At 53.3% G+C, this 57,671-nt stretch carries 33 protein-coding genes and 1 tRNA gene (2 of these 34 only partly in view); 24 read left to right on the forward strand and 10 right to left on the reverse strand.

Translation table 11 applies throughout. The annotated features are described in order from the left end of the window. Both O3S85_RS02135 and O3S85_RS02140 read right to left on the reverse strand, forming a co-directional pair. A protein-coding gene (locus O3S85_RS02135; protein ID WP_269537481.1) for a leucine-rich repeat domain-containing protein crosses the window boundary here: on the reverse strand, positions 1-1,907 show its 5' portion. Its footprint begins 316 nt before the window's first position; 1,907 of the gene's 2,223 nt are visible here — the first part of the coding sequence; its start codon is at positions 1,905-1,907; its stop codon lies beyond the left edge, outside the window. A 157-nt stretch (positions 1,908-2,064) separates the two neighbouring features. Further along, positions 2,065-2,505, reverse strand: coding sequence for a hypothetical protein (locus tag O3S85_RS02140; protein ID WP_269537483.1), 441 nt, complete (start codon positions 2,503-2,505; stop codon positions 2,065-2,067). A 306-nt stretch (positions 2,506-2,811) separates the two neighbouring features. Here O3S85_RS02140 and O3S85_RS02145 point away from each other — a divergent pair, with 306 nt between their 5' ends. From O3S85_RS02145 to O3S85_RS02185, 9 genes are all read left to right on the forward strand, one after another. Then, entirely contained in the window at positions 2,812-3,072 is a 261-nt protein-coding gene (locus O3S85_RS02145) for a hypothetical protein (RefSeq protein WP_269537485.1), read from the forward strand. A gap of 130 nt (positions 3,073-3,202) precedes the next feature. After that, entirely contained in the window at positions 3,203-4,618 is a 1,416-nt protein-coding gene (locus O3S85_RS02150; protein WP_269537487.1) for a vWA domain-containing protein, read from the forward strand. 234 nt (positions 4,619-4,852) lie between these two features. Further along, complete coding sequence (locus O3S85_RS02155) at positions 4,853-7,036, forward strand: sensor histidine kinase (RefSeq protein ID WP_269537488.1); 2,184 nt, start codon at positions 4,853-4,855, stop codon at positions 7,034-7,036. Next, on the forward strand, positions 7,029-7,742 hold the full coding sequence (locus O3S85_RS02160) for a response regulator transcription factor (protein WP_269537490.1): 714 nt from the start codon (positions 7,029-7,031) through the stop codon (positions 7,740-7,742). The genes O3S85_RS02155 and O3S85_RS02160 overlap by 8 nt, the downstream gene beginning before the upstream one ends. Before the next feature lie 74 nt (positions 7,743-7,816). After that, positions 7,817-8,449 (forward strand): Maf family protein, encoded by a 633-nt coding sequence (locus O3S85_RS02165; protein WP_269537491.1) that lies wholly within the window; start codon positions 7,817-7,819, stop codon positions 8,447-8,449. Next, positions 8,446-9,717 (forward strand): hypothetical protein, encoded by a 1,272-nt coding sequence (locus tag O3S85_RS02170; RefSeq protein ID WP_269537493.1) that lies wholly within the window; start codon positions 8,446-8,448, stop codon positions 9,715-9,717. The genes O3S85_RS02165 and O3S85_RS02170 overlap by 4 nt, the downstream gene beginning before the upstream one ends. After that, positions 9,714-10,619, forward strand: coding sequence for an RluA family pseudouridine synthase (locus O3S85_RS02175; RefSeq protein WP_269537495.1), 906 nt, complete (start codon positions 9,714-9,716; stop codon positions 10,617-10,619). The genes O3S85_RS02170 and O3S85_RS02175 overlap by 4 nt, the downstream gene beginning before the upstream one ends. A 4-nt stretch (positions 10,620-10,623) precedes the next feature. Beyond that, a complete protein-coding gene (locus O3S85_RS02180) occupies positions 10,624-11,226 on the forward strand; it encodes a riboflavin synthase (RefSeq protein WP_269537497.1) in 603 nt (200 codons plus the stop codon). 75 nt (positions 11,227-11,301) lie between these two features. After that, positions 11,302-11,391: transfer RNA gene (locus tag O3S85_RS02185), tRNA-Ser, on the forward strand. Positions 11,392-11,732: 341 nt separating this feature from the next. Here O3S85_RS02185 and O3S85_RS02190 read toward each other — a convergent pair. Genes O3S85_RS02190 through O3S85_RS02200 form a run of 3 tightly spaced genes read right to left on the reverse strand, consistent with a single transcriptional unit; the run spans position 11,733 to position 15,369 of the window. Beyond that, entirely contained in the window at positions 11,733-13,532 is a 1,800-nt protein-coding gene (locus tag O3S85_RS02190; protein ID WP_269537499.1) for a glycoside hydrolase family 36 protein, read from the reverse strand. Positions 13,533-13,573: 41 nt separating this feature from the next. Then, positions 13,574-14,338, reverse strand: a complete 765-nt coding sequence (locus O3S85_RS02195) for a DUF1961 family protein (protein ID WP_269537500.1) — start codon at positions 14,336-14,338, stop codon at positions 13,574-13,576. 11 nt (positions 14,339-14,349) lie between these two features. Further along, the gene (locus tag O3S85_RS02200; protein WP_269537501.1) at positions 14,350-15,369 is read right to left on the reverse strand and encodes a PEP-CTERM sorting domain-containing protein; all 1,020 of its coding nucleotides are present in this window, start codon (positions 15,367-15,369) and stop codon (positions 14,350-14,352) included. Positions 15,370-16,029: 660 nt separating this feature from the next. Here O3S85_RS02200 and O3S85_RS02205 point away from each other — a divergent pair. Beyond that, positions 16,030-19,368: a BACON domain-containing protein gene (locus O3S85_RS02205; protein ID WP_269537504.1), complete on the forward strand. Its 3,339-nt coding sequence runs from the start codon at positions 16,030-16,032 to the stop codon at positions 19,366-19,368. Positions 19,369-19,460: 92 nt separating this feature from the next. On the opposite strand, the gene O3S85_RS02210 is transcribed toward O3S85_RS02205, so the two are convergent. Further along, a complete protein-coding gene (locus O3S85_RS02210) occupies positions 19,461-20,831 on the reverse strand; it encodes an extracellular solute-binding protein (protein ID WP_269537507.1) in 1,371 nt (456 codons plus the stop codon). 168 nt (positions 20,832-20,999) lie between these two features. Here O3S85_RS02210 and O3S85_RS02215 point away from each other — a divergent pair, with 168 nt between their 5' ends. The 7 genes from O3S85_RS02215 to O3S85_RS02245 all read left to right on the forward strand — a co-directional run bounded on the left by O3S85_RS02215 (position 21,000) and on the right by O3S85_RS02245 (position 36,401). Beyond that, positions 21,000-24,854: a hypothetical protein gene (locus tag O3S85_RS02215; protein WP_269537510.1), complete on the forward strand. Its 3,855-nt coding sequence runs from the start codon at positions 21,000-21,002 to the stop codon at positions 24,852-24,854. After that, positions 24,855-25,574, forward strand: a complete 720-nt coding sequence (locus O3S85_RS02220) for a hypothetical protein (protein WP_269537513.1) — start codon at positions 24,855-24,857, stop codon at positions 25,572-25,574. It abuts the gene before it with no gap. A 65-nt stretch (positions 25,575-25,639) separates the two neighbouring features. Next, positions 25,640-26,212: a carbohydrate binding domain-containing protein gene (locus O3S85_RS02225; protein ID WP_269537514.1), complete on the forward strand. Its 573-nt coding sequence runs from the start codon at positions 25,640-25,642 to the stop codon at positions 26,210-26,212. Positions 26,213-26,235: 23 nt separating this feature from the next. Then, on the forward strand, positions 26,236-29,118 hold the full coding sequence (locus O3S85_RS02230; protein WP_269537516.1) for a right-handed parallel beta-helix repeat-containing protein: 2,883 nt from the start codon (positions 26,236-26,238) through the stop codon (positions 29,116-29,118). 154 nt (positions 29,119-29,272) lie between these two features. Next, positions 29,273-30,574, forward strand: coding sequence for a Gfo/Idh/MocA family protein (locus O3S85_RS02235; protein ID WP_269537518.1), 1,302 nt, complete (start codon positions 29,273-29,275; stop codon positions 30,572-30,574). 486 nt (positions 30,575-31,060) lie between these two features. Beyond that, positions 31,061-33,220, forward strand: a complete 2,160-nt coding sequence (locus O3S85_RS02240; RefSeq protein WP_269537520.1) for an alpha-amylase family protein — start codon at positions 31,061-31,063, stop codon at positions 33,218-33,220. A 163-nt stretch (positions 33,221-33,383) separates the two neighbouring features. After that, positions 33,384-36,401, forward strand: coding sequence for a hypothetical protein (locus tag O3S85_RS02245; RefSeq protein WP_269537521.1), 3,018 nt, complete (start codon positions 33,384-33,386; stop codon positions 36,399-36,401). Between the two features lie 90 nt (positions 36,402-36,491). On the opposite strand, the gene O3S85_RS02250 is transcribed toward O3S85_RS02245, so the two are convergent. Next, positions 36,492-38,693, reverse strand: coding sequence for an alpha-L-rhamnosidase-related protein (locus O3S85_RS02250; protein WP_269537523.1), 2,202 nt, complete (start codon positions 38,691-38,693; stop codon positions 36,492-36,494). Between the two features lie 49 nt (positions 38,694-38,742). After that, positions 38,743-41,067: a GH36-type glycosyl hydrolase domain-containing protein gene (locus O3S85_RS02255; RefSeq protein WP_269537525.1), complete on the reverse strand. Its 2,325-nt coding sequence runs from the start codon at positions 41,065-41,067 to the stop codon at positions 38,743-38,745. A gap of 201 nt (positions 41,068-41,268) precedes the next feature. Between O3S85_RS02255 and O3S85_RS02260 the strand changes: the two genes are divergently transcribed. The 7 genes from O3S85_RS02260 to O3S85_RS02290 all read left to right on the forward strand — a co-directional run bounded on the left by O3S85_RS02260 (position 41,269) and on the right by O3S85_RS02290 (position 55,524). Beyond that, the gene (locus O3S85_RS02260; protein ID WP_269537527.1) at positions 41,269-42,309 is read left to right on the forward strand and encodes a LacI family DNA-binding transcriptional regulator; all 1,041 of its coding nucleotides are present in this window, start codon (positions 41,269-41,271) and stop codon (positions 42,307-42,309) included. Between the two features lie 113 nt (positions 42,310-42,422). Continuing rightward, a complete protein-coding gene (locus O3S85_RS02265; RefSeq protein WP_269537528.1) occupies positions 42,423-43,580 on the forward strand; it encodes a glycoside hydrolase family 172 protein in 1,158 nt (385 codons plus the stop codon). 285 nt (positions 43,581-43,865) lie between these two features. Then, positions 43,866-47,711, forward strand: a complete 3,846-nt coding sequence (locus O3S85_RS02270) for a hypothetical protein (protein ID WP_269537530.1) — start codon at positions 43,866-43,868, stop codon at positions 47,709-47,711. A gap of 4 nt (positions 47,712-47,715) precedes the next feature. Beyond that, positions 47,716-48,390: a hypothetical protein gene (locus tag O3S85_RS02275; RefSeq protein WP_269537531.1), complete on the forward strand. Its 675-nt coding sequence runs from the start codon at positions 47,716-47,718 to the stop codon at positions 48,388-48,390. Between the two features lie 199 nt (positions 48,391-48,589). Next, entirely contained in the window at positions 48,590-49,456 is an 867-nt protein-coding gene (locus O3S85_RS02280) for a PEP-CTERM sorting domain-containing protein (RefSeq protein ID WP_269537533.1), read from the forward strand. Between the two features lie 182 nt (positions 49,457-49,638). Further along, positions 49,639-52,308: a hypothetical protein gene (locus O3S85_RS02285; protein WP_269537535.1), complete on the forward strand. Its 2,670-nt coding sequence runs from the start codon at positions 49,639-49,641 to the stop codon at positions 52,306-52,308. A gap of 345 nt (positions 52,309-52,653) precedes the next feature. After that, on the forward strand, positions 52,654-55,524 hold the full coding sequence (locus O3S85_RS02290) for a carboxylesterase family protein (RefSeq protein WP_269537537.1): 2,871 nt from the start codon (positions 52,654-52,656) through the stop codon (positions 55,522-55,524). A 3-nt stretch (positions 55,525-55,527) separates the two neighbouring features. Here the strand turns inward: O3S85_RS02290 and O3S85_RS02295 are convergent, their stop codons facing one another. Then, positions 55,528-56,859 (reverse strand): glycoside hydrolase family 28 protein, encoded by a 1,332-nt coding sequence (locus O3S85_RS02295; protein WP_269537539.1) that lies wholly within the window; start codon positions 56,857-56,859, stop codon positions 55,528-55,530. A 122-nt stretch (positions 56,860-56,981) separates the two neighbouring features. Further along, positions 56,982-57,671 carry the 3' portion of a LacI family DNA-binding transcriptional regulator gene (locus tag O3S85_RS02300; RefSeq protein WP_269537541.1) on the reverse strand. Its footprint extends 384 nt past the window's final position, so 690 of the gene's 1,074 nt are visible here — the last part of the coding sequence; its start codon lies off the right edge, out of view; it ends in the stop codon at positions 56,982-56,984.

Raw genomic sequence — 57,671 nt, forward strand, 5'->3', positions numbered from 1 at the left:
GGCTCAAACAGGTTGGTCTCGAAGACATATTCTGAAAAATTGTTGCTTAGATCATGATCAACATTAGCCGAGGGTAGCAATTCGCTAGTCGGGTAGGCGTCACTTTCCTCCTGTAAGAACGCCCATTCCTCGTAGGGAGTCATCGGTCGCATAGTGGATTCCCAAGTTGTTTTTGCAAATGCACTAACCGGGAAATTTGGAATGGAGGCGGGATAGAGTATTAGTAGGTTTCCAGAGTTGTTTGCAAAAACTAACGATCCATTATGGTAGTTTATAAGTTTGGCAAAAATGACCCGTTCCAATTTGCTGCATCGATAAAATGCAGTCGAATTTACCTTCTCGACAGACTCTCCTATCGTGATCGTCATTAGGTTCTTGGCATAAGAGAATGCATAATCATCGATAGTGATTGTGCTGCTTGGTATTTTATATACTCCGCTTTTACCAGGTGGATACCTATGTAATGTTTCCAAGGATTTATCAAATAATACGCCATCCAAGCTCGCGTAATATGGATTTTCCGGGTCAACAGTAATACTAATTAACGAACTGCATGCATCGACAACATTTTCCTCAATTACCGTCAATTTAGGGATCTCGAGTCTTTGTAGGCTACTGCAACCGAAAAACGCACTGTTCTCAACCAGTTCTAAATTTTCGGGAAGCGAAATGTGGATGATGTCTTTGCAGCCGTAAAAAGCGTAATTACGAATCGTTTTTACCGACTCAGGAATGATGTATTCGCCAGACTTTGTAACCGGACAGGCTAACAATTCGGTTTGATCGGTATTAAAGAGAACATTATCGATGGCGGTGTAAAATGTATTGTCTGGATCAACCGTGATCTCCATCAAGTCATAATTGTGGCCAAATACCACTGTGTCTATGAAAGACACATTTTTTGGAATATGGATGCTCTTTAATTTTTCACATCCTACAAAAGCAACACCCCTGATTTGGGTGAGCGAATTGGGTAATGTGATGCTTTCTAGATTCGTGCATTCTATGAAAGTGTATGATCCAATTGTTGTCACCCCTTCGGGGATATCAATTGAAGACAAAAGCTTGCAGGAAGCAAATCCGCTGATTTCAGTGATGCCTTCAGGCAGGGTTATGCTGGTCAACTTTGCACAAGAACTGAATGCTGACCTTAAATCTGTGACGCCATGAGGAACATTATAATGCCCCTGACGATTTAGTGGATAACGAATGAGTTTGCTCAAAGATTTATTGAATAACACGCCATCGATACTGGCATAATTCGGGTTGTCAGGATGGACCGTTATTTGGTTTAGGCTATGACAGTTATTAAAAGGTGAGTCCGGTATGTTTGTTAGGTTTGGGCCAATGACTACCTCAGAGACTAAAGCGCAATCTGAAAAGGAATTATAATCAAAATTGGTGACTGATTCAGGTATCTCAAATGAACCCGATCTTGCATGCGGCAGCTTTATTAATTTTGTTTCATCTTTAGAATATACGACGCCGTTCACACTGCGCATTGAAGCGTTTGATGCACTAATATATATGTTTGCTATTTTGGGGCACTGAAAAAATGCTCGACTGCCGAGGCCAGAAAGCTTTTCACCAATGTAGACGTCTTCTAAATTCTCACAATAACTAGCAGCTGAGAATACTGATCCTGTGACATTATCTGGTATTACGAGTTCTGTAATTCCATTGCAGCCGTAGAATGCATTGCTCCCTATGTAAGTTATACTATCCGGGAGTATGAAATTTGATATCTGTGTGCATTTATAAAATGCATACAAGTCGATACTTTTGACCGGAAACCCTTCAATCATTTCTGGTATAATCACCTCTCCGGTAGCATCACGATTACAATGAGTGATGGTAACGCGGGAGTTCCTTATTTCATAATCTAGTACGATATTGGAATCGGGCACGGCATATTGCCCAGCGTGTGATAAAGCAGACCAGCCGATCGTGATTATAGCGAATAAGAGCAATAGCCTCATACAAACCTTATGATCGGACAATAATCAAAATCTCAAGCAAATTTATACGATGAGACATGAATATAACATAGTTTATGTGTGACTACTAATCGACAATCTCGGTTTCCAACGCCTTTAGTTCCCGCTTGAGTCGGCTGACTTTTTTGGAGCGATCGATGAAGATTAATACGCCCAGCGCCAAGAGAATGGTCCCCATGATGGTGCAGCCCCAGAGTGCGGCGGGGTTGACTGCCACCAATGCGAAAAACTGCGTGATCGCGCCCGCCGCCAAGAGCGGCAAAGAATAGAGGGTGATGCCGTCGCGCTCTTCCTTGAGCTGCTGTTCGATGAGGTTTTTTGCTGGCACGTCGTGCAGAGGGACCTCGTCCCGGCGGTGCGCCTTCTCCCGGGCGAGGAGGCGGCGTTGCTTCTCCAGCAAATGAAAATCTTCGGCCATGGTTGAAGCATAGCCATACATCGGGCTCGGGCAAATTAATTTATCAAGCGGTGTCGCCTGCTCAGACCGTGGTGCACAATGCAAAATCATGCTGGTAATACCAACGCATGTTGCATGGTCATGGGACGATTTTGTTGGTTAGCAAGGGTTTGGGGCACATGGCATGTGATTTGCGCCTAAGTATTCATTATGTATGGATACCTGTTTACACTTCTTGCGCTCGTGGTTGCTTTCGGTGCCATCGCGATGTTATTCGCGATGCGGAGAAAGGGAGCCAGACATGAGCGAAAACCCCGGCTGGATGAGCGTAAGGGCACTAGTCTGCGAGAACCAATTGCCGAGCAGCCGAATCTGAGCCAACACGGTCAAAGCCGCTAACCCCCAAAGGAATTGATTATGCCCAAACGCAAAACTATTGATTTTCGTAAAGTTGAACGCTGGTTGATGATATTTGCAGTCGTGATGATTGTGCCATTCATTGTGTTGGCGTTGTTCTATCCGGTAAAAGCCATTCCCCTGTATGGTAAGCAGGTCGGGATGGGGCTTTTTGCGCTGATGTTTTACTTCAGTCTGCGTTATGAACGCCGAAGGGAAAAAGAGCGGAGAGAGCGCCGTGAGCATACGCCGATTGCCAACAAGGACGGGGCGCGATCTTAGGATCAGCAGAGACACAAAAGGAACCTGTTACGCTCCGCCACTCGATATTGTAGCGGGCATGACATTTTCCTGACAAAGTCCTTACCGGGGGCTGACGACTTCCGACTGCGTTTACGCTAGAATGGGCGGCATGAACCCATTCCATAAACAACTTCTCGTGTCGGCAGCGCTGGTTGCCGGTATTTTTGTGGCACCGCTTTCGGGCAAAAGTCCGGTGGCCAAGCCCCAGACCTTGCCTGCGGACATCATCACCGTGGACGCCGCCCTGGACCGGCCCGTCGTTAATGCCAACCGCGATGAATCCGTCGTCGTGCAGATAAAAATCCGCCCGGACGAGATTATCAGCGACCGTGCGCGGCCCCCGGTCAACCTTTGCCTGGTGCTCGATAACTCGGGCTCGATGAACGGCGCGAAAATCCGCCAGGCGATCGCGGCGGCGCAGGAGGCGGTCAACCGGCTTGGCCCGCGCGACATGGTCTCCGTCATCACCTACAATAATTCGGCAAGCACGCTGGCTGAGGCCCAGTTTGCCGCCGCGAGCAACCGCGAGCGCATTCGCTCGGCACTCGCTGAAGTGCAGGCAGGCGGCGGCACGGCCATGTATGCGGGGCTCAACCGCGGGGCCTCCGAGCTGCGGCGTAAGCAGGACGAGGGCTACATCAACCGCATTGTGCTGCTCTCCGATGGTCAGGCCAACGAAGGCCCGAGCACGGTGGAGGACTTCCGCGCACTGGCCAGCGTGTTCGCACGGGAAGACATCGTGGTGAGCACGGTGGGCCTGGGCAACGGCTTCAATGAAGACGTCATGACTACGCTCGCGGACGCCGGGCAGGGGAACACCTATTTCGTGGAGAATGCCAAGGACCTGCCGCGTATCTTTGGCGCGGAGCTTGGGGAAACGCTGCGTGTTGCCGCGACGGATATCGAGATCATCATTAAGCCCAAGGACGGCGTGCGTATTAAAAAGAGCCTCGGCCGCGAAGCCGAAATCGGCGAAGACTTTGCGCGCTTCCGCCTGCCGCAGGTGTATGGCGGCCACGATAAGTTTGCGCTACTGGAGCTGGATGCGCCAGTTGGTGCCGACGGCGAGACCCGCGATCTGGTCGACGTGCAGGTGCGCTATGTCCCGGTGAACAGTGGAACCGTCCGCGAGCAGGCGCTGTCCGTGCCGATTCGCTACGCAGCCGCCGAAGAAGAGGTGCACACCGCAGCCAACAAGGACGTTAGCATGGATGTCATCGAAAACAAAATTGTCGAGGCAACCATTGCGGGCATTGAATACTCTGATGCCAACCAAAACCAGGTCGGTGCGGCGAATTATCGCCAGGTCCGCGAGGAGATCAACCTAACCTACGGCTACCTGGGTGACGACGCATTGGCTTCGGCCAACGCCAAGTTGGAGCAGGAGGCAAGCGTGCTGGATCGCGATGTCTATTCGTCCCGTGAGCGCCTGGCGAACCGCCGGTTTGAATACCAGAGCAAGTATCAGCAGCCGACCGTGGTCGACGAGAATGGCCAACCCCTCAGCTCCGGCAGCACGAATTAATTCAAGCAGCCCATGTTCTTTGGAGTAGCAAGGTAGAATTAACCAAGTGGCACGGTCATTTACTTAAAGTGACCGTGTCATTTATTGAGTAGAGCCTGGTCATTGAGTGATGATAACTGAAGGCATTCGCGTTCATGAGGTGGAGACACCCAGAAGTGACCGTGCCACGGGGCAGATGGCTGTTCAAATAGACGTTGCCGTGGGCGCATCCGGCCAGTTGATTAATTTAGTAGCATGAAATTTCGCCCCATACTGCTGGCATGGTTCCTTTTGCTGGGCGCAACGCTCAGCATGGGCGGCGGCGCGTGGTGGCTGCTCAATCGCGAGGCCGACCGTGTCGACGCGCTGGCCAATGTCTCGTTGGCCAACAGCGCAGCGTCCGTCGCCGAGAGCGTGGACTTGCTGATGGAGGAAATTCGCGGCGGCGTGATGGACGGCCTGCTGGCGGCGCGTCAATCTCCCCAGCCAAGGAATGGCCTTGCCGAGCTTGTCGCGAATAATCCCTACGTCCAGGTGGGTTTTTACTTTCGCGGCGAGGACGGCGTGACCACCTGGTATGGCGAGCGCGGTGATGCTCCCAGCCCGGCGGAAATCCAGGGCGGAAGCGGCTACCCCTGGAGTATGGATGAGTCCGAGAAAGGGGCCTACCAAGCGCGCGCCCAAGAGTTTAGCCAAATGCTGCGGGATTCCTTTGACGACGGTGCCAACGTAAGCCCCACGCGGCGCCAGGTCATCCCCCAGGCGCCGACCGACGTGATCGAGTCCAACGTCCGGCAGCTCAAGGAGGAGTCTGCTCAGGTGGAGGAGCCCGAGGCGCAGCAGGCGGACTATGCCGGCTACAACAGCAAGTCCGCCGCTCTGAGGCGCCAACGCGAATCCGTTCGTTTTCTTAACGATGAGAACGTTAACGCCGTGCTTTTTCAAAAGCCGGTGGTGATCCCCGCCGTGCCGGAGCGGGGCTTTTCGGGCACGCCAGAGGCCACGGATCAGGCGGAGGAATCGGGCGGCAGGAGCTCGCAAGCCCAGCAATTTGCCGCGCTGCCGGCCGTGGCTGATCGGTCAGCCAATGTAGCCCAAGGCGAATATGGGGATGCAGTCGATGCCGATACCGAGGCGCAGACTCTCGCTATCATGGATAGCTTCCGCTATCAAAAGGATGAGCTGACTCCGGCCGACATTTTTGTGGGGTCCGATCAGGATGCCGCTTACGCGAAGTTGCTCCAAGGCAATGATCAGTCTCAACTGATTGAGCTAGCCCGCCGCCTGCAGTTTTTCACGCCGCAGGCCGCGCGCAGTGGTTGGCTCAGCCGCGATATTGCCGGAGAAAAACAATGGCTGGCCTGGGTCGATTTACCGGGGCAGGAAAACATCCTTGGAGCTTGGTTGAACCGGGAAACGCTGATCGCCGAAATGGCGAAGACGATCAGCATCAGCCAGCAGAGCGATGTGCAGTTTGCCCTCATCGATGACGCCGGTCAGCGCGTGGCGGGCGATAATGGCGAACGCTACATGAGCTCACGCAAGGTCACGCCCGCGCTCACGCTGGATGTCGGAGCCGCGCTCCCGGGCTGGCGGATTGAGGCCTACCCGGCGACCAATGCCAATCCGTTTGGCCGCGGCTTCCGCTTGCTGGGGGGGATGGCGGTGGTTGGGCTGAGTCTGGCGATCCTGCTGGGGGGCAGCCTGCTCATGTGGCAATCCCAGCGCGACGCCCTGGAGGCCCAACGCAAGACGACTTTCGTGGCCAACGTCTCGCACGAACTGAAGACGCCGCTGACGAGCATCCGCCTGTTTGCTGAGATGCTTTATGATGGCCGCGCGGGAGACGAGGCCAAGCGCCTGCGCTACCTGCAAACAATGCTCAACGAAACGCAGCGCCTCACACGGCTCGTCAACAACGTGCTCGACTTCAGCCGACTTGAGCGCGGGCGTCGGGATTTTCAACATGAGTCGGTGGACGTCGGTCGCGCCGTGGAGGACATGCTTGAGATGCAGCGCGACCGTTTGAGCGGGGAGGGGCTCGCGCTGGAGTTTAAGCCGCCGTCGGAGCCAATTCAGGCCGAGGTGGACCGTGACGCGCTGGAGCAGATATTGCTCAACCTGCTGGACAACGCCGCGAAATACGCCAACTCCGGCGAGCGCGCGGTGGTCTCCCTGGCCCGCGAAAATAATGGGTGGCACCTGAGCGTATGTGACTTCGGGCCGGGGATTCCCGCCCGGGAGCGGCAGCAGGTCTTTGAAGCCTTTCACCGCATCGACGACCGGCTGACTGCGGACCGTCCCGGCTGTGGCCTTGGCCTGAGCATTGCCGCGCGCCTCGCCGAGGGGATGGGAGGCCGCCTGCACCTGGCTGAAAACGATCCGCAAGGCTGCTGTTTTTCTTTAATCGTATCTGCGAAAGATTCCGCCCATGTCTGACGAAAAAACCATCCTTGTGGCCGAAGACGACGCCAGCATCCGCCTGGGCTTGGTCGATACGCTGGAGAGCGAGGGCTACGACATTCTGGAGGCCGCCAATGGCGAGGAAGCCGTCGCGCTGTTTCAAGACCACTCGCCGGATCTCGTGCTGCTCGACATCATGATGCCGCGTCTCAGCGGCTACGATGTCTGCCGGGAAATCCGCAAGACCAACGCCGCCGTGCCGGTGCTCATGCTTAGCGCCAAGAGCGAGGAGATCGACAAAGTGCTTGGCCTGGAGCTTGGCGCGGATGACTACATTACCAAGCCTTTCGGCATGCGTGAGCTGTTGGCCCGTGTGGCGGCTGCGATCCGGCGCAGTCGGGTGGTGCCCAAGGTGGAGGAGGCCGAGGCCCCTGCGCGGATTCGTTTTGGCCTGGCCGAACTGGATACTGGCTTGCGTCAGCTTTGGCGGGATGGTGCGGAGACGCCGTTGACCCAGCTGGAGTACAAGCTGCTGATCGCTTTTTACGAGCACCCCGACCGCGCGCTGAGCCGGGATTTCCTGCTTAATGCGGCCTGGGGAATTGATTATCTGGGGACCACGCGCACGCTCGATCAGCACGTTTCCCAACTGCGCCGCAAGATCGAGGCAGACTCGGCCAAGCCGCAGTTTTTACTCACGGTGCATGGCTACGGCTACCGTTATAAACCACAGTCTGAGTAAAATGGTTCTTCGTGCTTGGATTTTATTCCTGCACGGGTAATGTGGCCCCTAAATTGCCTACCAACGACCACCTTGTGAACGCCGCAACCACAGATCGTACCAAGCCTTGCGCCCAGTTTGACCATCTGGTGCTGGCCTCGGCGTCGCCGCGCCGCAGCTTCCTGCTGGAGCAGTTGGGTGTGCGCTTTACGGTCTGCCCGGCCAACGTTGAGGAGCACGAAGAGCCCGACAGCTGCCCGCGCGAAACCGTGCTGCACAATGCGCGGATCAAGGCCGAGCACGTGGCCCGCCAGCACCCGGATCAGCTCGTGCTCGGCAGTGACACCACGGTGGCCCTGGATGACGAAGTCCTCCACAAGCCGGCTACCATGGAAGCCGCTTTCGACATGCTGGCTAAGCTCTCCGGGCGCACGCACACCGTTTACACCGGCGTGTGCCTGCGCGCGATCGATGGTGGCGTCGATGAAGCGCATTTTGTGACTAGCGAGGTGACCTTTCACTCGCTGAACCGCGATGACATTGCCGCGTATTTTCAGGTCGTGAACCCGCTCGACAAAGCCGGTGCCTACGGCATCCAGGAAGGCCGGGAAATGATCATTGCGAACCTCAAGGGATCACTGAACAACGTGATGGGCCTGCCGACTGAATTTTTACGCGAACGACTCGAAGCGCTCCAGCTTTGGTCGCAACTGGAGGCCGTCCGATGAGCGCGCTTCAAGAGCCGCCCAGGAAGCCGCAGCGCAGCGAATGGCCGCGTTGGACCGAGGACAAAGCCGGCGACAAGCAGCGCAAGGTAACGGTGCCCGTCGGCCTGGCCGTGACGGTGCTGATTCACCTGCTGGCCATTGGTCTGTTTCCTTGGAACGAGATCGGCATTATCGAGAAGGAGCGCCCACAGAATCCGCCGCTGGAGGTGGAGTTCCTCCCGCCACCGCCGCAGATGCCGGAGTTTGTCGAGGCCAACCCGATGGCCCCGGAGGAAAAGTCCGACACGGACAAGATTTCGTTCCAGGATCAAGTAGCCGCGCAGGAAGTGCCTGACCCAACGCAGGACAACGACACGCCCGCCGTCGATGGCGAGGAACTGGAGTCGGAAAAAATCGTGAGTGGTGACCTAACCGCCCAGCCCGGCCCATCCGCGCCGGAAATGATGTCGGAACCCGCGCCTGATATGCCCGCTACCCAGCAGCCCGAGGAACAGCAGCAGGAGATGGCGGAGCAACAGGAACCGCAGGAAGAGCAGCCTACCGAGCAGCAGGAGCAGCCGGAAGAGCCAGCGGAGAAAACCGTCGAGGCCGAGGAGCCGCAGTATTTAGACCAGGAAATTGCTGAGACCGAACCGGGAATGGATAAGGCCGAGGCACTCGAAGTCGAGGAGGAACCCACGGCAGAGGAGGGCATTCTCGCCGCGACCGAAACCGGAGAGGCGGAAGTGCAAGTAGAAGAGACGGTCGAGGAAACCGCCCAGCCTGAAAAGGCCGACAACAGCCGCGTGCAAGTTTACATGGAAGAGGTCATGGTCACCGACGCGGCCCAGCAGGCAGCGCCTTCCAGTGAGCCGCGTCCGCAGGCCCGTCCGCGTTTGAACTTTGTGCAGACGACCTCGGGGCCGCTCAAGCGCGAGCAGCGCGCCAGCAACCGTGTCGGCGCTATCGCGGTCGATGCGAAGTTTGATAAGTTTGGTGCTTATTTGCAGCGCATGATTGAGGCCATCGATTTGCAGTGGCAGATTCTGGTGCGCTCGCAGTCGACGATCATGGCTGATCTGGGCTCGCGCGTGGTGGTCCGCTACACGATCAACCAGCAGGGTGAGATCACCAACATGGAGGTGCTCTTTTCCAGCGCCAGCCGATCTGCGACCGCGATTTGCGTGGAGGCCATTCAGTCGCGCGCGCCCTTTGGGATTTGGACCCAGGAGATGGTCCGCACGCTGGGCGAAAGCCAGAACATCACCATCACCTATTACTTCCGATGAGCGACGCAAACGCCACAGATTGGCTGCCCTGGGGGAAGGGGGTGCGGCTTGTTGGTAGCCACCCATGCGGGCTGCTTGCCGTGGAAAAGCCGATTGGCGCGCTGTCGCACCCCAATGAGGATGCACCGGAGGACCGCGAGCGCTCCTTGCTGATCGCCGACTACGACCACGAGCGCGAGTGCTATCATGGCTTTCCCAATGAAAGCGCGCCAAGAGAAGTTTACCTGCTGCACCGACTGGACTCGGCGACATCTGGCGTGATCCTGCTCGCGATCAACCGTGAAGTCGCCGAGGCGATTAAGCTGCGTTTTCAATCCCACGATGTGGAGAAAACTTATCTGGCCGTGGTGAAGGGGCAGGGGCGTCCGGGCATGCACGGCCTGTGGGTTGATTTGCTGGAGAAAGGTCACCGCGGTGGGCGTCGTGGCCCGGTATATGCGGCGGCAGGCAAGGCCTCCCAGGCGCGGACCGCTTATAAGTGGGAGCGTAATGATTCTTACCATTTTGGCATGGCGCTGATGCGGCTGAACCCACAGACGGGGCGTACGCATCAACTGCGCTACCAGTGCATGAAGAACGGCATGCCGATCGTGGGTGACCGTAACTACGGCGACTTTAACTTTAACCGAAAGGTCAAAGCCGCCACGGGCCAGCGTCGGCTCTTTCTGCATGCGTCTAAGATCGAGATTCGTTTCCCCTTTGGTGGCGATGTGGTGCGCTTTACCGCGGAGGCCCCGCTGCCCGAGGAATTTGCCGGACTGCTCGGGGGCAACGAAGAATGGGTCAAGCACCTGACGCGCAAACCAACCCCCGGCGAGATGGCGGAAATGCGCCGCTCAAAGATACGGGATTCGATTCGCGGCGTTCATGCCAAGAAGATGAGCCGCCGCCGCCGTCATTAATTTTATGTTTACTGGAATAGTAGAGGAAACGGGAGTCGTAGTCTCCTTCACCGAAGGCGCTGAGAGCTGGCGCTTGGTCATTCGCGCCGATTTGGTCGTCGACGATTTGGGCATTGGCGACAGCCTGGCTTGCAACGGCTGCTGCCTGACGCTTATTGAGAAAAATGGCCAGGAGCTCACGTTCGACCTGCTCGATGAAACCGTGCGCCTGACTTCGCTGGCGGGACTCAAGCCCGGCTCGCTGATCAACTTGGAGCGTAGCTTGGCGGCCAACGGGCGTTTCGGCGGGCATGTCGTCTCAGGCCATGTCGACGCGACCGGTGAGATCCTCGATTTCGAGCCGCGTGGCAAAAACCACTACCTGCGCGTCTCCGCACCCGAAGCGTTCCGCCAATACCTGGTTTACAAGGGCAGCATCGCCATCGACGGCATGTCGCTCACGGTGGCGGAGGTGCACGACGACAGCTTGGCCGTATGGCTGATCCCGCACACCCTCGAAGTGACGAACTTAAAGGAGCGTGTCGCTGGTGATCGCGTGAATTTGGAGTTCGACCTGCTGGCCAAATACGTGGAGCGCCAGATGGTTTTCCGCCAAGAGGCCCAGTAGCGACTCGGCAAAACAACAGAATTTCGCTATTGCAATTTTTGCCACTAACCATGTGTTAAGATGTTTTTCTCGGATGGAGAAGTGCCAGAGTGGCCGAATGGGACTGACTCGAAATCAGTTGACGCGGCAACGTGTCCGGGGGTTCGAATCCCTCCTTCTCCGCCAATACCAATGATTTATGGATTTTGTTGGTAGTTGAATGTTGGCTTAGTGACAACCTTAGTGCTAGATAGAAGGCATTGCGCGCGACGAATGCCTTGAGCCTGTTGAAGGGCTTGTGCGGGCTTCCATTTGGCTAATGCACTATTGCATGCCCGATGATTGGGAGAGCTTTGATACTGCGATACTCAAGCGTGTGTCGCTACGTTTTTTTGCGCTAGTTTCGCGGGGTAGTAACCATCTGTCAGGGAGCGGTCGTTGAAGGTCCCAATCGCACGCCGAATTACCTAATGGGCATCTTAGGTAGGTGTTAGCACCAACCGCTTATCGGATGGCTCAATGATTGATTAGGCTGGTTGAGTCGCTACTGCAAATCCAGCGCTAGGGATCTCGATCATCTGTATCGCAGCACTATTGTCGAGCGTTGCATGCCCCACGATATCCCCCTTGCAATCGTGGACTTGCAAGGTCTGCGTCGTGTTGCAGCCGTTGTATTCAATGTAGAGAGCGGGCTGACTGGTTGCGTTTACGAGGGTCAGATTGCGGCTCGCGGTGGACGCCGATATCTCAGCAATGTGTTTGTCCTGATAGATTGCGACCAGGTGCTCTTGCTCGTTCTCGATGTGGACTGAAGGATAGAGGTTGAGCGGCTGTGTGGGATTTAAATTTCCATGCATGAGCAGCTCTTTACGCTGTCGCCAAAATTGTAAGAAAGTCGCGAGCATTTGCTCGTGATCTGCGGGAATCGCGCCTTTTTTGACCGAGATTTGCGGGACAGAAAATAGCGTTGCCCAGAGCTGCATCGCGGCGCGCTCGACGGACTCATTTGGGTTCCACATGACCATGTCTGAATGGACTGCAGTATTGCCGGAGAGCAGGCGGAGATCGATGGTGCGCGTGAGGTTACTCAGGGCATCATTCGGGCAGTCATGGGCGCGGAAGATGTTGCCATACTTGCGCATGGCCGGGCCGATGTATGCTTGGCGAAATTCAATCAGGATCTCTGGCTTGAGTTCGCGTAGTTGACTCATGATCGCGGTGAACAACCGGTCGGCGGCGGCGGGCACGGAGACCATGTCGGCTGTTTCGTCGTCGGCTGTCACTGGTTTTTCCGCGGTAAAGCGGTCGACGAAATCAAGCTTTAGTCCATCGATGTTCCAGTCTTCCACGGCACTGCGATAGCAGTCGATAATCATTTGGCGAACCGATGCGAAGCGGGGGTCCAGGCAGGCTGCGGAGCCGACCGGTTCCTTGAGGAGCGTCTTGTTTTGGTAGGATGCCCAAACCTGACTCTTCGGGCCGATGAATGGAACCGAGAACCAGACGAGATACTGCATGCCTAGTTCGCGAACGTTAGCGACGTGACCGCGGAAGTCCGGAAACTTACTTTGGGCAATTTCCCAATCGCCACAAAATGCATAGCCCTTGTTGTTGTCTTCGGTTTGCCAGCCATCGTCGAGGATGACTGTTTTACAGCCCAGTTCGTTGGACCATTGGCAATTCGCTTCGACTTCCGCCGCACTTAGTTTTTGATGGAAGCTATACCACGTGGAGTAAACGGGCTCGTAGGCTGACTCCGGAACGGGGGCCGGCTTATAGGGCGGCATGGCGCTCCACCATTGGCCTATGGCGGCGATGGCTTGATGGTAGGGGGTTGGTCGTTCGTCGACCCGAATGGTGATCTCGTAAGAATCAATTTCCGGCCATTCGGAATCGAAGAGAACGATACGACAGTTGATCGATGAGTCTTCCTCTTCAACCTGGGTGCGAATGCCAATCGGGTTGATCGCATCGGAGAGTGCGAAGGTGTGACGATTGTCACCTTGTGCAGAGAAAAATGCGACTACGGGTGCGCCAAGGGTTGCATACGTTTTGATGGTGGTGACCCAGTTGGCGGTGAGAGATCGGTCGGCACCAATCGTCGGGTGCCACTTGCCGGCGACGTCAAGGATCGGCACGAACCAGTCGATTTGAATTGGCGGAGGTTTGATTGTTTGCCCGAAATCGATCCGGATGTGGTAGTCGAAAAGATTGGGCTCGATCTCTTCCGCAGTGACAGTAGCCGTGAAAGCGGATTGGTTATCGACGGCGCGAATGGAGTCTTGCTTGATTCGATCAGGCGAGGTTGCGACGAGAGTTTGGCTCATGGATGAGAAAATGAGTGTAAATGAAGTCGGGCTTTCAGTATTTACTCGGGGGCACTTTCATTGAGCGGATAGACGGACAGCCTTTCGTATTGGGCCCAGTGTGTGTGGTCCATTTGGCGGAGCCCAATCCAGCCTTCGTGATTCCAAATTGGGCCGTTGCTAGTGCCGTCGTCGATGTGTTCAAGCGCGGGTTGGCCATCGACATAATAGCGGATGATGCCGCTCTTTTTGTAAATGCCCACGCGGTGAAAGTTGTCGGTTTGATCGTTGGAAATTGGATCGCTGCCGCTACCGAGTAATGCGAAGCCTTTGTTCTTTCTGAGGTTCGATGCATGGCGATCTCCGCTCCAGTAGGACAGGTGGTAGCCGTTTAAGTCTCCGCTGTGATATTGTTTAAAGGTTCCATCGCGTGTGGCGAGTTGTGGGTCGTCAATCGCTTCACCGTGGATACCTCTTGTGCTGAAAAACACAATCGCGAGCCCCTGCTGTTTGTTCTTCGGTTTAAAGTCAAACTCCAGATAGAAATCCTCGGGGATTGGTTTCTTTAACCAAGCGACCAAGTGATTGCCTTTCGCGGGTTTCGTATTTTTGCCAACGCTTTTTAAGACTAATTTGCCCTCCTCGATGAGCATGGACTGGCCACCCTCAAGTGACCAATCCTGTAACGTATTACTGGAGTCGAACTCCGTGGCATAAACTGGGTTTTCCCAGTCGATGCCTTCGAGGTGGTTGGACGGGCTGGTCGCCTGACCATGAGCGGCGGTCCCTGCCATGATGATCGCGGCGGCAATGAGAATCTTCAGCATGCCCATTGTGGCTACTTATGGCGATTGCGGCGACGCAGCATCGCCAGGCCGAGCATCAGGCTGCCTGCGGTCATCGCATAGTGCGAGGGCTCGGGGACGACGGAAATGACGTCACCCAGCGTAGTGCCAAAACGAATTTCATCGTAGGCGGTGCTGATCTCGCCAGTGTTGTCGTAGTTGTTGGCACCGGAATTAAAGTCGACTGAGAATTCAGCCGTTGCAATGCGCAGGGACTGGCTAGTGCTTAGGGTGATAGTGCTGCCGTTGCTGTTGGCTGTGGAGATGAGGGCATAGGTGTCGAGGTCAGCCTCTAGGCCACCGTTAGCCTGCCAGCTGTCGTATGATGTTTCGTCAAACACCCACATGTTGGCGTCGCCGCCATCAACCATGCCGACGTTGGTGTAACGACTGATAAAGAGGTAAGTCTGGCCGATGTTGATGGAGCTGCTGCCGCTAATAAATCCGCCGGTTGCGGAGTACGCCGCGCCGACTCTCTGGTCGTTCTGATTAGCACGCTTCAGTTGGGCCGACATGTAGCCGGAACCGTTGCCGGTGATGCTGCTGGTGTCCTGAACACGCAGATCAGAGAGGCCCGAGTTGGATGGGTCGTTGCCTAGTGTGGCGTTGGCGAGGGCGTTGGCATCGACCCGCGCGAGCATCGACTGATACACTGTGCCAGTTGCCGTGGTGTCGAACGGTGCATGAGAGTAAACATACTCTTTCGTCTGCAGAATCGTCGGTGACACGCTTTGATATAACGATCCTCCGTTGGTGAGGATGTTACTGAAGTTTAGGCTCGTTGTTTTGTAAGTGGAGGCTTGCACATTGCCGTTGCCGGATGTTCCGGTGGAGGTCGAGTAGGAGCCACTCAGGCCAACTGCTCCGCCACCTACGGAGACGCCATCGATATCCATGCTGGTGCCCCCATAGTTAAAGCCCTCGTAGACTAGTAGGTCAGCGTTGGCGGAAGTAAGGCCCAGTAGGGCAGACGTGAGTAAGGCTGTGGAGTATTTTTGAAGGGTAGTGTTCATGGTTGTGTGGGTTTGGGATAGGCAGCTAAGCCCATGACGATTTGAGGTTGTTTGCAGATACCAGTCTGCTGTGTCTGCGGTATTTAGTAAGTTTTTTATGAATACTCAAATTGGCTAAGTCAATAAGTTTTTAAACGTTCTTTCTGACGATGAAATGGAATTGCGTTTTATGGTTTGAGGCTCCCTTGCTATGCAAATAAGAAGCGCAAATGCCCCTTACTTAGCTTTTTGAGAAAGGGAAATTGTTTCTCTTACATGCCAGTCTAGTTGCAAAGATTAAGATTTATGATCGAAAATTCGATTGACATAGTCAATCTGGTTGTTCTTAGTTTTCTCATGCTCGACTGCGCTTACCCCGAAGATGGCAGTGCTTTTTCATTAATGGGTCTGCCAATGAAATCATACCCTCAAATTTTCATTAGTAGCTTGGAGTCAAGGACTGCAAGATGAGCTCAGTGGAACAGAGGCCAGACGTTCTTTTTAGCTTTGCTGATGGTGATGGTGCCTGTCCGCAAAGGGTAGTGATTACACTTTGCAGCGCAAAGCTAACATCCGGTAACCCCATTGTATTGATGTTTCGTTTCCTCATCTCTTCTCGTTGTTGAGATACTAATAAACGGTGCAGGCGTAGTCTGTGCTAAACTCCCACCCCTAATCCCCATGGAAAAATACCCACTCCGTCATCTGATGGCGGTGATATGCACTCTATCTTCTCCGCTGGTTTGTCCGGCGTTAAATATGTTGGACAACCCCGGCTTTGAGTCCGGGTTGTCGTCTTGGTCAGGCATTAGCTCTGAATCTACAGACGCTTACGAAGGCAGTTTGGCCGGTTGCATCAACCAGAATACCTGGTGGCGTCTCGCGAGCCAGGCTGTTGAATGTGATCCTGGACAAATTGTTAATTTCGGTGGCTACCTGAAGACTGAAAGCATCGTGTCAGGATCAGCCGGCATACGCTTGAAGTTTCTGGATGCCAGTGATCAGACAATCGAAACTTGGCATGCCGGCTCTTTGTCCGGCGATACGGGCTACAGTCTTTTGCAGGAGAATGTCGTCGCTCCGGCGGGAACGGATACTGCCAAGCTCGAACTCTATGTCGGTAAGAGCACCTCAACATTGGGCTACGCGTACTACGATAGTTTGTTCGTGGACGTGTTCTCGCACAAAGATATTTTGTTAAACACAAATGGCGGATTTGAAGAGGGCTATGATGATTGGACAAAGGGTCATGCAAACCTGGTGACCGGCAGTGATGCCTATAGCGGAGTTAATGCTTCCAGCCTTCTACATGGAACCTTCTGGAAGCAGTCCTGGTATGAATTTTCCTGCGATCCGGGTAAGGAGTATGCAATTTCCTTTGCTGCGGCGACTGTGGACGTGACATCCACAGCGAGCTATCAGATGCGCTACTACGATAACAATGGTGACTGGATTGCGACGGATGGTTTGCTGAGCCTTGATGGCACGAATGACTACGCGCTTTACTATGCTGATGGGGTTGTCCCACCCGCTGGTGCCGTGACGGCTCGTTTCTTGTTTGCCGCGTCGAAACCCGGAAGTGGGATGTCTTACTTGGATGATTTGGTGATCAGTACTGACGCGGATGGCCTCAGTGCTTCGCCTGGTTTTATCGACCAAGATTTGGTGAACGTGATACCCGATCCCGGGATGGAAGGAACGCTGTCGGAGTGGCCGGGCAATGTAACTGCTGATACAACAGAAATCGTTGCGGGAACGCAGTCGGCTCGCTTTACCGGGCATTCATTCTTTAAGGCTTACGCGCATGACTTGATCCCGGCTACGGAAGGCAAATATTACTCGATGTCGGCTAATGTGAAAATTGAAAATGTGGCCATTGCTCCATCGTTGATCTTTCGCTTCGTCGCTGCCGACGGCACGACGGTTCTCGATAAGTCGCCCAGCATTATTGGCATTGAGGGCACGGCACCGTTTCGCGAATATAACGGCAGCTATGTTCTTGCACCAGCGGGTACTGCTTACATTGAGCCAGTACTGTCTTTCCCGAAGCTCAATCCAGGTGCCTTGCTTTGGCTCGACGAGGTCTACATCAACGAGTCGCAAAATTTGCCGGTGCGGCTGGTGCCTACCTATGAGTCGCTTAGCGTTTATGTTAGCCGTGACGCTCAGTTGAGTGGTGAAGTTGCTCACATCTTTTATCGTGAGTCCGGTGAGAGCATCTGGAACGAGGCCTACGAGCCGATTTATGACCCGGAGCGTGGAGAATATCGTGGCAGCATTGTAGGGCTATATGAAGACACGGACTACGAAGTGCAAGTTGTGCTCGAGTCTGGTGGCACCGCTATTGAAGAGGCAGGCGCAGCTATTAGCACCTGGTCTTCGACGCCGGTCATTGCGCAGACGCTCTCGGTTGCGAGTTTGTATTCCGGTGGTCAGCTGTTGATTGAGGATATGCATGGTGCCCCGGATGGCTGGATAAAAATCACCGGTACTGGCGCGAATGATATTGATGGCGGTTATGCGAATGACGTGGCCTTGTTGGTATTAAACAGCAGCTACCTGCTATTTGAAAATATCGAGATCGAAGGCGGCAGGTTGCATGCCGTGCAGGTAAATATGTCTGACCAGATTCGCCTCGTGAACTGCGAGATGTCCGGCTGGGCGCGCTCTCCCAATTATACGGATGGCAAATACTCCTACGAGACGCAGGCCGATCTGAATGCTGACAAGCCGATTAACAAAGATGCCGCGGTACATCTCTACGGAAGCCAGCGCGTTACCATCGACCGGTGCTACATGCACGATCCGCGGCTGGGTGCTAACAATTGGGAGGGGAGTAATCACCCAGCCGGGCCAACGGCACTTTATGTTCAGAATTCAACGCCTGGTAACGGCGATCATTTACGTGGCAATTTTGTTGTTCGTTACAATGACATGGTCGGTAGCGATGAGCTGCGCTGGAATGACGCGATCGAAGGCGAGAACAATAACAGTAAGTTCGGCTCAGTGGCCCGCGATTCCGATATCTATGGTAACATGCTGGCGTTCGGAAATGACGACGGAATCGAACTCGACGGCGGGCAAATGAATGTTCGCTTCTTCGGTAACCGCATCGAGAGCTGTTTCGTCGGCCTGAGCTTGGCACCTTGCGTGGTGGGGCCGTCCTATGTGTATCGGAACCTACTTTTCAACTCGGGGGATGATCGCGGCGCTCGTTTTGCGGTAGTTAAGCTTGGTGGTGGCAGCACCTATTCAACTGGCAAAAGCTTCTTCTTTCACAACACGATTTACTCTTATGGTAACGGCATTACCGGGGTCGGTTTTGGTAATGACGCCAACCGAAGCATGTTTCTCGGGCGCACGCGCAACAACCTGATTCACTCGCTTTCAGACACGACTCATTGGGGGCGCACGATTGCGGATTCAGAGCAGAACCCGTGGAACGATTTTGACTACGACAATCTTTCCAACGCCGGCTTAAGCAGTGCGATCGTGGAGTATGCGTCTGGGCAGGAAGCCAATGGCATACTCGACGACAGTCCGGTATTTATAAATGCCGCCGTGGGTGATTTTCGCCTGGATGCCAGCTCTTCGGGCGTAGATGACGGCGTTGCCTTGTTCAACTTTGCAGATCAATATCAGGCTGGCGCTCCCGACCAGGGTGCCTACGAGCAGGGGCAAAGTTCGCTGTTTCCCATGCGTCCTATGGATGTCTCGGCGGACAAATACTCCCTTGAGCTTACGGCTGTAGCTGGTGGTAGTTCCACGCCGGTTAACGTTACATTAACGACGGGTGCCATTGGCTCGTCGATTGGCTACACGGTGCGCATGAATGATACGGTTGATTGGCTCAACGTTAGTCCAAGTAGCGGCGTGCTAAATTCTTCCAGCACGCAGGTCCTGGCATTTTCAGTAGATGCCTCTGGTCTCAGCACTGGTGATGTAATGAAGGCTGCCGCATTGATTAAGTTCGACAACGGCTTGTCGGTTCCGGTCACCGTGAAAGCGACCATACAGTAGGTCTTTTTAAGCCATGATCGGGGTTGCGGCCGTCTCTGGTCGCAGCCCTTTTTTATTTGGTAAAGAGTGCAGGCGGGGGCGACTAAACTGGCTTAGTTCGGGCTGTACTCGCCATTGACCTTTATGATCGTTCTCGCGGCCGACGCTAGTTCGTCCAAGCCGCTTTTTATATCAAGGTCTTCCTCGATTATTCGCTGTAGGCCTTTCAAAACGAAAGCGCCGGGAAATGGTGGCTGGAGATTGAAGTCCGTGGAAATCTTACTGATCTCGGCAGCGAACAGGGAATCCCGTGGGTCGTCCAAGTTTAAAGATTTGAACGCGGAACTCCTTCGGATTGGAATGTTGTGCTTTTGTTGGCCGATGAAATCCTGAACCTCTTCGGACAGCATTGCCTTAACGTATTGTTTCGCCAAGTCGGGTGATGCGCAGGATTTACGCACGCAAATCAAATCCGTCGCTTGTGCAGTTGAGTCCACCCCTCCATCAAATAGCGGTAGCGGTGCGGTATCCCAGTCGTCATGTCCAGCCCGAAGGATGAAGTCCATAAAGTGCCTGCCGCCGAGATACATGGCTGCGCCGCCATTCATGAATGCCATGTGGTAGGTGGCGTCTGGGGAGTGGACTCTTTCTACTCGAGCGCCCAGATCACGAAACAGTTCCAAACCGCGCAAGACTTCAGGGCTATCCAGGGTAACGGGGTCTTCCTCGCCTGGTGCAAAGAGCCGGCCCCCCGCGCGCAGTATGAAAACCATAAGTAAATACTGGGCGGCGCTCCAGTTGATGAGTCCGCTTTTGGGCAGCACTTTCTTTAGTGCCTCAACGCTATTGATGAAGTCGTCCCATTTCCAGCCTGCGCTTGGCAAAGGGATACCGGCCTTTTTGAACATGGAAGGCCGGTAGAAAATGACGCGTGGAGAAAAGGCGAATGGAATGCCGACCATCCGTTGGTTGACTTCAAAGGGGCGAAAGGGCTTCTCGAAAAACACACTGCGATCAGGGTAGCATTCTTCAAAGATTGGAGAGAGGTCCATGTAGCTGTCAAACTCGGTTAGCACATGGCTGGTGGTCCGCAGCTCAAGCATTCCCCGCCGAAACGCAAAGGTGCTTCTCAACCCGGGGATGTAGCCCTCGATCATTGAAAGCAGGTCTGGGATCCATGGAAAAAACTCTACGGGATTATAAACGCAGATGTTTTCCGCGAGTACCCTCATATGCCAATTTTCTTGCACAAAGGTGCCCTTGCGCGAGTGGGAATAGAGCACGCCATCCTGGCACAGGGATTCGACGGCTTGCTGCACTTTCAGGAAGGAAACTCCAAGTTGCTCAGCGATTTCTCGAGCGGCAGCAATCCGTTCGCCGGAATGAATTTCTCGGTTCTCGAGCATATTTAAGATATGATCGCGGACAACCTGCACCTTATTTTTAGCCATGGAAAATACCTCTACATCAAAGACATAGGGCATGACAAGGATTTTGGCTGAGTCAAATGCATCAGCAACTGAGGAAGCGTAAAGCCAGGTGGCAATAGTCTCTAGATTATCGAAATGATTTATTGACTAAGTCAGAGCGATGCCGATAATGATTTGCATAATAGCAGTCAGCTTCATACTGAAAACCCCTCGCTGTTGACCATGCCCCGGACCCCAAAAGTAAGTAAAAGTAAATCTGGTTTCGCACTGGTGATCGCATTATCGCTCATGGCGTTCATGTTTATGCTCGCTTTGGCCATTGCGACGATGGCGCGAATTGAGCTGACTACAACCACGCTGGACAATGCCCAAACTGAAGCTCGTGCAAATGCCCGGCTCGCGCTACAAGTGGCCATAGGTGAGTTGCAGAAAGCCGCTGGTCCGGATCAACGAATCACTGCCACTGCAGATATCTTTTCGGATCAGGCAACCGGCATCCAATCGCCTTACTGGCTTGGTGTGTGGGATAGTGATATTGAGGACTGGGAAACTTTGGATGCGGACCAACGCCTTGCTCAAGCAACGTGGCTGGTGAGCGGCCAGAATAATCCTCGGGTCAACAATCAGTTGGATCCGAAGTTTAATTTGGACGCGGTCCCGGCGAAAGAAAAAGTAACTTTAGTGCATCACTCAGGCAGTCCTACTCCGGATGAAGTCGTTGTCTTGAAGGATGAAATAGATGGTGGGGCAGGGCGCTACGGGTACTGGGTTGCTGATGAAAGCCAGAAGGCGCGAGTTGATATGGTGGATGAATATCACGATGCGAGTGATCATTTTGAAAAGACGATGTCATCGCAAGGTGTCAATCGATCGGGTATAGAATACCTTGAGTTCTTGGAGAATTACCCGGCCAACCAAGAGCGGGCTAAAAACTTCGCTGATCTTTCATTGGCAGTGGTCACTTCGCAAAGTGACGAGCAGCAGATGAGTCAGCGTTTAATTGACGAGCATTTTCATGCGCTTACCCCTTGGTCGACTGGGCTGCTTGTGGACGTCAAACATGGCGGACTCAAGCGCGACTTGACGCAAGCCTTTGAGTATCGGCATATTTTCGATGAGCACTTTGTTCCCTTTGATGAAACGGACACAAGAAATGAAGATGCTGATGGCGAGCCGGTAAGTCCGGTCGAATATGTAGAGAACCTTTACTTCATCGAGGACTCGGCTCTCACAGCCAATGGCTTGAATAATCCAAGTATCACGACCAGCGGCCCCAACTGGAGTATCTTGCGCTCATACTATCGCCAGTATATTCCTGGTTCGAGAAGCCCTAAGTTTCATTACAACAAGGAGGAGCGGACGGGGATTGAGTCTAACCTCCTATACTCGATGGACATCGCCGAATACAATGAGCTGCAGGCCGACGTTCCGCCCTACTTGCAGGGGCTCTTTGATCTGGAGAATTCAAACTCGAACACTAACACCACCAACTATCGCAAATACACCGGCTGGTATCATTACCATCCCGACTATTCTTCTCGTCCGGGGCCTGCTGGTAAGCCCTATCAGACGGTTCCCAGTGATTTAGGCACCGAAGGCAATGGCGCGACCAAGCTCATCAGTCCCGTGTCGGACAACTATCAGTTGCAAAGCTGGCTCGGCCCGATCATTTCCCGTTTGCAGCTTAGCTTTGGACTGCAGGAAGGCAAATATGGCCTGGAGTTAGTTGTTAAGCCGGTGATGGCGCTTTATAATCCATACAATACGGACATCACCATTGAGGGTAACCTTTCTGCGATAGGTTGGAATTTGAACCCGATCATCACTATTGATGTGGATGGTCGCGAGTTAACTGAGCCGGTTTCTTTTGGGCTGCGCGAAGTCATGCCAACCAACAACCAAGGGCGTCTATCCTACCGAATATATAGTGAAGATGATGCCGAAGGTAAATATGTGACGATCAAGGCGGGAGAGACGCGCTACTTTGGGCCGAACGTAATGCATCCCGATTACGATGATCGTCGCTCGGGTGCTGGCCCGGACTCTGGAGTCTATCTAATGTGGGCCGACCTGGATGCGGATGGTAACATCGTCGTGGACCAGAATGGCCAAGTTGATGTTTCGCAAAACCAGGACCAAGTCCGCATGACCAACTATGAGCCGGGCGGTGGCGGATTCATTGCTCCGCTTGAGTTGTCTTACTACAGAAATCAAAATAAGAGTGCGAGTCACCGGCCAAGGATCAATGGCGTTACGCAGCTCGAGCGATACTTTGACGGCAACTATGGTGTCAAGCCCACGCAGAAAAGGGACTGGAACTTTACCCCGGAAGAGTGGAATGATTTAAAAAAGCTCACTGAATCAGTGACCGAAACTGACGCGGAAGGCAACGTAACGACCACTCCCAGAGGCTTTAATTTTGAAATAGCATTAGAGACAGATTTCGGTTCCGGTTACAGTCTGAGTTATGCCGGTTCGGTGGACCTGATGGCGATCAACAAGATGTTCGCTGATGTTGATTCCGCGCAAACACTAGTCGGAGTGAATCGGTATTTTTCATCGCTTGCGGATGCCACTAACCAAGACCAAATCCTGTCGGTAGGATTTTGGCTGAAGACGACAACGGAGAATAAGGAGCCTTGGCGAAATTTAATCGATTCTAACATTCGGGCCATTGCCGCCAATAGCGAGTGGGATGGCTTCGATCTGGATAATGGCTACAAGATACTGAGCACTTATGCGACCGAGGATGCTCAAGGCGGTCACGGCGTTTTGAGTAATTCTGCTGCGGAAATACAACTCAATGACTTGGATCGCGCCGACGGTTTTTGGGGCAATAGCATTGGGGCTCAGGGGCAGACTCGTGTCATCCTTTTTGACCGACCTCGCACACCACTGCTTTCCCTTGGAAATCTGCAACACGCGAATCTTGGGCGGTATAACTTTGACCCAACCTACATGGCGGGAAACTCTTACGCGAATGTCCGCATCCCGTTGGATCAAACCTCGACAGAAGAGCATCAGGCCTGGGTTTATTACAATGATGAGAATCAGTTGAAGGACTATGAGTCATTCAAAATTTTCGACACTTCTTATCTGATTAATGAAAAGCTATGGGATCGATATTTTTTCTCGGGCTTAACGGCTGACGTGGATGAAGACGATTTGGAAGCATTTAAGCGCGGTCAGCCGATGGCGGCAAATCAGCGTTATCGCTACATTGAAAGCAATCGTGAATTAACGGCAGCGGTCATGGATGAACGAGCTACGGATGACACGTTGTTCCAGAGTTTGGCTGCAAACTTGGAAGTCATTGGAGCCTTTAATGTAAACTCAACCTCCGTCAAAGCGTGGAAAGCCGTGTTGGCCGGAATGTCTCAAAGCGAGCTCCCTTATTTCGATGGCGATCTCGGAAACTTGGGGGAGGCGATTAGCATTTCCCGGTTCACCTGGCCTTACCGTGGCTATGTAAATTTGGCCGATGGAAGTGGAGCGGAAAACTTCTGGAATGGCGTTCGGGAAATTGACGAAGTGGAGTTGGACAACCTGGCTCAAGCGATCGTAAATCAAGTGAAGTTGCGTGGCCCGTTTTTATCCCTCAGTGATTTTGTGAACCGCTCGCTTGCCAATGACGAAACGGGAAAGTCGGGTCCTTTACAGGCTGCTTTGGATGATGCGATTCTTGGGTTGAACACGCAGGCGAAGCTTAACCCTTTTTCAGATGAGGCGGCCGATAGCATTTCTGGCGACGGTTTTTACGACGTCTTTCCGGAAACGAATATGCAGGCTGCAGGTTTCCCTGGTTATGTGCTGCAAGGGGACCTTCTGCAAAGGCTCGGCCCCACGATCACGGTTCGTGGTGACACTTTTCTCGTCCGTACTTACGGCGAATGTGTCGACCCAATCACCGGCGAAACGCAGGCTGAAGCCTGGTGTGAGGCCGTCGTGCAGCGAACCGTTACTCCGGTTGACCCCGATCCCAATAATGTGGAGTCGGAAACTATTTACCCAAGCAGCCCCTTCGGCCGCCAATTCGAATTGGTCAGTTTCCGCTGGCTAAAGGAAAATGAAATTTAAATGACGTCCAAACCCGACATCTTTTTCCGACTCAGCCTTTGGCTGGCGATCCTTTGCGGTTTCGTGCGTGTGGACGCACAGCAAAACGGTGAGCCCACCAAAGTTACCTTTAATACGCTTGCCTGGGATAGTGCCATTAAGGGCTTGTACTTTTTGGATGGTGAGAAGCGCGTAAATGTCAATATACCGAATGGTGCGCCTTCAAGCACCTACGAAGCTCCTTCGGACACGCCGCTGATCTTTTATCGAGACACAGGCCAAGTTGACAAAGATGGTAATCCGATTGGGGCGGCGCTTGGCTCTGTGGATCTTTCGAGTGCGACTAAGCCGCTATTGCTGATCTTTTTCGAGCAACCCAAGGCGGGGTCTACTTTTCGTATTGTGCCAATCGTCAATGAAGCACGAGAGAATACGAGCGAGATCTACCAGCTTCATAATATCTCAAGTCACGATATCATTGCTAAGTTTAATGATCAGAACATAACGCTGAAAACGAATAAGCCACTGACTATTCCTGCGCCGACTGTTGATAAGCCCAGCTTTGGTGTCATGATGGCAATTCAAATGGACGCGAAGAATTCGGGTGATTGGCAAATGGTTTACAAGGCTTTCTGGCCATATCGAAAGGGGCGTAGCAGTCTGGTCTTTATTTCTGACCAAGAGGGACAGAAAGATCAGATTAATGTAAGGCGGTTTTACGTGCCGACACAGGAGATTTAATCACGCTTTTGTTTGTGGTTTTCTGTAGATTAATGCTGACTAAGTCAAATCGGAGATTTTAAAACATGACATGGAACTTCATATCAATGCGCGCGGCTAAGGTTCGCGCGATCATCGTATTCGCAATGGCCATACTTTGCGGAGGTGCTGTTTGTGGGGATAATCTAATCATCAATGGTGATTTTAACGAATCCTCAGATGGGAATGTCGCGAACTGGAGATGCCCCGCCGGCAGCAGCTATACGCTAGTCATTGATCGCGAGGAAAAACCCAATGGCGTCGAACGTAGCTTAAGGGTGGCTATTAATAATTCCGGAAAAGGCCTTGGCCAGATCACCCAGAAGTTTCCAGTCGAGCCAGATGCCAATTACCTGCTTGAGGGTTGGGTTATGTCGAATGGCTCCGAGCAAGGCTCGATCCAAATCAAACTTTACTCTGGCAAAGAGGAAATCGAGCGGATTCGAGTTTTATCCAGTGGTGCTGGCTGGGAGCGACTAACCAAACAATTTACGGCCACCAATGCTGACTGGGCTGAAGTTTTACTTCGCTTTAAGCAAACGAGCAAAGAGATCGGGAATGAATTAAATTTTGCCGATATCCGGGTGACTCTAGTGCCCACAGAACCTGATAACTCCTAACTTTGACCTGCATTATATCGACCATGAAACTCCCAAAATTTATCTACCGCAGAGGCAGTCTGCTGGCCATCATCACGCTACTGAGTGCAACCGCCCTGAGTGCGGCAAATCTCGTGTCCAATGGAGATTTCGAAAGCTTCAAGGATGGTCAGCCAGCGCAGTGGACGACATCGGCAAACACTGCGTCATTTGAGTATGATACTGCGAATAAACCAGAGGGTACTAAGGGCAGCCTGAAGGTCACCTGCACTGCTGCCGGTAGGGGACAGGGCCAGATTATTCAGAAAGTAAATGTGCCTCAGCCGGGCCTGTATTATGTGCAGGGATGGATTAATTCACCCGGGGCGACTCAAGGCTTTTTGCAAATTAAGCTCTATGAAGGAGGTAAAGAATTTAAGCGGATCGGCATCCGCGAGCCCGGCAAAGGCTGGGTGAAAATTGGTATGGAAATCGACACCCTCGGCGCTACTCAAATCGCCCTGTTGTTACGCTACAATCAAGCTGAAAGGAATGTCGGTGAGTCGCTGTGGTTTGCTGATGTTTCTCTGATTCCCGCGAGCGAGCGCGTTCGTGAAACGCCGACGATTGCCAACTTGGAAGCCGTGCCGACTTTTAACTCGATTGGCGTGTATGCAGATATTTCTGGAGACATGAGCGTGTCGACTCAGGGTCACATGGAATACCGGAAGAAAGGGGAGTCTGACTGGCGTTCGACACTTGGCGTTGTCTGGCATGGCGAAACCAAGCAAATGCGAGGCAGTTTGCTAAACTTGGCTGAGGATACGGAGTATGAAGCGAAGGTATGGCTGACGGATGACACTATCGGTCTGATCTCGGAGCCGCAGATCGTATCCTGTCAAACCTGGAGCAGCAATACGCCTATTGGCAAAACGATTTATTTGGATCCAGGTGTATCCTCAGCGCCGCTTATTCTAAGCGAGAAAGGAACGCCAGATGCATGGGTACTCATCACGCGATCCTCCGAATCATCGTCGACGCTGGATGTAAAGAACGAAGCCGATTACGCGATCCATATTAAGGATTCCGCCTACGTCGTTGTTGAGAACTTAAGCATCAAAGGGAGCATTAAGGACGCAGTGCTGATTGAAGAGTCGAGCGATGTGCGAATCCGCCGTTGCGATATTTCGGAGTGGGGGCAACCGGGCACTCTGACCGAGGTTTCGAATCCCAAGTGGGGCAGGGGGCCCCTCTATTTGGACGACGATGGTAACCGGATTAACTTACAAGCCGGTGTCCGTATCCAGCGCGGAGCGCGCCGGGTCGTTGTGGAGGATTGCTTCATCCATGCGCCTCGTGGCCGCGCGAACAACTGGAGTGCTGGCCACCCGCTCGGGCCGACATCTATCATCATGTCGATGTCCGATGGTAATCATGTTATCCGAAACAATGACTTGGTCGGATCTGAAAACCATCGCTTTAATGACACCATTGAGGGCGCATATAACAATAAGGTTAATGGTGGTCCCTATCGCGACACCGATATTCAGGGCAACATAATGTTCTTTAGTAATGACGATGGTATCGAGCTCGATGGCGGCCAAATGAACGTTCGGATGTTTAACAATTGGATTCAAAGCAGCCTGTGCGGCATTAGCACTGCACCCACGATCTACGGGCCTTCCTATCTTTTTCGTAACTTGATTGTGCTGGAAGGTGAAGAGCGCGGACATACGAATTTTGCCTTTAAGGTCGGTGGTAATCGGACGCAGGAGCCGGGCATCAATTACATTTTCCACAACACCGTTTATAGCCACAGCAAAGCTCTTCGTGGAGGAAACTGGGGCAAGGGCCCGACTCCGATTCAGACGCGCAACAATCTCATTGCTCTGGGCGACATCCTATATCCGCAAATTGCTCAAGGCGACTTCGACTACGACATGTTGCGTCCTGGGGCGATGGATCCTGCTCGCGATGAGTGGCAGCAAAATGGTGTGGAAGGTGTCGAAGAGTTCCGTAATCGTACAGCCGGCGATTATCGTCTCTCGCAGGGTTCGCCGGCTTTCAATCGCGGCGTGCATCTGCCAATGGTCAATGATGGCTTTTCTGGTAGCGCGCCAGACCTCGGCGCATTCCCCGGCAATAGTGATGCGTTATTTCCTGTTCGAAATTCCGGACTGTCCGTGCTCCCGATGGTTGCGGCCATCGAGATGCTCGAGGGCGAAGGACCGACAAAGCATTCAGTTGTTGAGGTATCCGCGCCAACGGATCTAGGCAAGTCGTGGCGAGCGATTCCTAACTCTCCTTGGATTAGCGTTTCCCCTGCCAGTGGAGTTTGTGATGGGAGGCCACATCAACTCACCATTAGCTTCAATGAGTCCAACAAGCAGATAGGCCCGATGGAGGGCGCAGTTACTATTCGCACAGACTCTGGTTATAATCGGACTGTATTCGTGAAAGGCAATGCTCACCCGGAATCAGCGCAAGAGTTTGCTGTTGTCGCGGCGGACCTGGAGCATTCTGGTTTTCAGATCGTTGAGAAGGCTGGTGCTCCAACCGCATCGATTTTAAAAGCGCCCAGCGCCCGGGTTGAGGCGAATGCATCTTACATTAAGCTGCCTGTAGATATCGCTGAACCCGGTGTCTATTATTTGCACGCGCTGACCTATGTGCCTGGTCCCGGAGCGGCTGGTCACGATAGTCTGCGCCTGCAGATTGATGATGGAGAAATAACCTATTGGCCTTTCCGGAAAGCCTCGTCGGGAAAGTGGCAATGGCAGATCGCAGATATTTTTAAGGAAGAGTACCCGCAGAAAATTGAACTATCGAAAGGCAAGCACATGATTACGATTTGGGGACGGGAGAGCGAAACTGAGATTGCAAAATTCGTTCTGAGCCAGAGTCCGATTTCGCCAGAAGATGTTAGTGTGCCCATTGCCCGGAAGTAATCCGCTAATCGACAAAACACTAAGCGAACTTTTTAGACCCAGTTCGATGGAGCCGGAAGATAATTTATAACTTTGAATCAAATCACTTACTTTTCGAAAATGAGTCAGCTGACTGAGTCAGTATGTCTTGTTGGATGAATTACGAAGATTGGACATGCCATTAGCCAGACCCAGTTCCGCTGTAGAGGACGCCAGTTCGAATGCTTCTGCACCTTTGCTAGGAGGCGCGAAACGCCGACCACTCCGTGTCGCCTTGGTCGGCGCTTCGGGCTATGCGAAGGCTCACCTGAGACTGATAACGATGGGTTCTTCGGAAGGGCTTTTCCAACTGGTGGGTGCTGCCGTCATTAATCAAGGCGATGAGCCGGAGCGTTGTCGGGAAATTGGGAAGTTGGGTGGTGAGCTTTTTCCGGACTTTGATTCGATGATTGCTGAGCTCGCGGGAGAGCTGGATTTGTGCTTCATCCCAACCGGCATTCACCACCATGCGTCGATGACCATAGCTGCACTCAAGGCAGGTGCCAATGTTCTGGTAGAGAAGCCGATTGCTGCCACGATTCAGGAAGTAGAGGCTATTCGCCAATGTGTTGCGGAAACGGGGCGATTCGTTGCCGTTGGATTTCAAAGCGTTTATGATCCGGCTACCCGCTGGCTGAAAGAAGCAATCCTTTCTGGAGTGATCGGAAAGGTCCAGACAATCCGCTCGCGGGCTATGTGGCCTCGCTCCAGTGTTTACTACGCGCGAAACAACTGGGCTGGAAAGCTGAAGGTAGAAAATGCATGGGTGCTCGATTCACCCTTTAATAACGCGCTGGCCCATCAGCTAAACTTGATGTGCTTTCTTGCGGGGCATGATATGAAAGCCTCGGCTCGACCGTTATCAGTTCAGTCGGAGCTATATCGCACAAGAGACATTGAAAGTGCGGACACTGCTTGCCTTCGTATCAGGACAAACACCGACATATCGCTCTATAATTACGTTAGCCACAGTTGCGTAGATACATTGAATCCGTGGGTGGAAGTTCTTGGCGATGCTGGAACCGCCAGTTGGAGTCTGGATCAGGTGACGATACAGCCCCACGGTGCTTCGGTGCAGGTAAAAGCCTGCTTGGATTTCAACCGTTTGCTCAAATGCGTTGGCAGCCAAGTTTTTGCACGGGTGACAGACACAGAAGCTCCTGTTTGCAGTCTGGATAATGCCGAGGCGCATACTCTTTGTGTCAATGGGGCGCACGAATCTGCGGCTATCAGGGACATTCCGCAGCAATACCTGACCACGCATCAGCAAGCTGGCGGAGAATCTCAAATCGCGATTAACGATTTGAGCGTATACATGTCAGAGGCCTTTGATCAGGGAAAACTCTTCAGCGAAATTGGCGTTCCTTGGGCGAGTTCGGGGAAGGAGATATGCATGCTGGAGTATCGACAGTTTCCATCTCGTCGGTTGCCTCAGTGAGATCGGGCAGGTTGCGCTAAGTGTTTTCTAGGGTCGGAACTCAGTCTATCCAACTTGCGGATTGATTGGCCCGTTGTGCTGTGCGGGATAGCTTACTGCTGCTTTTGGGGAAATCGACGCAACGGTGGTGATTTGAGTAATAGGGACGCCCGAGCTCGTAGTGATCACAGCGGTACTCGATGCGATGTGACAAGGTATTCTTAGCCCGATTAGACGTCGGATTTGAGCCAACGGGTGTTTTTCGAAGATTTTGATTGCTCGTTATTAAGTAAAACGTTATAGCATTGACTGACTCTATAATTTTGCTGTCATTAACTTCAATCCCTCTCCCCTGACTTTAGTCTCGGTTCTTTGCGATCAGCTTTTCAGCCCTTGATATAGATGGTCTTCGCAGGCCAGTTCTGAATCTGTCGGTATGTAGAAGTTCTCGGTGATAGTGACTGGACTAGTCATGTATGTCTTTGAATTCATTTGAAACCTCAAATTATGTATAACGATTTACTTAAATTAAGCTGGAGCCACAACGGCTTTGAGCTGTGCTGGAATTTGCATCACGACAAAGCTAGTCTCACGCCGGTTGGTGCGACCAAGCCGCTCTGGGCGGGTTCGCTGTTGCCGGGGTTGTGGCTGGTTGATCCAAGTGCTCAGAAGCGCTTTGTCAAAGCGCGCGCGGTGTCACTTGAGGCGGGCGAGAACCATGATGCTGGTGAGATTGAGCTGGATTTCGATGGGCTGGCCAGTGGTTCTTTGTCGTATGAATTTACGGGTGATCGCGTTAAGTTGAGCGATCTAAAATTGCGGTGGAAGTCAGCTCCCTGTGCCATTATTTCGATGTATATTGGGGCTAGTGAAATGGGACCCGATGAACGCCGTATGGTGCCGAATTTGGAGAAGCCATTCTGGCCGGATTGGCAAGCGACAGGAATTTGTATTCCCTGCGCGAAGACAGGACCCATTCACAGCTTTGTGCGGCTGTGGGACCTGGGGCACAGTCGCATTGCCTTGGGGAATTACGGGCCGTCGATGGGGACACCTTACGGTGCGGCTTTCCCACGGCCCATTTTGGCCTGCGGAATGGGTGACGATAATGGTTGGCTGGTCATGGGCAATCTAACGCCGCCCGACGGCGCGATGTGCTTTAAGTCTGCGTCATTTTGTGGCTGCCTGGAGTATCACTATCGTGAGGATTTGTGGGGTGCCATCGATGAGCCGGTGCGGACTTGGTCAGACTATTTGCAGCTCACTTGGTCGCAGCATGCAATCGACGCCTATCATCATTTTTACTATCCGGAGGCGGCTTTAACGCGGCACTCGGAGCACCAGATTTCGATGTGGAACACCTGGGGCGATTTCAAGGAGGGCATCTTCGATCTGAAGAACACGCCCAGTCGCATCAAGCAATCCTTTGGCGTCGACGTACTCGTCTATGATGACCCGTGGGAAACGATGAGTTCCAGCGGCGACACGGACTATGAGAAATTCCCTGACTTCGATGAAGCCATCGATAAAACGCAGCAGTTGGGCATGAAGGTTGGTCTGTGGCAATCGGTCGGTTGGCTCGACCGGCCGGAGGAGTTTGGCCTCGGCAAAGAGGACTTGCTTTGCGGAGTCGATGGCGAGCCGCGCCAGTGCTCTTGGTCGTTCAATCCATACAGTGATGCGCCTCGGCATTATGCCCTCGACCCGAGCTCGGAGAACACCCGCCGTTTCCTCATTGAGCGCACGCGCAAGGTGCTGGGCAATTATCCGGCGTCGCTGTTGAAGTTGGATTTTTACTATGGTTTGCCTGGGCCGGATGTCGCCGTTCCGCGTGATCCCAAATACCGCGGCGAGCAGCTTGGCATTGAGCTTGTGCGGATCATTGCCGAAGAGGCGCGCCGGATTCGCCCTGATATTAACATTCTCTGCTACGGTCTGCATCCGCGGATGGGCGAGCTGTCGCAAATGATCGCCTTGGACGATCTCGGGGATTCCGCTGGTCGTGAGTCGCATGGGCATGGTCAATGGTGTGTCTGGACGAGTATTATCGGTCGCGGCGGCATCGCGCTAAACGGCTCCAGTGGCTATCACTGGGCGGCGGAGCGAGATGTCGTCATGAACTCCGCGATCATGGGTGCTCCTGGCGGTATTCTGCCGTACTTCCATGACAATGGTGCCGAGGTTCCGCATTCGTATTTTCGACCACGTCGCGCTCTGGCCTATTGGTTCCGAAGAACGGTGGGCTGGAAGCCGCTTTGGCTGGACACGCATTTGGGCGACTTGGTTCAGGACCCGACGCCCCGCTGCTGGGGGCGGCTGGAAAACTTTGGCGATGGCGATCGTTTAACAGCGCTGGCTCTGCGCAAGGAATCTGAAGGCTATACCGATGAAGCGATCGCAGGTATCAAGTGGACCGGCAACTGGATCCTCGTTTCTCAGGATGATTTACCGATTCGCGAATCGCGCAAGCTGGCGTGTATTCCAATTGGCGATGGTTGCTTGGCCATCACATCCGTAGCACCGACAAAGCTCATCGGCAAATTCGAGCGCGATGGCGTTGATATCGACGAGGCGCTCAGCCCACAAATGGAGCATGAGTCACTGGTCTTGAAATCGGATGATTCTACTTTCGAAGGTGGCCTGCTGGGCTACCTAATCGAGCGCTGATTTTATGAATGTTCCCGAACTGGCTCTGTTGGGGCTTTGGTTCTGGCTACGGCCCGAGGTTTGGTCCGGGAGCATTCAGGCGGAGCGTCTGGAGTGATTGAGGCCCTGTGCCCTAAGGTATCACGCCGCGTTTTCTGCTTATCTCAAACAACCCTACGACACCATGAAAGAATACTGTGATATAACCCCCAAAAGCTGTCTGCGTCTCCTGGCGGTCAGCGCGTTGGCGGCGACTCCGCTGGCTGCGCAAACCAAAATAGATATCGATCTAAACCGCATCTATTGCGAACAATCTCTTGGCGAGCCATGGCGGCTTTTCGATGAACAAGACTCCGTTGGCGATCCAATCAATGGAACCGGTACTCAGCCGGTGAGTGAGTGGACCACGAGCTTTTCCAACAAGACTTGGTTTTATCCGATCTCGGCGATTGTAGACCTCGGCAGTTTGTGCCAGATCGATGCGATTGCCAGTTGGGATGGCGGTGGCCAAACCTTGATTGAAGTTGAGTACGGCGAGCCTGGTAATTGGACGATGCTGTGGTCATACACGCAGCCCGTTTACATGGACTGGGTCATTGAAAACGTGGATGTGCAATCACGCTACCTGCGTATCACGAACCACGAGGTCAATTATGCTCCAGAAGAGATGGTGGTCTATGGTTCACGCCTGGAGCCATATCAGCCCGAGCCGGCCGAGATTGGCCACATCCCGCCGACGATGGATCGTCTGATTGCGGTGAATGGTTTTCACAACGATCCACTGGGTCGCTTGCAGGCCGTGGGCTCGCTGCGTGAATATCATAACTGGTATTGGAATGACAGCAATACGCTCGATCCGGTCTACGATGGCGACGAACTAAAGTTCAACAAATCTTACACGGGCAATTGGAATTTCGACCGTTTTTATCGCAACATCCGCTTATCGGGCATCAGCACGGTAGCTGATATTAAGGGTAGCGTGCCTTGGATTGTCGAAGGTGGCGATTCGGACCACAAGCCGATGCCGCCGAGTGAGAATCGCGATGCGCTGGACCCGGCTTCTTATGTCGAGCACGCGCGGTTCCTGTATCAGTTTGCTGCGCGCTATGGTAGTGTTGCGGTGGACCCGGCAACGCTGACTTTGCATTCGTCGGAGCCCGCGATTACTGGCGCTGGGACGGTTCGCTGGATGGAAAGCTGGAACGAGCAAGACAAGTGGTGGCGCGGCCGCGAAGGCTATTTTTCCGCCAAGGAATATGCGGCCATGGCTAGCGCGGACATCGATGGACACCTGGGCACTCTTGGTGCTGGGGTGGGCATTCATACTGCCGATCCCAACATGAAATTCGCCATGAGCGGAACCGCTCTGTTGGACTTGGATTACCTGAAAACCATCAAGCAGTGGTGCGACGTGAACCGCAATGGAGACTTCCCGTTCGATGCGATTAACTTCCACCATTATTGCAACGACAATGGTGGACAGGGTGAGTCGACTATCGGCGTCAGCCCCGAGGCCGATGGCCTGCGCGAGCGCTTGGAAGTATTTGCCGAATACCGGAATCGCTATCTGCCGGGTGTCGAAATCTGGCTCAGCGAGTTTGGCTACGATACTTACCAGCAGTCGGTTCAGCGTGCGCCGGCGATTGGCTCGATGGACGGCTATGAAGTGCAGGCAGCGTGGATTCTCCGTTCCTTCCTGGCCTTGTCGGCGGCTGGCATTGACCGCGCACATCTTTACATGACGCGTGACGCCACGAGCCTTCCGTTGGCCAGTAAATATGCGACGTCCGGCTTGCTTGAAAGGGATGCGAACAACCAGTTCGTGCCCAAGCTTTCCTGGTTCTACACCTATACGCTGAAGCGCCGTCTGACGAATCTCTACTTCGAAAGTGAGCAGGACTCCGGTCAGTCTGATGTGATGATCTACCGCTTCGCCGATGCAATGGGCGATGTGCGTGCGATTGCCGTTTGGTGCCCGACGAGCGAGGATAAAACGGTCAGCAACTACTCGCTGGATTTGGATGGCTTGGCCACGACGGCAACGCTGGTTGAGTTTGCGGATAACTCGACCTCCGGCATCGAGACCGCGCTGATCATTAGCAATGACGCCGTGACGATCGATGTATCCGAAACGCCGGTGCTGGTCATGCTGGATGATCCCGAGATGGGACTCGGTCCGGATCAGTTGATTCCACTCACCACCGCTAACGTTGTCAATGAAGATGGCTTCGGTGACGCCACGCTTATCGCCGACGAGCAGGCAACTGCGGTTGGCGCAGAAATGGGAACCGGCGGTTCACCAACGACGAGTTGGAATCCCGGCTGGGGTTCATCGGTCACTTGGCCCAATAGCGTTTATATCGACCTCGGTGAGGTGACGCCCGTGACCTATGTCTACTTGTATGATTCCAGTAGCTCCGGCACGGTGGAAATCTCTGTGGGCGAGCCGGGTAACTGGGAACCGCTCACCACGGATGGACTGACGGAATACAACGTCTGGATACCCATCGCGATCATGCGGGAGACGCGCTATGTGCGCATTACCAAGCACTCGCAATCAGCAAATTTCAACGAGATCGCCTTGTTTACCAATGACTCGTTGCCGCCGCTGGATGGCCCGGAGTTCGACACTCAACTGGAACCGCAATTCACCAATGTCGAAGTCGGCGCAAGTGGAAGCCCGGCTGGCAGCTTTGCCGAGAATGAGGGGCAATTCGTTGTTGAAGGCAGTGGCGTGATTGCGACTTGGCGCGCTTGGGATACCTTCCACTACGGCTACATGTCGGCGACCGGAGACTTTGATTTCTCCACTCGCGTTGATAGTTTGACGCCGGCGACTTCCGGCTCGACGGCCTTCCTGATGGCACGTGAATCTCTGGATGACGACGTGCCGTTTGTGTCGACTTCGGTCGGTGGAACCTTGGCCGCGGTGTCGCAGTTTAACCGTTCGACTACCGGCCAAAAGCCGACCGAAGTGCGCAGCCCCTGGGCGGCGACGAAGAACTGGCTGCGGCTTGAGCGTGTGGGTAACGTGTTTAACAGCTACTACTCCACTGACGGTGTCAGCTGGACATTGGTCAACTCGACCACCGAAGCGCTGCCGAGCACGGTTTACTTGGGTTTTGGCGCTGCGAGTGGTAACACGACCTCACTGGCGACCGCGGTATTCGAAGACACGGAGCTGGTCGGAACCGTCGAGTGACGTGCGCTGGATTTAAGTGTTAGTATTGAAAAAGCAGAGGCTCAGTCGATTCGACTGAGCCTCTTTTATTTTTTGGATATGTTGCTGGAATTAATTCTGGGCGGGCTGGCTTTCGCCGCATAGTCGGAAGTTGTAGCCCTCGGGCGTGAGGAACCACGCGGGTAGAGCGGCCCAAGGGTGGCAGCGAGTATCTTGAGGGCTGCCTTCAAAGGTTTCCCACCAGGTGGTAGTGGCCGGGTCGTCGCTCATGCCGGACCAAGCGTCCTGAATGAGCGGCATGACCTGATCTTCGAAGCCAGTGATCATGAGGGCCTCCGCGAAGTAAACCCAGAAATACGGCGTGCACTGGCAAATACCGGGGTCTTTGCGATCACGGATGAGGCGCTGCATCAATCCGCGTGCATCATCACCGCTAACGATGCCAGACAGGATCGCGAGGATTTGCGACTGTGCGCTCCAGCCAACGAGCGTCCGTTTCTCGTCGTGGAGGCAGTCGGCAAAATACTCAGTTTCCGGATTGTAAAACAGCTCGTGGCAACGACTGCGCAGGCGATCGCTATCGAGGATATTGGTGTCCAGGTTGTGCTTGTAGTCGACCGCTGCGGCCGACGCGTAGAATGCGTCCAGCGCAATCGCCAGAAACGCATTCAGGCCCAGTTGACTCCGCGACCGCTCAAAGCCCGGATGCGAGAATGGGTGCCACAGGCCAGGGTGGTCGATGAAGGTGATTTGAAAACGACCGCCGTCGTAATTTTCGATAGCGACTGGGTCGGCTTCGACAATGCCGGACTCTGCCATCTCGTTTTGATACCACATTAGCGTCTTCTCAAAGATTGGCAGCGCCTTGCGGACGACATCCAGGCGGTCCGGCTGCGCGCGGCGAAATACGTCCACCGACCAGACGTAGATCAGGCAGAAATCGAGCAGAAAGTGTGGTGGGTTGAGGCTTGAGAAAACCGCGGACGGCATGAGCCCGTTGTCGCACTGTGTTTTGCCAGCGACGTCGAGGAGGTGCTCGAAAAAGCTCGGCTCATTGTAGAGCTTGGTCAGCCAGAGTGCATTCCACAAGCCGTCGGCAATGAACAGGGCTTGCTCGCGCGTCGGGCAGTCCACGGATGTGTCCTGCGTCGAAACTTGGATCGTGCGCAGGCTGACATCCCACAGGCGTTGCAGCTTGGGATCGTCAGACTGAAAATTGACGGCTGGTTGAATGTCTGACTCACGTCGCCAAACGCCGAATGTTTTCAGATGTATCGGCTGCTTGTCGGGACGCAATACAATCAACAAATAGCGAAAGCCATTGTAGTTGAGCGTGCGAAACTCACTGCAGTTCTGCGATGCGAAAAACCGTGTCGCATACTCGGCATTGCTGCGGAAGCACCAGGGGCGGCCATCGCGAAGCAGCTCTGCGCCATAGTGGTCGACGATGCCGCTGGCGGCTTCGATGGTGAACTCCGTTTGGCCGACCATTTCCTCGCCCAAATCGAAGAGCAGGGCCAGCCCTCCTTGCTCCGGGCTCGCGGTTATGCCTGTGCCTTCACTCCACTGAGCCTGTAGGTCTGCATGTGGAATTAACTCCCATGGCTCTTCGTCAAGCAGCTTGGAAAGTTGACCTTCGCCTTCTTCAGCGATTGGCGCATCGACGGATACTTTTGCGGCAGCAATCAGCTTTTGTGCTGGTGCCGAGTGCTCACGCAGTGCGGGCGTCATGCGCGGTGTGAGGGTGGTGCCGGGACGCTCGACGGGGATGGCGTTCTGCCAGGCGGTATCGTCAAAGCCAGGCTGTTCCCAGCCGGTTGGGTGCTGCGAAGCGTCAAACTGCTCCATCCATGACGTAGCCCAAGTGCGTCGCAGTTTGGTGTGCTGCCAGCCGCCTTGCGCGAGGTAGCGCCATTGATTCGGTGCGATGTCGATGGCCTGCCACTGGCCCGCGCGTTCTCCGATCAGGCGAGTCCACAAGGCGGGCGGAGCAAAGGGATGGCTCTGCGTGGGCACGCCGTAATGATAAACGATGACTGCGAGCGTTAGTCGGCCTTCGCTGTCAGCTTGGATTGCGTGACCATCGACGGTGTTGTCTGGCCAAGGAGTTGGGCAAGGGCCTTGGCCGATGTATTTTCCATTAGCCCAAAGGTAGTAGCGCGTCTGCGCCGCGATGTGTAGCGCTAGTGATTCGAACTCGCTGAGATTTTTAATCTCCGTGCGAAAGAGAATGGTTTGGTTTGGGTGTTCTTTTTCGGCCCAGCACCAATTGGCAGTTGCGGGCAGAGGAAGATGATGAAGCGCGTGTTTCATTGGCTTATTGAAAAGGGGAGCGTTGCTTTCTGCGATGAATGCGGTTGGTTTAGAACGTGATGTGCAGCGTGTTTTCTGTCTCGGTCCAATCGTCCGGTTGTAGCGGTTCGGATGTAATGGGTTTTCCATTGAGCGTGCGCGAGGGCGTACCGGTGCGTTGCCATTCGATATGTAAAGTCTTACCGCGAATCGTCCGCTTCAGACTGGCATGATCCCAAGTGTCCACCGGTAGATCACTCGCCACTTCGAGGCCGTTCATGGTGGCGACGACGCCCATTATGCCCTCAATCGCGGAGCGGAAAGCCCAGCCTGCCGTGCCCGAACGCCATGAGAAATGCGAACGGCCTGAAATGCCTCCGGACTCCGGTGCACAGTAGGAGTTCGTTAATGAATATGGCTCCTGGCGGGAGATCGCGGGTGGGTTGAGCGGGTTGATTGGGAAGATGCTTTCGAGTGCCTCAAGGGCGCGCGCACGCTGACCGGCCAGACAGAGCGCATACGTCATGAACATGGTGCCATGGCAGTAGTTGCCACCGTTCTCAAGGCGCCCGGGTTGCGTGGCGCTGAGGAGACCAATGCTGGGGTTGAACTTTTGGTAGGGCGGCGTTAGCAGCCGGAATCCGTGAACGGTTTTCAGGTGTTTTTCTACGGCTTCAATGAGCTCGCTTTGCTGCTCGTCCGTGGCGATACCGGAGATGATGCTCCATGCTTGCGGGAGCAGGTAGATGCTACCTTCCTGGCATTCGGGTGAGCCGACGAAATCGCCATCGTCGGTGATCGCGCGGGAAAACCATTGCCCGTTCCAAGCGGTTTTGCGAACAATGGATACCAGCTCATCAATGCGGTCGGTGAAGGTTTGGACGTCTCCGGGTTGGTTATAGTGGTTGGCGATTTCGACCATCTTGCGCAGTGCGCCAATCAGCGCCATCGTGGTCCATACGCTTTGGCCTTTGCCGCCCTTGCCAATGCCAGTCAGGCGGTCATTCCAGTCGCCATAGGGCATGAGACAAAGGCCATGCTCGCCACGAGATTTCCAAAGGTAATTGACGCCGCGGCAAAGGTGCTCATACAGCGTCCCGCTCTCTTCTGATTCGAAAAACGGGGCGACGTAATCGAGGGTGGGGAGATCGCCGGTTTCGGCCAGGTAGGCGTAGGTTGAGAAGATCAGCCACACGCCGCCATCGTTGTAGGCGTCGCGGTCCACGGGGCCCCAACTGCGTACGGTGCGGCCGTCGCTGAATTGATGGGGCAGGCAGTCGAGGATCATTTGGCGCGAGCGCTGAGCGTCGAGCAGTGTGAAGGCCCAGGCATCCTGGTTGCTGTCGCGGAAGCCCTTGCCCCAGCCGCGGTTCCACTGGGCGCAGTAGTTGAGCTGGTGCTTGATCCAGGTGTTGATGTATAGGTCGAAACTCGCGTCGGGCGTTTTGACTTCGACTTGGCTATAGAGCTTTTTCAGTGCCTTTTGTTGGCTCTGCTCGTTGCGATGAATATATTGCGTTGTGGACTCCGGATGCGTCGTGAGATCGACACCGGGGAAGTGCGGCAAACCAAGCGTGATGAGGAGGTATTGTTTGCCCTTGGCGTCCAAATTGCAGTCGACATAGCCTGACAGGATTGGCTGCTCGACGGGAGTCAGGGTCTCCGGCCAGTCTTCAAGTAGTGCTTCCGGTCGGGCGAGAGAGCCGTAGATGCCCGTAAAGTCCGTGGCATTGAAGGCATGGCCATCGAAGGGCTGGTCGCACTCAAGAAACGCAGCGTGAGAGCGATCATCCGCGCTGATGTTTTCCATGATCAGTCGGCGATCATTGAGGCAGGTCTGGTGGACATAGCGGTCTGTCGAGCTAAACTTACTACCGCCGGGTTTCAGATTTAGTTCGGTTACAAAGACGATACGCCAAGGGCTTGCCTGGTCGGTCAGGTTTTCGATCTCGAGCTCGAAGTAAGTCTGAGGCAGTGTTTCGTCGACCGTCTGCTTGATGCGAATACAGAGGCCATGCTGCTGCAGGGAGGTGGTGTTATAGTTGAGGCCAACGCGGTATTGGTAGCTCTCGATCGTCTTGTCACCAACGGGTGCGAAGGTGGGAGAGAAGAGGGCACCGGTGCGCAGGTTTTTCAGGTAAATGTATTGCGCGCCAGTCCAATTTAAGAGCACGATCCGTCCATCGTTATAGCGCTTGTAGCTGATGCCCCCACTGGCTTGCGTTGGCTGTGTATTGAAGGTCTTATTCCAGAGGATGTTTTTCCAGGGACGGGGCGCAAACGGCGTCTGCAGAATGAATTCATTCGATTCCAGGTCGAATTCTCCCCATGGTGGTGTGGGGATTGTCGAATGGGGCTGCGCGCTTACTGGCTCGGGAGCGGTTAAATGACTCATGGTGTAAAACTTTATAAAACTATAACGTTTTAACAATGAAAAAACATCTTTTCACGTGATTATTGCTCAGCGCATCCCGAGCGAAGGGGAGTCTTTATTGCGCAAGGGTATTGGTAAGCTGCGGAATATGTCTTGCTGAACTTACCAGCAGCGCATTTTCGTTGTTGGCTTGTTGTATAAAAAACCGGTAACGTTTTATGCATGCCCAAGAAAAAAACAGCCAAATCCAAGTCTGGACGCCCGACGATCCTGCAAGTTGCCAAGCTGACTGGATTTTCTCAGGGCGCGATCTCGAGAGCCTTTAATGGGCAGGGCGGCATCAGTGATGCGACTCGGGAAAAAATCATGAAGGCGGCGAAGGAGATTGGCTACCACCCGAACCCATCGGCCCGAAATTTTAAGCGTGGCTACACGAAGCGGTTGGGGATGATTTTGCCGAACCTGGCGAATGCAAACTATTCTGAGCTCTATGAACAATTGGATTTGGTGACCGCTGAGGAAGGTTATTCGTCGATCTTAGCGTTGACGCATCATTCTCCCGAGCGGGAGCGAAATCTCATGCTCCAGCTTTCGGCGGGGGAGGCGGATGCATTAGTAGTTAACCCGGTATCGAATCTGGAGAATCTTGATGTTTACCGGAAATTGAAATCCTGGCGTTATCCGGTGCTATTCATTTACAAGAGTTATGATGAGGAGTTCGACAGCCTGGGTGTCAATTATTACGCCAGCCTGCAGAAGGCTCTTGGGTATTTACGGGATGTTGGGCACAAGCGTGTTGCTTATGTGGGAATGGCACCGATGGGCGCTGAGCCGGTGGGTAAGCATGCGGAAGTGATTCGAGTTTTGAGTGAGCTAGGTATGGGCTATGATCTCGAAGGTTCAGTGCTGGGAGTGGCTGCTGATGTCGCTGGCGAGCAGGCGTTTCGCCAGTGGCGGGAGTCTCGTAAGCAGCCTACGGCAGTAGTTGCTTACAATGACCAAACGGCCATATCGTTAATGACGGAGGCAAAGCGTATGGGGGTCAATGTGCCACAGGATCTGTCAATTCTGGGCAGTGATGACATTCAGGCGGCTGAGCCGTCCGAGCTTTCCACGGTTCGTGTTGATCGGGCGCAGATGGCGCAGAAAATTTTTGAAATCCTGGAAGATCGCATTCGTGACTTTGATGCGCCAGTGCGCCTACAATCGATTCGGTCTGAATTTATTCTGCGCAACTCGATGGGGCCTCCGAAGTCCCATTAGAGCACACTTGCTTCAAAATTGGTCGTGATTTGATCTTTTTGCTTGTCGCATGGTGAACGCTGAATTTATTGCTATAACGTTATCCTAATTGAAATTTCTCGTATATTTGGCTCATGGATCACGGTTTGTATAACTCTTTGGAAAATTTAGCGATGCTCTCCAATGCCGAGAGCCGAACCATCACCTCAGAGAATCCGGATGGCTCGCGTCGCGGTGGCGGGCGTGCGGAATTGCCAAAAAGTGGCGATCCTGCGTTGGATACACACTGCTCGCGTGAGTTGGGGCGGGGGTGGAAGGTGCGTCCTAACCAGCAGGTGGGATCCGGGGAGACGTTTACCGTTGCTGACATCGAGGGGCCGGGGTGCGTCCAATCAATATGGATGACGACCGCACATGTGCGCTATCGTGACTTGATTTTGCGCGTCTATTATGACGACCAATCGATCCCTTCCATCGAATGTCCACTCGGTGATTTCTTCGCTTCGGCATTCACGCGCACAGATTTGTATGCACCTCTAAACTCACAGATGGTTTGTTTGAATCCCGGGTGTGCGTTTAACTGTTATTGGCCAATGCCGTTTCGTGGCCGCTTCCGGATGACCCTGGAAAATCGCGATCCTCGCAACGCTCTGACGCTGTTTTATCAGGTCAATTACAGTCTACAGCCTGTTCCAGAAGATGCGGCATACCTTCATGCGCAATTCCGACGGGTCAATCCGGTGCCGGAGGGCAAGGTTTACACGATTCTAGATGGGGTCGTGGGGCGTGGTCACTATGTGGGGACTTATATGGCATGGGGTGTCAACAGCGGTGGCTGGTGGGGCGAGGGTGAGGTGAAGTTCTACCTCGACGACGACTTGCCGGCTGGGCGCAGTGTGGCAGATTCCGTGGCTGAGCACGGTGGCGACTGTTTTCCGACGATCTGTGGTACGGGCACAGAGGATTATTTTTGCGGGTCCTATAACTTCGAAGACAAGGAGAAGAAATGCTACCAAGAGTTTTCGACACCCTATGCGGGCATGCCGCATGTCGTAAGGCCAGATGGGCTCTACAGCTCTCAAATGCGTTTTAGCCTGTACCGCTGGCATGTGCCGGATCCCATTCGCTTTAAGGAGCGCATTGCCGTTACGGTTCAGGCACTTGGTTGGCGCAGTGAATGGCGTTATCATCCGTTGCAGGATGACCTTGCCTCTGTTGCCTTCTGGTACCAGACGCTCCCGACGGCTCCTTTCCCTCCTTTGCTGGGGCGTGATGGGCTAGAAATCATCTAAAATGTAGCGCTGGTAAAAGGACCGAATCACGTATTTTTTTATTGAAGCAACAAACTTAAAGGCTATAACGTTATAGAATGCGGCGCGAGTATTAAGCCTAGGCCTGTCTCGCTTCGTTGAAATCCCCAACCCCTAGAGTCAACCAGTCCCATGAAGGTATCAACCGATCCGCATGATTTAAAGCAGGCGCTTTTTGCAGCAATAGTCGTCCACTTCGGCAAAAAACTTGCGTAAGTTCCAGCGCCGGACTGTCGATTAATCGAAATACATTTCGGAGAGTTTTCTATGAAATCCAAATCCACCCCCATCATTGCCGGGAGCAAAGCCCAACAGACTGGTTGTCGACTGAAGCGACAATCCGGTGGTTTTGCTTTGGTGATCTCTTTATTGCTGATGGGCTTTATTGTGCTGATGTTACTGAGCTTGGTAACGGTGAGTCGCGTAGAAATGTTTAGCGCGGCAACCCAGCAGACACGGACTCAAGCTGAGCAAAATGCTCTACTGGGGCTAACTGTAGCGATAGGGAATTTGCAGGAAAATCTGGGGGTCGACCAGCGTGTAAGCGCTTCGGCGCTAATGCTCGATAAAAACCTGGCCGATGATTCACATATGGTGAACTGGATCGGTGCCTGGGATACTGCTGAAAAGATGCCTGATGGAAGCCAGAATCCAAAGTATGGACAGCATATTGCCTGGTTGGTATCCGGGTTTGATGATGTGTCGGATGCTGGAGCTATTCCTGCCTACGTTAACCCGCTCAATCAGGATGGTGAGTTGGTTGATCCCGATGTCGATGCTTTGCTGTTGGGGGAGGGGACTGTTGGCAATCTAACCGTCACCGATTACGTTGCCGCACCGAAGGTATCGGTCGCAGGCGGTGGCAGCTACGCTTACTGGGTGGCGGATGAAGGCTTGAAGGCCAGGATCAATTTGGCCAGTCGCGAGGACATGGATTTAGCCAATTATCCAGGGACTACGGATATTCTTCAGGGCTCCCTCGCTCTCAGCGCTCCATCCGGTGGGGCTGCGAGTGTGTTTAACGGATTAGAAACGATGGATGTCAGCAATGATTCTGCATTAGCGAAGAATGTCGCGCGTGCGGAAACGCATAGTGAGCTCTTTCTTGCTGATCCTCTTTATACTGGTTCAGGGACTCCTCGATGGCAGGCCGGTCTTCAGGAACACTACCATTCAACCAGTTTGAATTCCCTGTCACTACAGACGGATACCAAGTCCGGTGGCCTAAAGAAAGACCTTAGCCTCCTCTTTGAATTGGACGATAGCGATTTTTCCCGAACACCCTACACTGGGGTGGCTGATATGGATGCTGTCTTCGCAGATAACTGGACAGTCTTTCCACCATATGATTCTGAGGATGTCTATCTGGACCCGGTTTCAATGGACGAAGTCAGTTACTTGTTTAAGGAGCCGGTGCCCGCCTATGGCAGTAATGCCTTTGTGCGCGGTCCGACATGGAGCTACTTGCGTGATTTTTATCGCCTCTATAAGGGCGCGGAAAGCACAAGCAGTATGACTCAAATGAAAATCCGTCCATTTGGTCCGAATACATCGGATTTTCCGGATGATGGAGGGATGAGTGGCATCATCTCAACGTGGGAAACTGATGGTGTGGGTAATATCCGAACAAAGGACAACTACATTAACACGACCGTTTATAACAATGCTTCCAATCGGACTGAATTTGTGACGCGGCTTACCGAACATGAATTGCTGCCGGTTCTGAATCGTGTCATTTTTATCTACTCACTCTATAATGATAGCAACGTCGATGAGTATGAGTATGTTCCTGAAGAGGAACGTGCAGAGGGTGAATCCATGTTTCAAGCGACTGGAAATACGACCTCGGCAATCGCTATCACAATTGAGCCATTTGTGTATCTATGGAATCCATATAACGTCGCTTTGGAGTTTGACGGCGGGTTAAAGGTGCACGCCAGAGATTCTCCTTTTGGTTTGATGATCTCTGTGGCTGATCCGAGTGCTGACATCATACCGCCAATCAGTGATGTATCGGTACCGCAAATGTCAGGTTTTCTGGACGGTTATGGTAGAATTACCGGTAGGAGGTTTGGAACCCTGGATCTTTTGATTGGTGATGAGGCGGAACCGATTCGCATGGAGCCGGGTGAGGTTTTACTTTTCTCTGCGGCCAATAGTTCTCCGGCAATCATTGATAATCTCCCGCGGTCTAATGAAGAGCATGGTACGCGCAGCGCTCCTTATCTGAAGATGGAGCAAGGGTTTCGCAATACGGGAGGCATATTACTCGGACGCCGTTTAAGGACCGGAGAACATGTTGATCAGGATGGCTTGTTTCACCAACTGCCGGTTGTTAGTGATGCCCCGCTTGAGATCAATGTTTATAACTGGGGCCTGAACAATTTTTATAGGGAGGATTCTGGTAAAAACACAGAAGACCGCCGTTATAGCACGAGTCGCGCATTTAATCTGGAGTATGCCTATGTTCCGGAGGATGAGCTTGATGATGGCGGGAGCCTATACACTTCCGATACTTTCATTCAGCGTTTATTCTTGAATATTTATGGACCGCTCACGGGTAGCACTAGGGGACCATTGGTGGATTTGTTGTATGATGGTCCTGACGCGTCATTTCCCAAAAGTGTGGATCGAAGCCTGCTGCTGGCCGGTGCTAGGCAACCGTTTCTTTATTTGGGACTGTATCAGAATCCTGTTGTCCCGGACCCCGATCGCGTGCCTACGACTTCAGAGTTTATTGGCACAATGTCTCCCTTTGCCCCATTGTTAGATAAGCAGTTTTCTAATCATTCCATCGATAGTCCGCCCTACACAGTTCAGATGGGGGGCACGGATTCTTACTCGGAAATTCAACAGGATTCTGGCCGGGGGTATTTTGGTGACAAGTATTCCGCTGGTGGTCAGACGAACATCGTAGTTTCCGAAGTGCCAACCTACCCAATGCAATCGCTGGCGAGTTTTCAGCATGCTCGCGTCTCACCCTCGACTTATATGCCGGGGCAAGCGATTGGTAATTCCTGGGCGTCTGGCTTTGTCGATTTGGACAAAACTTTAGAGGCTAGTGGCCGCTATACACTTTATGATATTTCCTACCTAAGCAACGATGCTTTGTTTGATGGCTATTTCTTTTCCTCCCTGATTCCCGGTGCGGATTTTACCGCAGGTGAAGTCAATCAGGTTGATCTAGAAACCACGCTTCAGCAAATGGCTGATGCTTATGTGACCCAGGGAGAAGCGCCCGAGGTGATGAACGAACGCATTGCATTTATCGGTTCGCCGGATTCACTGGTCACCACGCGCTTTGTTGACGACCTTAACGCCATTGACGGATTTAGCAAAAGCGCATCGTATTTTGCGGTGAAGGGTGGCTTTAATGTTAACAGCTTGTCGGTGGATGCGTGGGATTCATTTTTGGCTTCTACTCTGGGGGCCGACTACACCTTTATGCGACCTACTGGCGGTTTTACGGAAGAGAATAGTGGTGATCTGACTATATTTCCGCGATCCACTTTGCCCAATGGAAGTGCTTCCGGTGGGGATAGTGAATGGGTAAGCCCCAGGGCATTGTCGCCGGATGAAAGACGTAGCTTGGCAACTTCTATTGTTGAGGAGGTTCGTGCCCGTGGACCGTTCTTGAGCCTAGGGGACTTTGTTAACCGACGTCTGGTTGATGACGAAGTCGGCAAAAAAGGTACTATTCAGGCCGCGATCGATCGTCTTGATATTAATGAGAGTGCGGAGTTCGTGGATGCCTACACGGAAGGCGTGGCTTCGGGGACCTTCGATATTAGTCATGTAACCAGCAAGTCCGGGGTGGGGACTCCTCAATATCTTACTCAAGCAGATGTGCTCACGCCCCTGGCTGCTGCCATGACGGTTCGGTCGGATACTTTTTTGATCCGGTCTTACGGTGAAGCTAATGATCCGCTGACGGGGGAAGTTCAGTCCCGCGCTTGGTGTGAGGCACTTGTTCAGCGCGTTCCCGAGTTTGTGAATCCGGACCGCGACGCCCCCGAAACTCAAATTTCCAATCTTCAGGATGAGGCAAACAAAACGATGGGCCGACGCTTTCGGGTAATCTCGTTCCGTTGGCTGGGGGAGGACGATGTATAGCCCAATGAGAAGTCTGTATTGTATCTTATTTTGGTTCTGCTTTGGCAGTTCCGTATACGCCCAAAGCGGAGAAATCGTTTCTGTTCGTTTTCGCTGCCTGTCGCTGGATGCACCAATTCGGACGCCCTTATATGTGCAACCGGAAGGCGGGCAGGGGGTTCGCATTTATAATAATGTGCGGACGGGCTGGATCAACTATCAGGGGACATTGCCGATCGTTTTCTATAAAGATTCGGACGCTGAAAATGCTCCGCGTATTCCAGTGGCAAGGTATAATCTTCCCCCGGACAACCCCGCTCCACTGTTGTTGTTCTCCAGGACTAAGTCGGGTCCGGCCGAATATGATGTATATTCCATCAACGACTCGGCCTCGCTTTCTCCAGTCGGGAGTTTTCGTATTTATAATTTTACCGAAAGGGATGTCGCCGGGAAGATCGGAGACCAGGTTTTTCGGGTAAAGCCCAATGCCTATGCAGTCACCGAAATGCCGGAAACGAACTCCGTCTCTGTGAGTGTGAAGCTTGCTGAAGGAACCAATGAGGGAGTCAAAAGACTTTTTGCCGCAACGTGGGATTATTCCTCCAAATGCCGTTATCTGGTTTTCATCATGCCCACGGATGACCCAACCCGTGGGAATATTCAAATACGGAAAATCACCGATTTTGTGAGCGGTAATTAATCGTAACGGTTACATTTTGTTATCAGTCAAAATATGCAGAATTTCCTTGGTTTATTTGCAATAACGTTATAGTAATCTTCTTAAACGATAGCATAGCCCCTAAAATTAGCCCCCACCGGATAATATATTTTGATCTTTCTCTTGGCGTTACGGATGCCAAACGAACCAATCTACCAACCCTAAAAACAAAGATATCAATATGAATAAAAATCTCCCCTTCGCATTTGCCGGGCGCACCGCGATGATTGTCGCTGCGGCTTCGCTGATGACCGCATCCGCACAGGCGGACGTGCTGGTTTATGATGGTTTTGACTACACTCCGGGCAGTAATATGTCTGGCCTGAATGGAGGTAGTGGCTGGAGCAACAGCTGGTTCACTTCCGGTACCTATACTGCGACCAGTGGCTCTATTGCGCCCTCTTCACTTTTGAGTGAGGATGGCTTTGTGTCCGCACCGAGCGCAGGTGGAACTTTCAGCCGCGAGTATGGTACGAGCGTTGTAGGAACTGGAGACGAAGAGTTGTGGTTTAGCTTTGCGATGAATCGTGCGGCTGACGGTGGAGGTAGCGCTAAAAAGGTGTCTGTTAATCCGTTCTCTAATACCACAAACGCTGACGCTGGGCAGTTTTTGGGCATCTTCTCGGACAATAATACCACTGATGCAGTTGCCCGAATTCGTTGGGGTACATCGTCGCAGATTGATACGTCATCGACTTTCACTCTGGGTGTAGGCACGAACTATTTCATCTACGGTCAGGCTGTATTCACCGAAGCGGGCACCACGACACTGAATCTTTGGGTAGTGGAAAGTTCCACGGATATTTCTACGCTTTCGCCTTCAGATCCAGCTACCGCTACGGTCGTTAGCACCAGCTTTTCGTCCAGCAACCAAAATGCATTGGATACCTGGGCGACCGCCCAGGGCGTTGAACCATCCAACTTTGATGAATTCCGAATTGGCGATACATTTTCTGATGTTGTCGTGGTCGTTCCAGAACCATCTACCTACGCTTTGATGGGCGGTATGTTGGTACTTGGCCTCGCTGTCCTGCGTCGTCGTAGGTAGATGCTTTTGTGAAGCATATCTTCTCAATGGCCCGAAGTCACTCTTCGGGTCATTGACTCCTGAATCGATATAACGTTATATTATTTCTTTGAATGTTTCCCCTTGTTTTTAGACTTTCGCTATTAAGCGCATCACTAATGGTGGCTACAGCATCGTTCGCCATTAGTTCTGACGACGTTCCGATGGAACAAATATCTATCACCCCGCAAATGCTATCGAACGCTGATGCTGCAACTGGGTTGTTTGATGAGCAAGGTATGGGTGCAAACCCAACGATGTTCGCGCCAAAGACACAATGGACGCCTGCTAGTAAGGCACCAGTCAGCTTTGTCATCGATTTGGGCGAAGAGGCGCACCTTGGCAAAATCATGTTCTGGGACCTGAATGGTAACGGCGATGTGGTGGTTTCGTCAGGCGCTGAGGGCAACTGGACAGAGCTTCTCGTCGAAGATGGTGTTGGCTTCAAGAAATGGAAGATCCACGAGGGCCTTGATGCGAATACCCGCTACCTCAAAGTAGACAAGATGACCGATGGTGCCGCCTACGGCGAGATGCTTGTCTATGCCTACACACCTGAAGGTTCTGCCATGGTTGCCGAAGCAAAAGCGGAGGCCGAGCGTCGCGACGCCATTATCGCGAGTGCACTCGCTGAAGCAAAGGACCGTCCACTCGTGGATACTGGCACTTTATTTGGTGAGCTGCCTTTGGTGGATGAGGTAAACCCGGGACTGGAGACTACGCATTCCTTTGTTGATTTCCCGGCCGGTGTTTCTCAGGTAGAGAACGTCCTCGGCAAGCCCGTTCGCGTGTTGCCCAATGAAGGCGAGGATGTGAAATACTTTGCCTACCAGATGGCTGAAAATAAATATCTGGAGCCCGGTAAACCATACCTGCTGACCGTTGAATTTCCGGATAATGCCCCGCGCTCATTCCATGTTGCAAATCGTGGTGGCGATATGACGAGAGGCATTCAAACGGGTAAGGCACTTGGCGATGTTATCTTTACATACACCAGCACGAACCTTGAGCCGCTGGACATTCCGCTCTCGAACAAATTCATGACCTTCCAACAGCTGTTTTGGCTGAATGATGGCTATGACGGCATTGAGCAGAGTCGTAATCCTAAAGAACGTATTTTCTCACCCGTCAGTGGTTTCCGCGTCATCGTTGGCCAGCCTGGTGCCGAGCAAGCACCGTTATCCAAGGGGGCAGCGGTTGCGCGTATTCGTCTCTTCGAGGTGCCGGATGTAGAACGCTTCTTCGTTCCCTTGAACCTCCCGGAAGGGTTGCCGTCGCGTCACCTTTTCTATCGCGAGGAGATGGCCGACGCGGTTATCAATTCCGCAAATGAGTCGGAGCGCTCGGTCACCAATCCGACCGACTGGTATGAGTATCACATGCGCCTGATGCGCTTCCTGGGTATGAATACCTTCTCCAAGGATCTGCTTGAGTTCGGCCATGCCCAGCACTGGGATGTGGAAAACCCTTCGTGGTATAACTCGCACAAGTTCCCGCATGTGTGGGGTGAGGTGGTGGACCTCGTGCAGCAATACGGCCTAACGCTGTTGCCATACTACGAGTATGCTGGAAGCACGGGCCGACAGGGCCGTGGACAACGCGGTAAGGGCGATCAACTCGTTATGCCGCTGGATGGCGATGACTTCACGCACGTAGGGTTTGCCGAAAAGAACCGCGTCGATCTTACCGATCCGGAAACGCTGGCTGAATTTAAGCACATCATCGATTTAACGATTCTCAAATACAAAGATCGCGCGGAGTTTGTGGGTCTTTGGTTGCGACCGCGTGTTGCGCAAATGCCGATGAGTTTTTCGGACAAAACGTTGGCCCGCTTTTGCGAGGAAACCGGTCGCGCTAAGATGACCCGTAAGGAACTCAAGGACGATAAGGCGACGCTGGACGCCTACTACGAATGGTGGTTTGGCAAGCGCAAGGAGTTTCTCTTTGCAATCTATGATTACCTAAAAGTCAATGGTGTTGGTGAAGACGGTGATCCTGAGTTGCTATTCATGGCGGTTCCCAAGGAACCGGTGCCCGACATCTTTGTTCGCGGTAATCACCGCATCGTGGTCACGGATGATACCGAGTTGTGGAAAGATATTTCTACCCGGCGCGAAGACTACGAAAATTTCTATGTGATCGACGAAAATGACGTGCCCGCACAGCATCTTTACTTGGATGCCATCACGCGGCCGCTGAAGACATGGGGCAGTTGGGAGTGGCACCACGCCGCGCCGCAGGCCGATCCACAGAATTACAAGGACACTGAGGGCATCCTCATGGTCTATCCCTATAACCGTAAATACACGGTCACGGATCCAACTGCGATGGACGCGTTCAGGAATGATACCGGTTTGGCAATGGTTCGGCACTTTCCGTTGAACGAGAATACGATGGACTACGTAACGGGCTATTTCGTCACGGATTTCGAGCGCGTGGGCACCTACCAAATGATGCCCGAAGCGCTGGCGGTGGCGAATGGCGATCCTTGGTATCTGGGTTACACGAGCGGCCATGTGTTCAATCGCGGATTCCCATCGTATGCGCGCCGCTTTAATGCAAACTTCCTGGCCTTGCCCGCGTTGCCTAGCCGCGTGGTGGAAGGTGCCGCCAGCCATGAAAATGTGGTTGTTCGGGAAATTAAAACGGATGGCAAAGGCACCTACCTTGCGATCGTGAACACTGGAGTCGAGCCGTTGAAATCTGTTCAAGTTAAGGTTCCCGGTAACGGCCGTGTCACCGCAGCGGCGACTGGACGCGTCGTCTCAGAGGGTGGCAAGTCGGTGACTCTGGACTTGGACGCCTACGAGCTTCAATCCTTACATATCCAATAATACCTCTTTCACATGGACGCGAAGCGATGCAACAACACACCGGCAACTGCTAGCACGAACCGCGCAGTCCGGCTGGTATTGTGTCATTCGTGGCATTGGCGACTTCGCAACCTGGTTTTTGACTTGGGGGTAAAACTGAGGGACTCGGTCGATAAGGCGGTTCCTGGTCTTGGGGAGAGTGCGAACTCTCCTCAAGGCCGAATTGCCTTGCATGACAGGGCGATGCCTTGGCCAGAATCGTCGCTCCCATTTGTTGGCTATCGTTGGGCGTTCGGTTGATCGCCGACGCACTTTTTATATCAGCTAATTGCCCCTTACATTTGTTGATCTAACTGGAAAAATATTATGCGTGTTATCCCCTGTGTCTCCCTGCTGTTAGCTGCTGTCATTGCGCCATCACTGCATGCAGTGGATCCTGTGAACGCTGATGACTTCGAAGTCTATGGCTTTGATTTTCGCAGTGACGGATCTATCGATATGAACGGTCGGCTGCTGGTGCCGGAGAACTATGATCCGGCGATCTCTTATCCGATTGTGCTTCTCTTTCATGGCGCAGGTGAGCGTGGCTCGGACAACCGGATTCAGGTCGAAAGGAATATCGCTTATCTCGTGGAGGCTGCCAAGGCGCGAGATTTCTTTATCTACGCACCGCAACTTCCATCGGGAGGGTGGAGCTCATCGCAGACCGATAACGCTTGGCGTGCGTTGGGTAATGTGATGGCGGACTACAACATTGACCGGCAGCGGATATATACGTCGGGCATTTCACTGGGTGGCGGCGGCATCTGGCAGTCAGTCGAGATATATTCCGATGTGGTTGCTGCGACATCTGCCGTGGCGGCCGTAGCCTTTAGTGCGGACGTTGGTTCGCACTCGATGGGTGAGCCCATCTGGCTGTTTCATGCGCAAAATGACGGAACCGTCGGCGTAAATACATCGCGCAATCGCGTGAATGAAGTGCTTGCTGCCAATGGTGAGCCGACGGTTACCTTTCCTTTGGCCAATAACGATGGCTCGCCTTATCATTCCGACGGAACTACCTATTTGGAAGCGAATGACCTCCGCTACTCGGAGTATCCCAATGGTGGACACTCTATTTGGAACAAAGTCTATGCCCAATCATTCCTCTATGACTGGATGCTGGCGCAAGAGGGAGACAATGACTGGGCAATCGGTGACACCTTTTTGATCGATCTAGGTAATCGCTCTTTCACTGGCCTAGATAGCGATGGCAAACAGTGGAACAGCACGGCATACGGCTATCACGACACCATGGGCGCGAGTATTGTGTTCCCGCGTCTGGAAAACGCTGGCCGGGCGCAAGCAGTGGTTGAGCTGATAGAACCTTTTGCCGGACATTTCTTGGTCACCTATCCATCCGGAGCGCTTTTCGATGAGGAGATCTCCAATGACGGTTGGGTCACCCAAAGTAATGCCACCGAAACGGATGGGGCAGGGGTATTGGCTTTTACCGGCTTGTATCCGGGCGGTGTTTACGAGGTGGAGATCTACGCCTATGAGGCGAATGACGATGGTGGCCGCGGGCGTATGACTCGATATAAAATCGGCGATGAAGTTCGCGATCTTGACGTGACCTTGAACCTCGATTCGACGGCAGTCTTTAGTACAGTCAGTGCGAACAGCGAAGGGCGCTTTGAGCTGAAGGTTTTCCCCACGCCGGATTCCGGTGCCCGCTATGGCCACATCAGCGCGGTGCGTGTTACGTTTGTATCGGGTCCAAGTGGTCCTCTTGATAGCCCGCCAGTCGTGGATGCAGGCACGGATCAGGAGTTGGTTTTAACGCATGGTTCGACGGTCTCGGGTAGCTTGTCCGGGGCGGTTTCGGATGACGGGCTGCCATCAGGCACGTTGACCTCGCAATGGTCCGTCGTGGATGGGCCGGTGGGCTCGACTCCGCTTTTTGCCGATGCGCAATCGCCAAGCACGAGTTTCAGCTTTGATGAACCGGGTGTTTACTTACTGCGACTGTCCGGTAACGACGGTGCAACCACGACCAGCGATGACGTTACGATAATCGTTCGGCTGGATGGAGGTTCCCTGGGCGGTGAAACGGTTTTCTATCAGAATTTCGACAGCTCCAGCGTCTTGTCGGATTACGTTGCCGCGAGTGATCCAGCGGTAGGTGAATTCGACGATATCAGTGCGAACACCAATGGCGGTAGCTGGGAGATTGATGCAGGTAAGCTCGTTCATCAGCGTGATGGTGGAACGGGTGCGGCGGGCTTTCAGCGTATTCTTTCAACGGGCGGTGGCATGTCGTTTGTCCGTATGGAGTTTGAGCTCTCGGTCGAAGATACTTCCAGCTATAGTGATATTGCGGCGTTCATTCTGGGCGACTGGAATACTGCGTTTACTGACAACGCTAGTGGCAGCAATGCGCAGCGCTCATTTGGCCTAATCGTTAAAGCGCGTGGTGAGGGTCAATACTATCTTCGGCTGACGGATGGGACGACGAATTATGATACGCCGAATATGCCGGCCAGCGCTACACCGCTGAGGGTAATTTGGTATTCCAACATGTCCGGTGAAGCGAAAACTTACCGAGGTGTGGACGGTATCGAGTATGGGCTGCCGAACAACTGCTCTGATCTTTGGGTAGATGATACTTTGCTAATCGATGACGCTCCGCGCCAAAGCAACTATAGCGCCTCCACGATTAGCGCGTTTCGTTTTCTCTGCTCTTCGGGCCAAGCCGTTCGCATGACCTTTGATGAATTACGGGTGGTGGATCAGTCAATCATGACCGCGCTGCCAAGCGCTTACCAAGCTTGGTTAAGCGAGTGGCTCGATGCTGGTGAATTGGGGGATGCCGCGCTAGTCGACGCCGAGGCCGATCCCGATCACGATGGCCGCAGTAATTTGGTTGAATACTACCTTGGCACGAACCCGACTGATCCCGGTGCGCGCGGCGGTGAAGTATTTGCGATGAATGCGGCACGCGATATCCAGCTAAGCCGCGATCCTGGTAAGGACGACTTGGTCGTCGAACTATGGTCTAGCGTAAACCTTGCGGACTGGGAGTTGATCGCCGTGAGCACCGAAGGTGGCCCGTTTGTGAGCACGAACGCCTACGCGATAACGATCGAGGAAAATGGCGAGTCGCCATCGGAAGTGACGATCAATGATCCCCGTAGCACGGGGCCGGATGCAGAGGCGCAGCTGTTTTACCGACTGCGCCTCACGCGGGCTGAGTAGATTTTACGCGGGCGCTTGTTCGACGAGTTGGATCGAACCTGAGACGGTGTCGGTGGCAACATTGATGCTGTCGATGTCGGACTTGTCCGTATTGATCAAGGCGAGCTTGTAGTCGTGGACTGGGCGCAGGTCAACGGTTTGGCCTTTCTGCTTAAACAGTGGATCAGGTTGGTGGCTGAGCTGGCAGTTTTCAAAGGAAATGTCGCGCACGGTGCCTTCCTGGTCGGCATAGAGGAAGGCGGGGGTGGGGGCCGTCATCTGGATGTTTTTGAAATGAATGTTCCACACCTCGCCCAGAGGGGCCGAAAGATTCTTGAGCCGGTGAATTGAGCTTATGGAAATCGGCTCGCCGTTGCCCCACCAACTGCCGGCCATGTAGCGGGTTTGGATTTTGATATTCTCGCAATGCACGTCATGGATGTCGCCAGCGTCGCGAGCCTGAATCAGGATGCCGCGATTGCTGTCGTAGATCTCGATATCCTTGAGATGAATTTGAGACATGTTGTTCTCACCGTAGCCGATACGGATGCCGGATGAGCGGCTGGAAAGGCGGCAATTTTCAACATGGATATCCAGCAGCTCGCCTTCCAGGTTGGTGAAGCCAAGCTCAATCTCCGGCTCGCCTTTGAGATCACGGAAACCAGTCAGTGCGATGCAGTCATCTCCAGATTGGATATCCAGATTTTTCAAGACGGCATGTCGGCAAGAGGTCATGTGAATGCCATCGTTGTTCGGGATGTTTTGGTTATGCGAGATCGTGAGGTTTTCGACTTCGATATTGACGCAATCAGCCAAGTGAATTGTCCAGTATGCCGATCCACGCGCGCTGAAGTCTTTGAGGGCGACTTTTCGGCAGTTGGAAAAGATGAGCATGTTGCCCGGGCGTTCTTTGGGTTCGACGGGGCCATCTTGAAATGGATTGTCGAAGGCAACGAACTCAGCGCCTTGTTGGATCGAGTTGATGTCGTAGTCGATGTAGGTGCGCGATTGGTCCATGAAGAACCAGTTCAGTTCGTCGCCATTGATTTCGCCAACACCAGTGACGGAGATATTTTCCAGATTTCGCGCAAGCAGAATACCGCCAACTTTGTCTTCGTGTCGGTGGTGTTCATATACCGGAGAAGCTTGTAGAATTGCGCCTTTGGCAAGGTGGATTTCGGTGTTCGATTTCGGGTAAAGCAGGCCGGTCACGAAGCGCCCCTTAGGAATGAGAACACGCGTTGGCGTTACGCCATCCACGGAGTCGAGCGCGCGTTGCAGAGACTCGGTGCAAATCGTTTGACCGGACGCGTCCGCGCCAAAGTCGAGAATGTTGATAACGGGATTTGTCGACATTGTGAGTTAATTGGTGGGTTCAATATCGCTTGTGTATAACGTTATAGTTAAGCTTGCGTGCCGCGCGTCAAGCATGATGTTTAATGCCAAGGCGAAAGTCTTGGGCTCGACTTCAGGTGTGCTTAGTTGGCCAGCTGTCTTTCGGCTTCTATGCTTTGAATCAGTGACCTCGTTGTCGTGCCGTCGGTCCAGGAGCCACCGATAAGGGTCGCTTTGGGATACTCCGGCACACCGACTTCTCCGGAGTGAATCATGCTGATGACCATGTCGACCGCAGCTTCACCAGCGTGGTCATTGTGCTGCTTCATGCCGGACCATTCCGGGCGGTCTTTACGCCACTCTAGCTGGATGAGGCCGATGTCCTCTGGCACACGAAAGTTCAGGTTGCTCAACCAAAGCCGCACGACATTGTAGAGGGTGAAGATGACATCGGGCTTCTCGCGGTCCAACCACTGCTTAAAGAGGGATGGGTCGGATTTTGCCGCCGTTACCTGGTAAAAGGGCTTCAGGCGCTTGCGTTGCGGCAATGAGCTTTGGCCAATTTGGTAGCCTGCCGTGAAGCGGCCTTCCACCAGATCGTCGATCGTTTTATCGAGGACCAGGGCGGGGCGCTGATAGCCCAGTTCGAGCGCTTTCTCAAAAGCGCGCAAGGCGATGATGTGGTGGTCCGTACAGGCAAAGGGAAGTGCTGGCTCACGCGTTCGCACACCGGTAACGACGCATGGGTAGGCATCCCAAGTCGGGGCAAAAGCGCGGGGCAGTCGATTGGTATTCATGAGGCCGACAATAATGATGCCGCGAATGCCGCGTGC

The sequence above is a fragment of the Cerasicoccus sp. TK19100 genome (assembly GCF_027257155.1).
Taxonomy (GTDB): domain Bacteria; phylum Verrucomicrobiota; class Verrucomicrobiia; order Opitutales; family Cerasicoccaceae; genus Cerasicoccus; species Cerasicoccus fimbriatus.

What these genes read in the sequence shown, in the direction of transcription:
- O3S85_RS02145 (WP_269537485.1), top strand. Translation starts at nt 2,812, where the DNA reads ATGCCCAAACGCAAAACTATTGATTTTCGTAAAGTTGAACGCTGGTTG.
- O3S85_RS02225 (WP_269537514.1), top strand. Translation starts at nt 25,640, where the DNA reads ATGACATGGAACTTCATATCAATGCGCGCGGCTAAGGTTCGCGCGATC.
- O3S85_RS02195 (WP_269537500.1), bottom strand. Translation starts at nt 14,338, where the DNA reads ATGCTGAAGATTCTCATTGCCGCCGCGATCATCATGGCAGGGACCGCC.
- O3S85_RS02255 (WP_269537525.1), bottom strand. Translation starts at nt 41,067, where the DNA reads ATGAGTCATTTAACCGCTCCCGAGCCAGTAAGCGCGCAGCCCCATTCG.
- O3S85_RS02150 (WP_269537487.1), top strand. Translation starts at nt 3,203, where the DNA reads ATGAACCCATTCCATAAACAACTTCTCGTGTCGGCAGCGCTGGTTGCC.
- O3S85_RS02140 (WP_269537483.1), bottom strand. Translation starts at nt 2,505, where the DNA reads ATGATTTTGCATTGTGCACCACGGTCTGAGCAGGCGACACCGCTTGAT.
- O3S85_RS02260 (WP_269537527.1), top strand. Translation starts at nt 41,269, where the DNA reads ATGCCCAAGAAAAAAACAGCCAAATCCAAGTCTGGACGCCCGACGATC.
- O3S85_RS02240 (WP_269537520.1), top strand. Translation starts at nt 31,061, where the DNA reads ATGTATAACGATTTACTTAAATTAAGCTGGAGCCACAACGGCTTTGAG.
- O3S85_RS02280 (WP_269537533.1), top strand. Translation starts at nt 48,590, where the DNA reads ATGAATAAAAATCTCCCCTTCGCATTTGCCGGGCGCACCGCGATGATT.
- O3S85_RS02180 (WP_269537497.1), top strand. Translation starts at nt 10,624, where the DNA reads ATGTTTACTGGAATAGTAGAGGAAACGGGAGTCGTAGTCTCCTTCACC.
- O3S85_RS02220 (WP_269537513.1), top strand. Translation starts at nt 24,855, where the DNA reads ATGACGTCCAAACCCGACATCTTTTTCCGACTCAGCCTTTGGCTGGCG.
- O3S85_RS02245 (WP_269537521.1), top strand. Translation starts at nt 33,384, where the DNA reads ATGAAAGAATACTGTGATATAACCCCCAAAAGCTGTCTGCGTCTCCTG.
- O3S85_RS02175 (WP_269537495.1), top strand. Translation starts at nt 9,714, where the DNA reads ATGAGCGACGCAAACGCCACAGATTGGCTGCCCTGGGGGAAGGGGGTG.
- O3S85_RS02285 (WP_269537535.1), top strand. Translation starts at nt 49,639, where the DNA reads ATGGAACAAATATCTATCACCCCGCAAATGCTATCGAACGCTGATGCT.
- O3S85_RS02275 (WP_269537531.1), top strand. Translation starts at nt 47,716, where the DNA reads ATGAGAAGTCTGTATTGTATCTTATTTTGGTTCTGCTTTGGCAGTTCC.
- O3S85_RS02205 (WP_269537504.1), top strand. Translation starts at nt 16,030, where the DNA reads ATGGAAAAATACCCACTCCGTCATCTGATGGCGGTGATATGCACTCTA.
- O3S85_RS02250 (WP_269537523.1), bottom strand. Translation starts at nt 38,693, where the DNA reads ATGAAACACGCGCTTCATCATCTTCCTCTGCCCGCAACTGCCAATTGG.
- O3S85_RS02265 (WP_269537528.1), top strand. Translation starts at nt 42,423, where the DNA reads ATGGATCACGGTTTGTATAACTCTTTGGAAAATTTAGCGATGCTCTCC.
- O3S85_RS02200 (WP_269537501.1), bottom strand. Translation starts at nt 15,369, where the DNA reads ATGAACACTACCCTTCAAAAATACTCCACAGCCTTACTCACGTCTGCC.
- O3S85_RS02270 (WP_269537530.1), top strand. Translation starts at nt 43,866, where the DNA reads ATGAAATCCAAATCCACCCCCATCATTGCCGGGAGCAAAGCCCAACAG.
- O3S85_RS02155 (WP_269537488.1), top strand. Translation starts at nt 4,853, where the DNA reads ATGAAATTTCGCCCCATACTGCTGGCATGGTTCCTTTTGCTGGGCGCA.
- O3S85_RS02170 (WP_269537493.1), top strand. Translation starts at nt 8,446, where the DNA reads ATGAGCGCGCTTCAAGAGCCGCCCAGGAAGCCGCAGCGCAGCGAATGG.
- O3S85_RS02215 (WP_269537510.1), top strand. Translation starts at nt 21,000, where the DNA reads ATGCCCCGGACCCCAAAAGTAAGTAAAAGTAAATCTGGTTTCGCACTG.
- O3S85_RS02160 (WP_269537490.1), top strand. Translation starts at nt 7,029, where the DNA reads ATGTCTGACGAAAAAACCATCCTTGTGGCCGAAGACGACGCCAGCATC.
- O3S85_RS02235 (WP_269537518.1), top strand. Translation starts at nt 29,273, where the DNA reads ATGCCATTAGCCAGACCCAGTTCCGCTGTAGAGGACGCCAGTTCGAAT.
- O3S85_RS02190 (WP_269537499.1), bottom strand. Translation starts at nt 13,532, where the DNA reads ATGAGCCAAACTCTCGTCGCAACCTCGCCTGATCGAATCAAGCAAGAC.
- O3S85_RS02230 (WP_269537516.1), top strand. Translation starts at nt 26,236, where the DNA reads ATGAAACTCCCAAAATTTATCTACCGCAGAGGCAGTCTGCTGGCCATC.
- O3S85_RS02290 (WP_269537537.1), top strand. Translation starts at nt 52,654, where the DNA reads ATGCGTGTTATCCCCTGTGTCTCCCTGCTGTTAGCTGCTGTCATTGCG.
- O3S85_RS02295 (WP_269537539.1), bottom strand. Translation starts at nt 56,859, where the DNA reads ATGTCGACAAATCCCGTTATCAACATTCTCGACTTTGGCGCGGACGCG.
- O3S85_RS02210 (WP_269537507.1), bottom strand. Translation starts at nt 20,831, where the DNA reads ATGCCCTATGTCTTTGATGTAGAGGTATTTTCCATGGCTAAAAATAAG.